The 56906-nt window shown below is 60.1% G+C and carries 56 protein-coding genes (2 of these 56 cut by a window edge); 33 read left to right on the top strand and 23 right to left on the bottom strand.

From position 1 onward, the window contains the following. The 4 genes from GV819_RS23255 to GV819_RS23240 all read right to left on the bottom strand — a co-directional run. A protein-coding gene (locus tag GV819_RS23255; RefSeq protein WP_161758387.1) for a cache domain-containing protein crosses the window boundary here: on the bottom strand, nucleotides 1-571 show its 5' portion. The gene continues 278 nt to the left of window position 1, outside the view; 571 of the gene's 849 nt are visible here — the first part of the coding sequence; it begins with the start codon at nucleotides 569-571; the stop codon falls past the left edge of the window. A 122-nt stretch (nucleotides 572-693) separates the two neighbouring features. Beyond that, nucleotides 694-1533 (bottom strand): ATPase, encoded by an 840-nt coding sequence (locus GV819_RS23250; RefSeq protein WP_161758386.1) that lies wholly within the window; start codon nucleotides 1531-1533, stop codon nucleotides 694-696. Nucleotides 1534-1639: 106 nt separating this feature from the next. Continuing rightward, a complete protein-coding gene (locus GV819_RS23245) occupies nucleotides 1640-2632 on the bottom strand; it encodes an NAD-dependent epimerase/dehydratase family protein (protein WP_161758385.1) in 993 nt (330 codons plus the stop codon). 97 nt (nucleotides 2633-2729) lie between these two features. After that, nucleotides 2730-3629, bottom strand: coding sequence for a LysR family transcriptional regulator ArgP (locus tag GV819_RS23240; RefSeq protein ID WP_161758384.1), 900 nt, complete (start codon nucleotides 3627-3629; stop codon nucleotides 2730-2732). Between the two features lie 110 nt (nucleotides 3630-3739). Here GV819_RS23240 and GV819_RS23235 point away from each other — a divergent pair, with 110 nt between their 5' ends. From GV819_RS23235 to GV819_RS23200, 8 genes are all read left to right on the top strand, one after another. Beyond that, nucleotides 3740-4144, top strand: coding sequence for an ACT domain-containing protein (locus tag GV819_RS23235; RefSeq protein ID WP_161758383.1), 405 nt, complete (start codon nucleotides 3740-3742; stop codon nucleotides 4142-4144). A 2-nt stretch (nucleotides 4145-4146) separates the two neighbouring features. Further along, nucleotides 4147-4749, top strand: coding sequence for a LysE/ArgO family amino acid transporter (locus tag GV819_RS23230; protein WP_161758382.1), 603 nt, complete (start codon nucleotides 4147-4149; stop codon nucleotides 4747-4749). Nucleotides 4750-4925: 176 nt separating this feature from the next. Then, nucleotides 4926-5522, top strand: a complete 597-nt coding sequence (locus GV819_RS23225) for a superoxide dismutase (RefSeq protein WP_011063080.1) — start codon at nucleotides 4926-4928, stop codon at nucleotides 5520-5522. A 303-nt stretch (nucleotides 5523-5825) separates the two neighbouring features. Then, the gene (locus GV819_RS23220; protein ID WP_161758381.1) at nucleotides 5826-7877 is read left to right on the top strand and encodes a putative bifunctional diguanylate cyclase/phosphodiesterase; all 2052 of its coding nucleotides are present in this window, start codon (nucleotides 5826-5828) and stop codon (nucleotides 7875-7877) included. A 162-nt stretch (nucleotides 7878-8039) separates the two neighbouring features. Then, complete coding sequence (locus tag GV819_RS23215) at nucleotides 8040-9380, top strand: imelysin family protein (RefSeq protein ID WP_161758380.1); 1341 nt, start codon at nucleotides 8040-8042, stop codon at nucleotides 9378-9380. Between the two features lie 212 nt (nucleotides 9381-9592). Next, nucleotides 9593-11020, top strand: a complete 1428-nt coding sequence (locus GV819_RS23210; protein ID WP_161758379.1) for a di-heme oxidoredictase family protein — start codon at nucleotides 9593-9595, stop codon at nucleotides 11018-11020. 44 nt (nucleotides 11021-11064) lie between these two features. Next, nucleotides 11065-12129 carry an imelysin family protein gene (locus GV819_RS23205; protein WP_161758378.1) on the top strand — a complete coding sequence of 355 codons (1065 nt, stop codon included), beginning with the start codon at nucleotides 11065-11067 and terminating at the stop codon, nucleotides 12127-12129. Nucleotides 12130-12131: 2 nt separating this feature from the next. Then, nucleotides 12132-13229, top strand: a complete 1098-nt coding sequence (locus tag GV819_RS23200; protein WP_161758394.1) for a DUF1513 domain-containing protein — start codon at nucleotides 12132-12134, stop codon at nucleotides 13227-13229. A gap of 99 nt (nucleotides 13230-13328) precedes the next feature. Here the strand turns inward: GV819_RS23200 and GV819_RS23195 are convergent, their stop codons facing one another. The 9 genes from GV819_RS23195 to GV819_RS23155 all read right to left on the bottom strand — a co-directional run bounded on the left by GV819_RS23195 (nucleotide 13329) and on the right by GV819_RS23155 (nucleotide 20900). After that, complete coding sequence (locus GV819_RS23195; protein WP_161758377.1) at nucleotides 13329-13553, bottom strand: hypothetical protein; 225 nt, start codon at nucleotides 13551-13553, stop codon at nucleotides 13329-13331. Nucleotides 13554-13555: 2 nt separating this feature from the next. Next, nucleotides 13556-14269: a lipopolysaccharide kinase InaA family protein gene (locus tag GV819_RS23190; protein ID WP_161758376.1), complete on the bottom strand. Its 714-nt coding sequence runs from the start codon at nucleotides 14267-14269 to the stop codon at nucleotides 13556-13558. 4 nt (nucleotides 14270-14273) lie between these two features. Continuing rightward, on the bottom strand, nucleotides 14274-14954 hold the full coding sequence (locus tag GV819_RS23185; RefSeq protein ID WP_161758375.1) for a class I SAM-dependent methyltransferase: 681 nt from the start codon (nucleotides 14952-14954) through the stop codon (nucleotides 14274-14276). Nucleotides 14955-15152: 198 nt separating this feature from the next. Beyond that, the gene (locus GV819_RS23180) at nucleotides 15153-16433 is read right to left on the bottom strand and encodes a sensor histidine kinase (protein WP_161758374.1); all 1281 of its coding nucleotides are present in this window, start codon (nucleotides 16431-16433) and stop codon (nucleotides 15153-15155) included. After that, nucleotides 16423-17106 carry a two-component system response regulator ColR gene (colR, locus tag GV819_RS23175; RefSeq protein WP_161758373.1) on the bottom strand — a complete coding sequence of 228 codons (684 nt, stop codon included), beginning with the start codon at nucleotides 17104-17106 and terminating at the stop codon, nucleotides 16423-16425. The genes GV819_RS23180 and colR overlap by 11 nt, the downstream gene beginning before the upstream one ends. Before the next feature lie 282 nt (nucleotides 17107-17388). Then, a complete protein-coding gene (gene groL, locus GV819_RS23170; protein ID WP_161758372.1) occupies nucleotides 17389-19032 on the bottom strand; it encodes a chaperonin GroEL in 1644 nt (547 codons plus the stop codon). A 49-nt stretch (nucleotides 19033-19081) separates the two neighbouring features. Then, entirely contained in the window at nucleotides 19082-19375 is a 294-nt protein-coding gene (locus GV819_RS23165) for a co-chaperone GroES (protein WP_011063093.1), read from the bottom strand. Between the two features lie 250 nt (nucleotides 19376-19625). After that, nucleotides 19626-20102: an FxsA family protein gene (locus GV819_RS23160; protein WP_161758371.1), complete on the bottom strand. Its 477-nt coding sequence runs from the start codon at nucleotides 20100-20102 to the stop codon at nucleotides 19626-19628. 66 nt (nucleotides 20103-20168) lie between these two features. Beyond that, the gene (locus GV819_RS23155; protein WP_161758370.1) at nucleotides 20169-20900 is read right to left on the bottom strand and encodes a HugZ family protein; all 732 of its coding nucleotides are present in this window, start codon (nucleotides 20898-20900) and stop codon (nucleotides 20169-20171) included. Nucleotides 20901-21060: 160 nt separating this feature from the next. Between GV819_RS23155 and GV819_RS23150 the strand changes: the two genes are divergently transcribed. Beyond that, a complete protein-coding gene (locus GV819_RS23150) occupies nucleotides 21061-21819 on the top strand; it encodes an SDR family oxidoreductase (protein ID WP_161758369.1) in 759 nt (252 codons plus the stop codon). Between the two features lie 102 nt (nucleotides 21820-21921). Here the strand turns inward: GV819_RS23150 and apbC are convergent, their stop codons facing one another. Beyond that, nucleotides 21922-23016, bottom strand: a complete 1095-nt coding sequence (apbC, locus tag GV819_RS23145; protein ID WP_110594902.1) for an iron-sulfur cluster carrier protein ApbC — start codon at nucleotides 23014-23016, stop codon at nucleotides 21922-21924. A 162-nt stretch (nucleotides 23017-23178) separates the two neighbouring features. On the opposite strand from apbC, the gene metG reads away from it, so the two are divergent. The 8 genes from metG to GV819_RS23105 all read left to right on the top strand — a co-directional run bounded on the left by metG (nucleotide 23179) and on the right by GV819_RS23105 (nucleotide 30253). Continuing rightward, the gene (metG, locus tag GV819_RS23140; RefSeq protein WP_161758368.1) at nucleotides 23179-25230 is read left to right on the top strand and encodes a methionine--tRNA ligase; all 2052 of its coding nucleotides are present in this window, start codon (nucleotides 23179-23181) and stop codon (nucleotides 25228-25230) included. Between the two features lie 130 nt (nucleotides 25231-25360). Further along, nucleotides 25361-25942 (top strand): Rnf-Nqr domain containing protein, encoded by a 582-nt coding sequence (locus GV819_RS23135; protein WP_161758367.1) that lies wholly within the window; start codon nucleotides 25361-25363, stop codon nucleotides 25940-25942. Beyond that, entirely contained in the window at nucleotides 25939-27144 is a 1206-nt protein-coding gene (gene rsxB, locus GV819_RS23130) for an electron transport complex subunit RsxB (protein ID WP_161758366.1), read from the top strand. Before GV819_RS23135 ends, rsxB begins: the two co-directional genes overlap by 4 nt. Then, nucleotides 27131-28123 (top strand): RnfABCDGE type electron transport complex subunit D, encoded by a 993-nt coding sequence (locus GV819_RS23125; protein ID WP_161758365.1) that lies wholly within the window; start codon nucleotides 27131-27133, stop codon nucleotides 28121-28123. Before rsxB ends, GV819_RS23125 begins: the two co-directional genes overlap by 14 nt. After that, entirely contained in the window at nucleotides 28120-28731 is a 612-nt protein-coding gene (locus tag GV819_RS23120) for an RnfABCDGE type electron transport complex subunit G (protein ID WP_161758364.1), read from the top strand. Before GV819_RS23125 ends, GV819_RS23120 begins: the two co-directional genes overlap by 4 nt. Beyond that, a complete protein-coding gene (locus tag GV819_RS23115; protein ID WP_161758363.1) occupies nucleotides 28724-29320 on the top strand; it encodes an Rnf-Nqr domain containing protein in 597 nt (198 codons plus the stop codon). The genes GV819_RS23120 and GV819_RS23115 overlap by 8 nt, the downstream gene beginning before the upstream one ends. 7 nt (nucleotides 29321-29327) lie before the next feature. Then, the gene (gene nth, locus GV819_RS23110) at nucleotides 29328-29966 is read left to right on the top strand and encodes an endonuclease III (RefSeq protein ID WP_161758362.1); all 639 of its coding nucleotides are present in this window, start codon (nucleotides 29328-29330) and stop codon (nucleotides 29964-29966) included. A gap of 107 nt (nucleotides 29967-30073) precedes the next feature. Then, entirely contained in the window at nucleotides 30074-30253 is a 180-nt protein-coding gene (locus GV819_RS23105) for a PA3496 family putative envelope integrity protein (RefSeq protein WP_161758361.1), read from the top strand. Between the two features lie 150 nt (nucleotides 30254-30403). Here the strand turns inward: GV819_RS23105 and GV819_RS23100 are convergent, their stop codons facing one another. The 3 genes from GV819_RS23100 to GV819_RS23090 form a co-directional block, all read right to left on the bottom strand. Further along, nucleotides 30404-31030 (bottom strand): response regulator transcription factor, encoded by a 627-nt coding sequence (locus tag GV819_RS23100; RefSeq protein ID WP_161758360.1) that lies wholly within the window; start codon nucleotides 31028-31030, stop codon nucleotides 30404-30406. A gap of 381 nt (nucleotides 31031-31411) precedes the next feature. Next, on the bottom strand, nucleotides 31412-32629 hold the full coding sequence (locus GV819_RS23095) for an argininosuccinate synthase (RefSeq protein WP_161758359.1): 1218 nt from the start codon (nucleotides 32627-32629) through the stop codon (nucleotides 31412-31414). Between the two features lie 129 nt (nucleotides 32630-32758). Next, entirely contained in the window at nucleotides 32759-33673 is a 915-nt protein-coding gene (locus GV819_RS23090; protein WP_161758358.1) for a flagellar protein MotY, read from the bottom strand. A 153-nt stretch (nucleotides 33674-33826) separates the two neighbouring features. Between GV819_RS23090 and pyrC the strand changes: the two genes are divergently transcribed. Further along, the gene (gene pyrC, locus GV819_RS23085) at nucleotides 33827-34873 is read left to right on the top strand and encodes a dihydroorotase (RefSeq protein ID WP_161758357.1); all 1047 of its coding nucleotides are present in this window, start codon (nucleotides 33827-33829) and stop codon (nucleotides 34871-34873) included. Then, nucleotides 34870-35541, top strand: a complete 672-nt coding sequence (gene rnt, locus GV819_RS23080) for a ribonuclease T (RefSeq protein WP_015636816.1) — start codon at nucleotides 34870-34872, stop codon at nucleotides 35539-35541. Before pyrC ends, rnt begins: the two co-directional genes overlap by 4 nt. Nucleotides 35542-35611: 70 nt before the next feature. Here the strand turns inward: rnt and GV819_RS23075 are convergent, their stop codons facing one another. Further along, nucleotides 35612-36214, bottom strand: a complete 603-nt coding sequence (locus tag GV819_RS23075; protein ID WP_020298582.1) for a peroxiredoxin — start codon at nucleotides 36212-36214, stop codon at nucleotides 35612-35614. Between the two features lie 323 nt (nucleotides 36215-36537). On the opposite strand from GV819_RS23075, the gene GV819_RS23070 reads away from it, so the two are divergent. Beyond that, nucleotides 36538-36756 (top strand): bacterioferritin-associated ferredoxin, encoded by a 219-nt coding sequence (locus GV819_RS23070; RefSeq protein ID WP_161758356.1) that lies wholly within the window; start codon nucleotides 36538-36540, stop codon nucleotides 36754-36756. Between the two features lie 212 nt (nucleotides 36757-36968). Continuing rightward, the gene (gene bfr / locus GV819_RS23065; protein ID WP_092311010.1) at nucleotides 36969-37442 is read left to right on the top strand and encodes a bacterioferritin; all 474 of its coding nucleotides are present in this window, start codon (nucleotides 36969-36971) and stop codon (nucleotides 37440-37442) included. A 206-nt stretch (nucleotides 37443-37648) separates the two neighbouring features. On the opposite strand, the gene grxD is transcribed toward bfr, so the two are convergent. The 3 genes from grxD to GV819_RS23050 form a co-directional block, all read right to left on the bottom strand. Further along, a complete protein-coding gene (gene grxD, locus GV819_RS23060) occupies nucleotides 37649-37987 on the bottom strand; it encodes a Grx4 family monothiol glutaredoxin (RefSeq protein ID WP_025129648.1) in 339 nt (112 codons plus the stop codon). Nucleotides 37988-38083: 96 nt separating this feature from the next. Continuing rightward, complete coding sequence (locus GV819_RS23055) at nucleotides 38084-40192, bottom strand: molybdopterin oxidoreductase family protein (protein WP_161758355.1); 2109 nt, start codon at nucleotides 40190-40192, stop codon at nucleotides 38084-38086. Nucleotides 40193-40327: 135 nt separating this feature from the next. Next, nucleotides 40328-40618: a hypothetical protein gene (locus GV819_RS23050; protein ID WP_161758354.1), complete on the bottom strand. Its 291-nt coding sequence runs from the start codon at nucleotides 40616-40618 to the stop codon at nucleotides 40328-40330. A 414-nt stretch (nucleotides 40619-41032) separates the two neighbouring features. Between GV819_RS23050 and argF the strand changes: the two genes are divergently transcribed. Beyond that, nucleotides 41033-41953, top strand: a complete 921-nt coding sequence (gene argF / locus GV819_RS23045) for an ornithine carbamoyltransferase (protein WP_161758353.1) — start codon at nucleotides 41033-41035, stop codon at nucleotides 41951-41953. Further along, nucleotides 41950-43059: an ABC transporter ATP-binding protein gene (locus GV819_RS23040; RefSeq protein ID WP_161758352.1), complete on the top strand. Its 1110-nt coding sequence runs from the start codon at nucleotides 41950-41952 to the stop codon at nucleotides 43057-43059. The genes argF and GV819_RS23040 overlap by 4 nt, the downstream gene beginning before the upstream one ends. A 74-nt stretch (nucleotides 43060-43133) precedes the next feature. Here GV819_RS23040 and GV819_RS23035 read toward each other — a convergent pair whose 3' ends face one another. Together GV819_RS23035 and ybaK are read right to left on the bottom strand one after the other, a co-directional pair. Continuing rightward, nucleotides 43134-43916: a PhzF family phenazine biosynthesis protein gene (locus GV819_RS23035; protein ID WP_161758351.1), complete on the bottom strand. Its 783-nt coding sequence runs from the start codon at nucleotides 43914-43916 to the stop codon at nucleotides 43134-43136. 120 nt (nucleotides 43917-44036) lie between these two features. Further along, on the bottom strand, nucleotides 44037-44507 hold the full coding sequence (gene ybaK / locus GV819_RS23030) for a Cys-tRNA(Pro) deacylase (RefSeq protein ID WP_161758350.1): 471 nt from the start codon (nucleotides 44505-44507) through the stop codon (nucleotides 44037-44039). 370 nt (nucleotides 44508-44877) lie between these two features. Between ybaK and GV819_RS23025 the strand changes: the two genes are divergently transcribed. The 10 genes from GV819_RS23025 to GV819_RS22980 form a co-directional block, all read left to right on the top strand. Beyond that, a complete protein-coding gene (locus GV819_RS23025) occupies nucleotides 44878-45726 on the top strand; it encodes an MIP/aquaporin family protein (protein ID WP_161758349.1) in 849 nt (282 codons plus the stop codon). Between the two features lie 76 nt (nucleotides 45727-45802). Continuing rightward, nucleotides 45803-47308: a glycerol kinase GlpK gene (gene glpK / locus GV819_RS23020; protein WP_161758348.1), complete on the top strand. Its 1506-nt coding sequence runs from the start codon at nucleotides 45803-45805 to the stop codon at nucleotides 47306-47308. A 95-nt stretch (nucleotides 47309-47403) separates the two neighbouring features. Then, complete coding sequence (locus GV819_RS23015) at nucleotides 47404-48159, top strand: DeoR/GlpR family transcriptional regulator (protein ID WP_161758347.1); 756 nt, start codon at nucleotides 47404-47406, stop codon at nucleotides 48157-48159. A 281-nt stretch (nucleotides 48160-48440) separates the two neighbouring features. Then, nucleotides 48441-49979: a glycerol-3-phosphate dehydrogenase gene (glpD, locus tag GV819_RS23010; RefSeq protein WP_161758346.1), complete on the top strand. Its 1539-nt coding sequence runs from the start codon at nucleotides 48441-48443 to the stop codon at nucleotides 49977-49979. A gap of 365 nt (nucleotides 49980-50344) precedes the next feature. Further along, nucleotides 50345-51259, top strand: coding sequence for a glutamate/aspartate ABC transporter substrate-binding protein (locus GV819_RS23005; RefSeq protein WP_161758345.1), 915 nt, complete (start codon nucleotides 50345-50347; stop codon nucleotides 51257-51259). A 191-nt stretch (nucleotides 51260-51450) separates the two neighbouring features. Continuing rightward, a complete protein-coding gene (locus GV819_RS23000; protein WP_161758344.1) occupies nucleotides 51451-52197 on the top strand; it encodes an amino acid ABC transporter permease in 747 nt (248 codons plus the stop codon). After that, complete coding sequence (locus GV819_RS22995) at nucleotides 52197-52868, top strand: amino acid ABC transporter permease (RefSeq protein ID WP_161758343.1); 672 nt, start codon at nucleotides 52197-52199, stop codon at nucleotides 52866-52868. Before GV819_RS23000 ends, GV819_RS22995 begins: the two co-directional genes overlap by 1 nt. Then, nucleotides 52865-53599, top strand: a complete 735-nt coding sequence (locus GV819_RS22990) for an amino acid ABC transporter ATP-binding protein (protein ID WP_161758342.1) — start codon at nucleotides 52865-52867, stop codon at nucleotides 53597-53599. Before GV819_RS22995 ends, GV819_RS22990 begins: the two co-directional genes overlap by 4 nt. 135 nt (nucleotides 53600-53734) lie before the next feature. Then, the gene (locus GV819_RS22985) at nucleotides 53735-55636 is read left to right on the top strand and encodes a sensor histidine kinase (protein ID WP_161758341.1); all 1902 of its coding nucleotides are present in this window, start codon (nucleotides 53735-53737) and stop codon (nucleotides 55634-55636) included. After that, nucleotides 55633-56906, top strand: partial view of a sigma-54-dependent transcriptional regulator gene (locus GV819_RS22980; RefSeq protein WP_161758340.1) — the 5' portion only. 52 nt of this gene lie beyond the right edge of the window; only the first 1274 of its 1326 coding nucleotides appear in the window; the start codon lies at nucleotides 55633-55635; the stop codon falls past the right edge of the window. Before GV819_RS22985 ends, GV819_RS22980 begins: the two co-directional genes overlap by 4 nt.

Here is a 56906-nt window from a genome sequence, read left to right as displayed (position 1 = left end):
GAAACCCGCCCTGCAAGGCATTGATGGCCTTGAGCGTGCCGGGCTGATCCGAACTCAAGGCCGTGGCCGTCCGTTCCAGTAGCGCCTTGGCCTGTTCGGCGGATGCTCGAGGCAAGTAATAACCCACCGCCAGAATACGCTCGCCGATACGCTGGAAATACACGCGTTTGCGCTCGATCTTGCCATCGGCCCAGTTCTGCCAACGGTACTCGGCCTGCTGGATGCCATTGGCCTCGGGGGTCTTCAGCGCGTCCTTGAACGCCTTGCGCAGGTCCGGCCCGAGCACCTCGGACACATCGCGGCCAATCAACACCGACGAAGGGCCGCCACTGGCCAGCATCACGCCCCGGGTATCCACCACGAACACATAGCGATCATGGTCGACAAACTCGCCCTGGCGGCTGAAGGCGGCAAACGCCTTGTCACCCTGATCGTGGTAGTAACCCAGGGCTTTCTCCAGCAGCGCACGGGCTGCCGCGCCGTCATCAGCCACCGGCACGGCCGCCTGAAGCGAGCCGATGCACAACCATAACAGCCAGCCTATCCAGGTAATCTTGTGCTGCAGCCTCATAGCCCACTCCTCGTTCTTGTTGGCGCTTGAGGAGCGTAGATGGCTGCGGGGCATGAGTGAACATTCAGCAGGCGTTGGCGTACCAAAACCTTCCCACGCAGCGCGTGGGAAGGCGGGGCCCTTCAGGGACGGGTGTCGATCTGCTGTTGCAGGTTCTGGATCTGGCTTTGCAGCGTATTGATATTGCGGGTGACCTGGCCACGAAACGCATCGAACTCAGCAGTGCTGGCACCGTTCTGCGCTGCAGCGGGACGGTTATCCTGCTGGCTCTTGAGCACAATCATGTCCTGCTCCAGGCGTTCGATGGCGGCGCTCGGATTACTCTGTTTCTTCAGTGCTGCAAGGTCGGCGCTGAGGCTCTTGAGCTGGGCATCGACCTTGCCGCCATCGGCCTGGGCACTTTTCAGGCTGGCCAGTTCAGCGCTCAAGGCTTTCACCTGGGCCTGCAACTGAGTGCTGGCCGCCTGCTGTTCGGCGGTCTGCGCACTCATCTGCGCCAGGCGCTTGTCCAGATCCGTGGCCTGCCCCGCGACCCCCTGCTGCTGTCGGCCCTGGTCCTGCAAGCGGCTTTCCAGCTGTTTGATCTGCAGCTTCAACGCCTCGCTGTCCGTGGTGACATTGGTCTGGCTGGCCACCACCTTGCCGGAGATGTCCTGCAGTCGCCCTGCCGCCTCTTCACTGATCCTGGCGAAGCTTTCCTGGGTCGCTACCAACTGCTGCTCCATCAGCGAAATCTGCTGGAAGCTCCACCAGGCCAGGCCGATGAAGGCAAAGAACAAGGCACCGACCAGTGCCCACAAAGGGCCAGTGCTGGGGCCTTTGACCTTGACCACCGGTGTACTGCGCGAATGCACGGTGGTGCGCTCGCGGGCACCGCTGGTGGTGGGGAAGACATCGTCATCGAGGGGATCGGCGCGCAGACTTGGAACGTCATCGAAGTCATCGTGTGCATCGTTACGCATGGGGCAACCTTTCTGAACCGCAGTGATGGTTGAATGCGGCGAGTATAAACCGCTAATTCACCCGGCCAATGGACAGGACCGGGCAAACTCGGTTCCTTCTTTGATTTCAGCTGATGTCCTGAGCCTTCCACCAGCTGCAGAATTCATCCAGGGCAGCCCACAGACTGACTTTGGGCTCGTAGCCAAGGTAATGCCGGGCCCGGCTGATATCGAGGGTGAAGTTCTTGTTCATGACCTGCATCCCCAGGCGCGACAGGGTCGGTTCCGGACGTCCCGGCCAGAGCTTGCAGAAGCCCTCATTGAGCGCCGCCACGCTGTAGGCCAGGCCAAAGGAGCGATAACGGGTGACTTGCGGCACCTGCATCTGGCGCATCACGTAGTTGACTACGTCCCACAGTGGCACCGGCGCCCCGTTACTGATGTTGTAGGCCTTGCCCAGGGCCGAACCGCTGGCGTGCAGGCTACTGAACAGGGCCTCGTTGAGGTTGTGCACGCTGGTGAAGTCGACTTTGTTCAAACCATTGCCAACGATGGCCAGGCGGCCCTTGCGCTGCATCTTCAACAGCCGCGGGAAAATGCTCATGTCACCGGCACCCGTGACGAATCGCGGGCGCAGTGCAATCACTTCAAGGCCAAACTCCTGGGCACCGAAGACCTTCTGCTCAGCCAGGTACTTGGTGGCCGCATAAGGGTGCTTGAAGCGCTTGGGCACCTGCTCTTCGGTCAGCCCCAGGTGATCACGGCCGTCGAAATAGATCGACGGCGAGGACAGATGCACCAGCCGCTGTACCCGTTGCTTGAGGCAGGCTTCGACCACGTTCTCGGTGACCAGCACATTGCCTTGATGGAAGTCCTGATAACGCCCCCACAGGCCCACGGCACCGGCGCAATGCACCACGCTGTCGACATCGCGGCACAGTTCGCGCACCAGGCCGGCATCGCTCAAATCCCCCGGGACAAACTCGGCGCCACGGCGCACCAGGTGTTCCGTGGCTTCGGCGCGGCGTCCATTGACCCGCACCTCCAGGCCCTGCTCAAGGGCAAAACGGGCGAAGCGCCCGCCAATGAAGCCGCTTGCGCCGGTAACCAGAATTTTCATGAACGTTCCTAAAAAAAGCAGTGACGAGCGACACGCTACAAGCTGCAAGTTAAAAATCAGAGCGCAAGCTGTCTACCTGCAGCTTGTCGCTTGACGCTTATGGCTGCTCCCAGGGCACCAACCATTGTGCAGATAAACGTGCCAGGTGCTCGGTCAACAACCCCAGCAGTTGTCCGCCGTTGCGCCAATGATGCCAGTACAACGGCACATCGATGGGTTTATCGGGCAAAAGCTCCAACAACAGGCCCCGTTCCAGTTGCTCGCGGACCTGCAGTTCGGGCACCAGTCCCCAGCCGAGCCCCGCTTCGGTCAAGCGGATGAAACCCTCGGAAGAAGGGCACAGATGATGCTCGAAGCCACCATCGACTCCCAGAGACGCCAGGTAGCGATGCTGGAGGAAATCGTCAGGTCCGAACACCAGTGCCGGCGTTCGGGCCAATTGATCGGCGCGTACGCCTTGAGGGAAATGCCGGGCAATGAACGCCGGGCTGGCCAGGGCCCGGTAGCGCATGGCCCCCAGCAATACGCTGCGGGCACCGGCCACCGGACGCTCGCTGGCACACACACACGCCGCCACTTCCCCGGCGCGCATGCGCTTGAGACCCACGGTCTGATCCTCTACCACCAGGTCCAGAAGCAAATGATGTTCGGCACAGAAGTCACTCACGGCTTCGGCCCACCAGGTAGCCAGGCTGTCGGCGTTGAGGGCAATGCGCAAGCGCTCCGGCAAACCCTCTTCGTCCAAAGCCGGCACCAGGCTTTGCAGGTCCCGCTCCAGCAGGCGCACCTGCTGTACATGGTTGAGCAGGCGCCGGCCAATTTCAGTCGGCGCCGGCGGCGTCACCCGCACCAGTACCGGCTGCCCGACCCGGGCCTCCAGCAGTTTGATGCGCTGGGAAATCGCCGACTGCGACAATCCCAGCACTTGGGCTGCCCGTTCAAACCCTGCCTGTTCGATCACCGCAGCCAATGCGGAGAGCAACTTGTAGTCGAACATCAGTTTTCCTAATGAGTGATCAGCACTATTGGTTTTTCTTATACAGCTCGAGACCGGAAAATAGCCAGCGTAAAGCGTCTGCAATGCTACTTCGCTCAAGGATTTTCTTCATGGCTGGTGAAACCTCCCTCGCAACCCTGCTGCGCAGCATGAGCCCGCAGCTCAACGACGGCGAGTATGTGTTCTGTTCCATCACTGAGCGCAGTTTGCTGCAGGACTGTGAGGTGCTTGGCAGCTTTCATGAGCGCGAGGGCCTGACGGTGATAGTCCAGCGCGAGCAGGCCGAACGCCTGGGGCTGAGCTTCGACTACGTGGCCGCCTGGATCACCCTCAACGTGCATTCGGCTCTGGAGGCCGTGGGCCTGACAGCGGCCTTTGCCGGCGCCCTGGGCCAGGCCGGGATCAGTTGCAACGTGATCGCCGGCTACTACCACGATCATCTGTTTGTCGGTCAGGCGGATGCCGGACGGGCCATGGCCGTGCTGCAACGACTGGCCGCCGGCGAGGAGCAATAATCATGTGGCAAAGCTATGTAAACGGTCTCTTGGTGGCCGCTGGCCTGATCATGGCGATCGGCACTCAGAACGCCTTCGTCCTGGCCCAGAGCCTGCGCCGTGAGCACCACCTGCCGGTGGCGGCGCTGTGCGTCATCTGCGATGCACTGCTGGTAGCCGCCGGCGTATTCGGCCTAGCCACCGTGCTCACCCAGAGCCCGACATTGCTAGCCGTGGCCCGCTGGGGTGGTGCCGCGTTCCTGATCTGGTACGGCGCCCAGGCATTGCGTCGGGCCTGCTCGAAACAAAGCCTGCAACAGGGCGACGGCCAGGCCGTGCGTTCACTGCGTGCAGTGATGCTCAGCGCCCTGGCAGTGACCCTGCTCAACCCCCATGTCTACCTGGACACGGTGCTGCTGATCGGCTCGCTGGGGGCACAACAGACCGAGCCCGGGGCCTACGTGATAGGGGCCGCCAGCGCTTCGTTGCTGTGGTTTTTCACCCTGGCCCTGGGCGCCGCCTGGCTGGCGCCGTGGCTGGCGCGTCCCAGTACCTGGAGGATTCTCGACCTGCTGGTAGCGGTGATGATGTTCAGCGTGGCATTGCAACTGATCAGCGCGGCGTGACTTATTCCAAAAGGCTCTGGAACCTCTATTCCACACAGTTGTTGCGTGGTTATGCCGCACCCCCGGTGCTATGATCCGAACCCTGCGCCGCAAAGAGTACAAACTCCCCGGCGCTTGTCTGGCCGCCCGTGATCGGCCTTGCGCTCACCGCAACTGACCTGATTAGGAGAATCATCATGGCTTTCGAATTGCCGCCGCTGCCCTATGCACACGACGCCCTGCAGCCGCACATTTCCAAGGAAACCCTGGAATACCACCACGACAAGCACCACAACACCTACGTCGTGAACCTGAACAACCTGGTGCCAGGCACCGAGTTCGAAGGCAAGACCCTGGAAGAGATCGTCAAAACCTCTTCGGGCGGTATCTTCAACAACGCCGCTCAGGTCTGGAACCACACTTTCTACTGGAACTGCCTGGCGCCAAACGCCGGCGGTCAACCTACCGGCGCACTGGCTGAGGCAATCAACGCCGCTTTCGGTTCGTTCGACAAGTTCAAAGAAGAATTCACCAAGACTTCCGTCGGCACCTTCGGTTCCGGCTGGGGCTGGCTGGTGAAAAAGGCTGACGGTTCCCTGGCTCTGGCCAGCACCATCGGCGCCGGCAACCCGCTGACCAGTGGCGACACCCCGCTGCTGACCTGCGACGTCTGGGAACACGCTTACTACATCGACTACCGCAACGTTCGTCCCAAGTACGTCGAAGCGTTCTGGAACCTGGTCAACTGGAAATTCGTGGCTGAGCAGTTCGAAGGCAAGAACTTCGTCGCTTAAGTCCGTTTGCAGTGCAAAGAACCCGGCCTGGCCGGGTTTTTTTTGCCTTTGACAAAGCCGGGATCTTGTCCCGCCGAACTGACGCGCTAAGATTCATTGCAGTTAAAAATCATCGCCGCCCCTCAAGTTGCAAGGCGTCGCTACCGACACACTACCCACAGCTAGAGCAATCCTGAATCTGATCACCCGGGCCTGGCCCGCAGACGTCCTGTTCTCGGCACTAATGTCACTTTGACGGCCATCACGGGATTGCCAATACTCATGGCAACTTGACGCTACACGCACGGAACAAGGAATAACCCTTTGAAGCTGGAACTCAAAAACAGCTTGTCGGTGAAGTTGCTCCGGGTTGTGCTGCTGTCGGCACTGATAGTGGGCGTGGTCCTGAGCTGCGCACAGATAGTCTTCGATGCCTACAAGACTCAGCAGGCGGTCGCTAACGATGCCCAACGCATTCTCGACATGTTTCGCGACCCATCGACACAGGCGGTCTACAGCCTCGACCGGGAAATGGGCATGCAGGTCATCGAAGGCCTGTTCCAGGACGATGCGGTGCGCATGGCTTCAATCGGCCACCCCAACGAAACCATGCTCGCGGAAAAGTCCCGCGACCTGCAGAAATCTTCCAGTCGCTGGCTGACCGACCCGATCCTCGGCCAGGAACGGACCTTCACTACCCAATTGGTCGGTCGCGGGCCCTATAGCGAGTATTACGGCGACCTGAGCATCACCCTCGACACTGCCACCTATGGCCAAGGCTTTATTGTCAGCTCGGTGATCATCTTCATTTCAGGGGTCCTGCGCGCCCTGGCCATGGGCCTGGTGCTGTACCTGGTCTATCACTGGCTACTGACCAAACCGCTGTCGCGGATTATCGAGCACCTGACCAACATCAACCCCGACCGCCCCAGCGAACACCAACTGCCGCTGCTCAAGGGCCACGAAAAGAACGAACTGGGGATCTGGATCAACACCGCCAACCAATTGCTGGCGTCCATCGAACGCAATACCCACCTGCGCCACGAAGCAGAAAACAGCCTGTTGCGCATGGCCCAATACGACTTCCTCACCGGCTTGCCGAACCGCCAGCAGTTGCAACAACAACTGGACAAGATCCTGGTGGACGCTGGGCGCCTGCAACGCCGAGTGGCGGTGCTCTGCGTCGGCCTGGATGACTTCAAGGGTATCAACGAACAGTTCAGCTACCAGACCGGCGATCAACTGCTGCTAGCCCTGGCTGATCGCCTGCGCGGCCACAGCGGCCGCCTCGGTGCCCTGGCACGCCTGGGAGGCGATCAGTTCGCCCTGGTCCAGGCCGACATCGAACAACCGTATGAAGCTGCGGAACTGGCGCAGAGCATTCTTGATGACCTGGAAGCCACCTTCGCCCTCGATCTCCAGGAAATCCGCCTGCGTGCCACCATCGGCATCACCCTATTTCCGGAAGACGGCGACAGCACCGAAAAACTCCTGCAAAAAGCCGAACAGACCATGACCCTGGCCAAGAGCCGGTCACGCAACCGTTATCAGTTCTACATCGCCAGCGTCGACAGCGAGATGCGTCGTCGCCGAGAGCTGGAAAAGGACCTACGCGATGCCCTGGCCCGGGATCAGTTCTTTCTCGTCTATCAACCGCAGATCAGCTATCGCGACCACCGGGTGGTCGGCGTCGAAGCACTGATCCGCTGGCAACACCCGGAACACGGCCTGGTGCCGCCGGACCTGTTCATTCCGCTGGCGGAGCAGAACGGCACCATCATCGCCATCGGCGAGTGGGTGCTGGACCAAGCCTGCCGCCAACTGCGCGAATGGCACGACATGGGCTTCAGCGACCTGCGCATGGCGGTCAACCTGTCCACGGTACAGCTGCACCACGCTGAACTGCCGCGGGTGGTCAACAACCTGCTGCAGATCTATCGCCTGCCGCCCCGCAGCCTGGAACTGGAAGTCACCGAAACCGGCCTGATGGAAGACATCAGTACCGCGGCCCAACACCTGCTGAGTCTGCGACGCTCCGGCGCGTTGATCGCCATCGACGACTTCGGCACCGGCTACTCGTCCCTGAGTTACCTGAAGAGTCTGCCTCTGGACAAGATCAAGATCGACAAGAGCTTCGTCCAGGACCTGCTGGATGATGATGACGATGCAACCATCGTCCGCGCCATCATCCAGCTGGGCAAAAGCCTGGGCATGCAAGTGATCGCCGAGGGCGTGGAAACCCCTGAGCAAGAGGCCTATATCATCTCCGAAGGCTGCCATGAAGGTCAGGGCTATCACTACAGCAAACCTTTGCCGGCACGGGAATTGAGCGCTTATCTGAAACAGGCGCAGCGCAGCAACGCGGCGATCCTTTGAAAAAGGCATTGCGCTGGCCGCCTTGACTCAGCGCAATCGCCTGTTGAACAAGAAATATTTACCGGCACAAGCCTTTACACATAATGCAAATCTTTCGCATTATGTCGCAGCTTTTACGCGCCCCCGCGCCGTCCACCCCCCTCTCGAAGCAGGATGTTCGCCATGATTCGTATGCCTCTGGCTACCGCCAGTCTGTTGGCCATCGCTATTTCCCTCGCCGGCTGTGGCGAAGGCAAAGACGACAAGGCTACCGCTCAAGCGCCGACCCCGGCCACCAGCTCCGCCACCCCAGCGACTGATGCTGCCGGCAAGCTCGACGAGGCTGCCGCCAAGGCCGTGGTGGCGCATTACGCCGACATGGTGTTTGCCGTCTACAGCGATTCCGAATCCACTGCCAAGACCCTGCAAAGCGCCATCGATGCCTTCCTCGCCAAGCCCAACGACGAGACCCTGAACGCCGCCAAGGCTGCCTGGGTTGCCGCTCGCGTGCCATACCTGCAGAGCGAAGTGTTCCGCTTCGGCAACACCATCATCGATGACTGGGAAGGCCAGGTGAACGCCTGGCCGCTGGACGAGGGTCTGATCGACTACGTCGACAAGAGCTACGAACACGCATTGGGCAACCCCGGCGCCACCGCCAACATCATCGCCAACACCGAGATCCAGGTCGGCGAAGACAAGATCGACGTGAAAGACATCACCCCGGAAAAACTCGCCAGCCTCAATGAGCTGGGCGGGGCCGAGGCCAACGTCGCCACCGGCTACCACGCCATCGAATTCCTGCTCTGGGGCCAAGACCTCAACGGCACCGGCCCTGGCGCCGGCGCACGCCCGGCCTCCGACTACCTGGAAGGTGCCGGTGCCACTGGTGGCCACAACGATCGTCGCCGTGCCTACCTGAAAGCCGTGACCCAGCTGCTGGTCAACGACCTGGAAGAGATGGTCGGCAACTGGAAACCGGACGTGGCCGACAACTACCGCGCCACCCTGGAAGCCGAACCGGCCGAAACCGGCCTGCGCAAGATGCTGTTCGGCATGGGCAGCCTGTCCCTGGGCGAGCTGGCCGGCGAGCGGATGAAGGTGTCCCTGGAAGCCAACTCCCCGGAAGACGAGCAGGACTGCTTCAGCGACAACACCCACAACTCGCACTTCTACGACGCCAAGGGCATCCGCAACGTCTACCTGGGCGAGTACACCCGTACCGACGGCAGCAAGATGAGCGGCGCCAGCCTGTCGTCCCTGGTGGCCAAGGCCGATCCGGCCGCCGACGCTGCCCTGAAAGCCGATCTGGCGGCTACCGAAGCCAAGATCCAGGTCATGGTCGACCACGCCAAAAAGGGTGAGCACTACGACCAACTGATCGCTGCAGGCAACGAATCCGGCAACCAGATCGTGCGCGACGCCATCGCCGCCCTGGTCAAGCAGACCGGTTCGATCGAGCAGGCCGCAGGCAAGCTGGGCATCAGCGACCTGAACCCGGACAACGCCGATCACGAATTCTGATCAGCCTTGCACCCAGCAGAAAGGCGACCTTCGGGTCGCCTTTTTTGTGCCTGCTGCGTGCCCTCGCCATGGCCAAGGAGTGTGCGTTGCCTTTGCAGCGCAGCCCCCGGCGAGCTTGTCCTGGGTCAAACCAAACGATAATTCCTCTTATTCAATCCAGGCTGCCCTGTTAGACTTTGCACCCTTGTTTTGCTCGTCTTGCAGGATGTCCGATGCCCTCGTTGCCGCTTCGCTGGTCCGCTCTGTTCATGGCCCTGGGCCTGAGTGCCTGCGATGACGCTCCGCGCTTTACCCAGGCCGAACCTGGAGAAGCCCGCGCCGGCGGTACGACAACCGTCAACAAGACGGATCGCAATGCCTTTTCCCTGCCCTCGGCCAACCTCGCGCCCACCCGACGCCTGGATTTCAGTGTTGGCAACAGCTTCTTCCGTAGCCCCTGGGTGATCGCGCCCTCCACCACCACCGCTCGTGATGGCCTGGGCCCGCTGTTCAATACCAACGCCTGCCAGAACTGCCACATCAAGGATGGTCGCGGGCATCCACCCACGGCGCAGGCCCTGAACGCTGTCTCGATGCTGGTACGCCTGTCGATCCCCGATGACCCGGCCTACGCCAAGCTCATCGAGCAAGTCGGCGTCCTGCCGGAACCGGTATACGGCGGCCAGTTGCAGGACATGGCCATTCCCGGGGTCGCCCCTGAAGGCCGGGTGCGGGTGAGCTACGACCCGGTGCCGGTACGTTTCAAGGACGGCACCCTGGTGGAGTTGCGTAAACCGAAACTGCAGATCACCGACCTGGGCTACGGCCCGATGCATCCGGACACGCTATTCTCGGCCCGGGTCGCGCCACCGATGATTGGCCTCGGACTGCTCGAAGCCATTCCCGAAGAAGCGATCCTGGCCAACGCCCAGCCTGGCACCGGCACGAAAAACGCCATTGCCGGACGACCCAACTGGGTCTGGGATGATGCACAACAGAAGACCGTGCTCGGGCGCTTTGGCTGGAAAGCCGGGCAACCCAACCTCAATCAACAAAATGTTCACGCGTTTTCTGGTGATATGGGCCTGACCACCAGCCTGAGACCCTTCGATGACTGCACCGATGCCCAGAACGCCTGCAAGCAGGCCCCCAATGGCAATGGCCCGGACGGCGAAGCGGAAGTCAGCGACAACATCCTGCGCCTGGTGCTGTTCTACACCCGCAACCTCGCAGTGCCGGCACGCCGTGACGTCAGTTCGTCGCCAGTCCTGGCCGGCAAGAACCTGTTCTTCCAGGCAGGTTGCCAGTCATGCCACACCCCAAGCTTTACCACTGCGGCCAATGCCGCGGAACCCGAACTGGCCAACCAAGTGATACGCCCTTACAGCGACCTGCTGCTACATGACATGGGTGAAGGCCTGGCCGACCACCGCGCCGAGTTCAAGGCCAGTGGTCGTGATTGGCGCACTGCGCCTCTGTGGGGCATCGGCCTGACCGAAACGGTCAGCGGTCACACTCAGTTCCTCCATGACGGTCGCGCCCGCAATCTGATGGAAGCCGTGCTGTGGCATGGCGGCGAGGCCGAGGGTGCGAAACAACAGGTACTGGCCTTCAATGCCGAACAGCGCGCTGCGTTGCTGGCATTTCTGAATTCTCTATAACGCTCGACTCATTTGCTTTCTCCACAATAAAAGGGAGCCCGAACATGTTCCGCCCCAAACTGCTCTTCACCAGCCTTGCCGCACTCGCTTTAGGCGCCTGCTCACCCCAGGATCCACAAGCGGTGACCTCGGCAGCCATCGCCAAGCAGGTGATCCTGCCGACCTACAGCCGCTGGGTCGACGCTGATCGCCAACTGGCCATCAGCGCCCTGGCCTTCTGCGAAGGCAAGGAAAACCTGGACACCGCCCGTGCCGACTTCCTCCACGCGCAAAAAGCCTGGGCCGAGTTGCAACCCCTGCTGATTGGCCCACTGGCCGAAGGCAACCGCTCCTGGCAGGTGCAGTTCTGGCCGGACAAGAAAAATCTGGTGGGGCGCCAGGTCGAGCAGTTGGTCACCGCCAACCCGCAGATCGACGCCGCCGCCCTGGCCAAGTCCAGTGTCGTGGTCCAGGGCCTGTCGGCCTACGAGTACATCCTCTTCGACAGCAAGATCGACATGGCCGACAGCGCGCAGAAAGCCCGCTACTGCCCGCTGCTGACCGCCATCGGTGAACGCCAGAAGCAACTGGCCGAAGAGATCCTGTCGAGCTGGAACACCAACGACGGCATGCTCGCGCAGATGAGCAAGTTCCCCAACCAGCGCTACGCCGACTCCCATGAAGCCATCGCCGATCTGCTGCGGGTTCAGGTCACAGCCCTGGATACCCTGAAGAAGAAACTCGGCACGCCAATGGGCCGCCAGACCAAGGGCATTCCACAGCCATTCCAGGCCGATGCCTGGCGCAGTCAGTCTTCCCTGCAAGGTTTGGAGGCCAGCCTCAGCGCCGCCCAGACCGTGTGGGCCGGGGTTGATAACAAAGGCCTGCGCGGCCTGCTGTCGGCCGATCAGAAGCCCCTGGCCGAGAAGATCGACGCCGCCTACGCCGCGTCGCTGAAACTCTTTGCCAGCACCCAACGCTCGCTGAGCGAAATGCTCGGTGACGACGCCGGACGCCAGCAACTCAACGATCTGTATGACAGCCTCAACGTGGTTCATCGCCTGCACGAAGGTGAGTTGGCCAAGGCGCTGGGCATCCAACTGGGCTTCAACGCCAACGACGGTGACTGATGATGCTGCGACGTCAGGCTTTGGCGCTGGGCAGCCTGCTGCTCAGCGCAGTGACCTTGGGCGGCTGGACGCTGTTCAAGCAAAAGGGCAAAGCGCCCTTGCTGCTTTCGGCCAGGGACGATGGTGATGGCAAACACTACGCCGTCGGTTTTCAGCTGGACGGTCAACAGGTGTTTGCCACCCAGGTCGGCCAGCGTTGCCACGACATCATCAATCACCCAAGCCTGCCGATCGCCTTGTTCGTGGCGCGGCGCCCGGGCACCGAAAGCTACTTGATCGACCTGCGGGACGGCACCCTGCTGCAAACCGTGGCCTCACAGCCCGACCGGCACTTCTACGGACACGCGGTGGTCCACAAGGACGGCCAGTGGCTGTACGCCACCGAGAACGACACCCGTGATCCGGGCCGTGGCCTGCTGGGCATCTATCGCTTCGAAGGCGAGCGCCTGGTACACAGCGGCGAATTGTCCACCCACGGAATTGGCCCGCATCAGGTGTCATGGATGCCCGACGGGGAAACCCTGGTGGTGGCCAACGGCGGTATCCGCACCGAAGCAGAAAGTCGGGTGGAGATGAACCTCGACGCCATGGCGCCGAGCCTGGTGTTGATGCAGCGCGACGGTACGCTGCTGAGCAAGGAAACCCTGGCCCAGCAGATGAACAGCGTGCGCCACATGGGTATCGCCAGCGACGGCACCATTGTCACCGGCCAACAATTCATGGGGGCAGCCCATGAGTCCTCGGAGCTGTTGGCGATCAAGCGACCGGGCCAGCCCTTCGCGGCCTTCCCGGTGGCCGAACAGCAATTGCAAGCCATGGGGCACTACACTGCCAGCGTCGCGGTACACAGCGACCTGCGACTGGTAGCCCTGACCGCCCCCCGGGGCAATCGCTTCTTCATCTGGGACCTGGACAGCGGCAGCGTGCGGGTCGACGCGCCACTGCCAGACTGCGCAGGAGTTGGTGCCGTAGCCGACGGTTTCGTGGTCACCTCGGGGCAAGGTCGTTGCCGCTTCTATGACTGCCGCCAGACACCGATTGTGGCCAAGCCCCTGGAGCTGCCTGCCGGGCTCTGGGACAACCACCTGCATCTGGTATGAGACGCTGCTTGCACGCCTTCCGGGGTCACTGTGAGCGCCTGAACGGCAGAAAATAAAAGGCCCCGCGATGCGAGGCCTTCAAGTGGCAGTAATACGGCTTCAACTTTGCGGTTTCAACCCTTGTGTCATGCCGAACATGAACAACAACAGATCATGATCGGGCTTGGCCGCTACAGAGGCCTTCGCTACCCGCGGCAGCGGACAATGAGCACCTTGGGCAGCACTGAGCACCTGCGTTCGTGGTTGCTCCCAGACAACCAGGGCCAAGGAAGCAACTGCCAAGGCTCCTGCCAGGAACAAACCTCGTGCAATTTCTAGCTTCATAGCTATAAACCTTTGATGGAGCTGCCAAACACCGTTCTATAAAAGTAGTAGAGCTTTTGCCAATCCGCGCCATTCCACGACGAATGGCGGCGCAGCTGCTTGAGGTCATGAGCGGCAGCCCGTTGACTGCTCAGACGCTGCCGACACTTCTCGAAATCCAGCAAGGCAACCTTCACCCGAGCCTGCTCGCCTTCGCCATCCACACGCACGAAAACATGCTTGGCATACAGGCAACCATGCTGCCAGCGGCCCTTGTGCATGCGCGCCAGGGTCGTCGCCAGGGCCTGCAACAGTCGGTCATGGAAGGCCTCACCATGGCGCTCGCGCCCACCGGCGGCATACCAGGTATCGACCTCGACAAAACCATCGAGCGCTGCGGTAACCAGCAAGGCCTGCCATTGATTCTGCGAATCACGCCGGGAACCACAGAACACCAATTCCGGCACCCCTACGTCGAGCAGACGCAAACCCATCATTGCATCCCGCTCGCGCAAAACCGTCGGTCGACCAAAAGGGTGCTGCCAACTGCGATAAATATGGCCGATCTGCCGCTTGGCGTAGAGCAGACGACCGCTGGTGCTGAGGATTCGCTGTACGCCGCTCTCGCCGCCTCGACGCTGATTGGGCTCCTCGACCCACTCACCTTGTTTGTTCCAGAAGTACTCGAAGCGATCTGAGGGCGCGGCATCCATTTCCGAAGCACATTCAACAGCCATCCTTTTACCTCTTGCGTAGTACGTACACTCGCCACATGGCGTAGAGCGGAAAGAAGTCCAAGTGCTCCTGGACACGAAAACCGGCTTGCCTGAATTCTTCTTCTACCATCGCTGCCGGTAACACGAAACGATTCTGGTAACCCTCCAGCCCAACATCGGACAGTCGCTTGCGCTCCATGCGCTTGCGCTTCCAGGCCTTGAAATTACCATCGACCCACAGCGAAATGATCACGCTGTCTCGAGTCACCCGCTGAAACTCCCGTAGCAGTGTCATCCGATGCTCGGCCTCGCCGATGTGATGCAACAGGCGCATGGAGAAAATACAATCCACGGCGTTATCCGGCAAATCGATGGCAAATGCAGATGTCTGCAAGGGCTTGACCCGTTTCAGCACTTCAGCCGGCTGCGCCACCGTGGCGGTGCTCAACATCGCCGCTGAATTGTCCGCACCGATGATGACGCGATTGGCCTTTTCGGCCAGCAGCGGCCAGAAACGACCTGCACCGCATGGCAGGTCCAGTACCAGCCCCGGCTCTCCTACCAGGGCCAGCGCGGCGCGGGCCAATTGTTCATCGCGCTTGTGCGACAACTGACGCGCCAGGCCATCCTGATGCTTGAGCAGATATTCCTGAGCATGTTGAGCATCGTACTTGTCGGAAAATTCCAGCTTGATCGGGGTAGCCATCATCAAGGTCTCCTACTGCTGATAGCGCCACCTTAGGCAGCGGCATGTCAGCCACAGGTCATCCCTTTGTGAAAACTTTGTCCCGTCCGACCGAGAAATATTGCAGGGTTTTACAGCCTGTCGACAGTGGCCTGGGGCCACTTGATTGGAAAAATCGACAAGCACCTGCCCCGGTAAAACGAGGCCAGGTGGAATCCATCAAGTCTTGGCCGATTGCAGTTGCACGTGAAAACGACAGCCATTGGGAGTCATCGTGCTGAGGCTGACACTCCAACCCTGGTTCTCGCAAATACGCTGGACCAGGGATAATCCAAGCCCCAAACCTTCGCCACGCTGTTCTTCACCACGCACGAAGGGCTGGAACATCGCCTCGCGTTTTTCCTCGGGAATACCAACCCCACTGTCCTCTACTACAAAGCCGTCAGGTGCCAGGCTAAGGCGAATAAACCCGCGCTCGGTGTAGTGCAAGGCGTTACGCAGCAGATTGCCCATGACCGCATGCAGGAAGGTTGCGTTATAGCGCATGTCGCCGGGTTGACCGGGCTCAAAGATCAACTCAATACCCTTGTCATTGATCGATTGGCTCCACACTCCCAGCAGGTCATTGGCAGCCTGTTTCAGGGTCAGTTGCGGCGACATGCTGGCGTCTTCCCGCTGGGCTCGCGCCAGCATCAGGAAGGTCTGTACCAACTCACGCATCTCTTCGCACGCCCGGGCAATCCGTTCGACCTGCGCCCGCCCGCGCAGATCCAGCCCTGGGTTTTCCAGGAGCAACTCGCAGGAAGTGGCCAAGACCATCAGCGGTGTGCGCAGTTCGTGACTGACATCACTGGTAAACAGCCGCTCGCGACTCAACGCCTGACGCAGGCGCCCCAGGGTCGCGTCGAAGGCAATGGCCAACTCACCGACCTCGTCCGCCGCGTAATCCGGAGCCAGCGGCGGGGCCAGCCCCAGTAACTGATCGCGATGACGTACTTGCCGTGCCAGACGTACCACCGGCGCCATCACCCGACGTGCCAGAATCCAGCCGAGGAACACCGCAAGCGCCAGGCTGAGGACAAAACCCACCAGTACCACGGCGAACAGAATGCGCTCGCGCTCTTCAAAATCACTTTGATCCTGCAGCAGCACATAGCGTCGACCATCGACCACTTCAACTATCGCGTGGTAGGACAGTTGCTCGCGAAAGACCTCATGAAAGCCCGGGTCCAGATGACGCAGGTCCTTGGGCAACTCGAAATCACCGCGCCCACCGCTGAAGTAGAACAACTGGTCGGGCTCGGGACGGTGGCGCCAGTCGGCAATGTCATCCATCAACAACAAGCGTTGCAGGTCACCGCCCAAACCGGCGGAGATGAGTTTCTCCTCCACCAGGTGCACGGTCGCCACGATGCCCATGGCAAACGCTCCCGCCACCAAGGCGCTCATCAAGGCAAAGGCAATGATGATGCGCTGGGCAAGGCTCTGCTTAAACTCCATCACGCCCCTCGGCCAAGCGGTAGCCGACACCGTGCACGGTGTGCAGCAGCGGCTTGGCGAACGGTTTGTCGATCACTTGGCGCAGTTGGTGGACATGGCTGCGCAGGCTGTCGCTGTCTGGGCAATCATCACCCCAGAGGGCTTCTTCGAGAATTTCCCGGCGCAACACATGAGGGCTCTTCTGCATCAACACCGCCAGCAGCTTGAGCCCTACCGGGTTGAGTTTGAGCAGGCGGCCCTCGCGGGTAACCTCCAGGGTATCGAGGTCATAGCTCAGGTCACCGACCTGCAAGGAACGTCGGCCACCACCCTGGGTACGCCGCATCACGGCCTCGATCCGCGCAGCCAGCTCCGAGAGGGCAAACGGCTTGAGCAGGTAATCATCGGCCCCGGACTTGAAGCCCTGGAGCCGGTCGTCCAGTTGGTCACGAGCGGTGAGCATGATCACCGGCGTGTCACGCCGGGCGTCTTCGCGCAGGCGCTTGCACAGGGTATAACCATCGATCCCCGGAAGCATGATGTCGAGCACGATCAGGTCGTAATGCTCGGTGGCGGCCAGGTGCAAGCCCGACAGACCGTCCTGGGCGCAGTCCACGGTATAGCCTTTGAGCCCCAGGTAATCAGCCAGGTTGGCGAGAATATCGCGGTTGTCTTCAACCAATAGAATTCGCATCGGAACTCTCTCCCTACACAGTTACAGCCGTCTTGGCACGCGCAGCTTAAGGCCAAGTCCGACACACCGCCAGAGTTGTTGCCAGGTTCCGGAGCCCGCTCCGACGCCGTGAGCGGCTTGACGAGTTTTTCACCACGGTTTCACCCGCGGACGACAGGGGCAAGACCAGAATTGGTGCATTTGCCCGCGAAGAGAGCGGTCCGACGACACATTTCTCCGGGCACAAAAAAGCCCCGCCGGCTTTCACCGGCGGGGCTTTTTCAGTACAGGGGTAAGGCTGGCTTACATCATACCGCCCATGCCACCCATGCCGCCCATGTCTGGCATGCCGCCAGCCGAAGGCTTGTCTTCCACGATTTCAGCAACAGCGGCTTCGGTGGTCAGGATCAGGCCGCCGATGGAGGATGCTGCTTGCAGCGCGGAACGGGTCACCTTGGTTGGATCCAGGATACCCATTTCGATCATGTCGCCGTATACGCCGGTAGCAGCGTTGTAACCGAAGTTACCCGAACCCTGCTTGACCTTGTCGACAACAACGCTTGGCTCGTCGCCGGAGTTGGCAACAATCTGGCGCAGCGGAGCTTCGATAGCGCGACGCAGAACGGCGATACCTACGTCCTGATCGGCGTTGTCGCCTTTCAGGTCGTTGATGCCTTGCAGAGCACGGATCAGGGCTACGCCACCGCCAGGTACCACGCCTTCTTCAACGGCTGCACGGGTAGCGTGCAGGGCGTCTTCAACGCGGGCTTTCTTCTCTTTCATTTCAACTTCGGAACCAGCGCCAACCTTGATCACTGCAACGCCGCCGGACAGCTTGGCCAGACGCTCTTGCAGTTTTTCACGGTCGTAGTCGGACGAAGTGTCGGCTACTTGCTGACGGATCTGAGTCACACGAGCCTGGATGTCCGCTTCAACGCCAGCACCGTCGATGATGGTGGTGTTTTCTTTGGACAGGATCACGCGCTTGGCGTTACCCAGGTGCTCCAGGGTGGTGCTTTCCAGGCTCAGGCCGATCTCTTCGGAGATAACGGTACCGCCAGTCAGAACAGCGATGTCCTGCAGCATGGCCTTGCGACGGTCGCCAAAGCCTGGGGCTTTAACGGCGGCGACTTTAACGATGCCACGCATGTTGTTCACAACCAGAGTCGCCAGGGCTTCGCCTTCAACGTCTTCAGCCACGATCAGCAGTGGGCGGCCGGCTTTGGCAACAGCTTCCAGCACTGGCAGCATTTCGCGGATGTTGGAGATCTTCTTGTCCACCAGCAGGATCAGCGGACCGTCCAGCTCGGCAACCATGGTGTCCGGCTTGTTGATGAAGTACGGGGACAGGTAGCCACGGTCGAACTGCATGCCTTCAACAACCGACAGTTCGTTTTCCAGGCCCGAGCCTTCTTCAACGGTGATCACGCCTTCTTTGCCGACTTTTTCCATGGCTTCGGCAATGATGTCGCCGATGGAGTTGTCGGAGTTGGCGGAGATGGTGCCAACCTGAGCGATGGCCTTGGAATCAGCGCAAGGCTTGGACAGACCTTTCAGCTCTTTGACGATGGCGATGGTCGCCTTGTCGATGCCGCGTTTCAGGTCCATCGGGTTCATGCCGGCAGCGACGGCTTTCAGGCCTTCGTTGACGATCGACTGAGCCAGAACGGTAGCAGTGGTAGTACCGTCGCCAGCGTCATCGTTGGCACGGGAGGCAACGTCTTTGACCAGCTGCGCGCCCATGTTCTCGAAGCGATCTTTCAGCTCGATTTCTTTGGCAACGGAAACGCCGTCCTTGGTGATGGTCGGAGCGCCGAAGCTCTTCTCGATGATCACGTTACGGCCTTTCGGGCCCAGGGTCGCTTTTACTGCGTCAGCCAGGACGTTGACACCGGTGAGCATTTTCTTGCGGGCGGAATCGCCGAATTTAACTTCTTTAGCAGCCATGATCGATATTCCTTAAATACTTTGTAGTAACGGGAAAATGAGCGGGAAATCAGCCTTCGATAACAGCGAGAATTTCGTTCTCAGCCATTACCAGCAGGTCTTCGCCGTCTACTTTCACAGTGTTGCTGCCGGAGTACGGGCCAAACACCACTTTGTCACCCACTTTCACGGCCAGCGCACGTACTTCACCGTTGTCCAGCACACGGCCAGTACCTACAGCGACGATTTCGCCACGGTTAGGTTTTTCAGCGGCCGAACCAGGCAGAACGATACCGCCGGCAGTTTTCGATTCTTCTTCGCTGCGACGGATGACGACGCGGTCATGCAGAGGACGAAGCTTCATTGTCGATCTCTCCTAATTGTGGTTTTCAGCGGCCGGTGTCGATACCGGCGGGTTAACAAATCCGGCGTGGCCGGTTGCGGCTCGCGAGCGAGCCGCGGAAGTCTGTCTGGTACCAGCACCAGAAACCTTGCGGTGACCGTTACATAAGGGCGCATAAGGTTATTACAAGGGCTGGCTGACGAATTTTTTTACATCCCTTGCGGTAAAACCAACACGGCACCCGAAGGTGCCGTGTGTTTGAGCCAGAGACTTATGAGTCGCGATGTTCGAACTCGCCTTCGATGACATTGGGCTCACGACCCAACGGCTGTTGCGGCGCAGGACCGCCACGGGCCGCGCGCATGTCGTCGGCAAAGGCACGCTGGCGCTGGGCCTGCTCCTCGGCACGCCGGCGCATTTTATTGGCCAGCAGGCGACGGCTGATCGGCAGCAGCATCAGCAGGCCGAACACATCGCTAATGAAACCCGGCAGGATCAGCAGGCCGCCACCCAGCGCCAGCATCAGGCCCTCGAGCATTTGCTGGGCCGGCAACTCGCCGCGGTTGAGACTTTCACGGGCACGCAGTGCCGTGGCCAGGCCGGCCACGCGCAACACCAGCACACCGAGCATCGAACCGAGAATGATCAGCAGCAGGGCCGGGAAAAACCCGATGGCCGCGCTGACCTTGACGAAGACGAACAGCTCCAACACCGGAAACAGCAGAAAGAGCAACAGAAAAGGGCGCATCAAATGGTTTCCTCTGCGGAAGAATGCCTTCCAATAGACCTTAAATGACGTCGCCAATTCGTGAATTCAAGCACCGACAGCCGTTTTTTTCGGCCATTGATCGGCGTGAGCCAGGAAAACCAGGGCCTCGCGAACCTGTGTCGGCGTGTTGCAAGGGCTTGGGAACGGCAACCAGTACAGCTCCTGGCCGATGCGCAGGTGCATGCCCTCGGTATCGATCCCGACCAATTGCGCCGGCTCGTGGTTCGGCAACCCGGTGAGTTCGACGTAATGGGCAATGGCCTTGGCGTGGTCGCTGTTCATGTGCTCGACCATGTTCAGCTCGGCCTTGCCGGCGAAGGGGTTGGCCAGGGTCACCTGATCGACCCAGTGAATCGCGCCGAAACCGCCGATGTAGCGATGGCGCACCGGCTTGAGCACCCAGAAATCAAAGTCATGGGCCTTGTGGTAGTTCTGCGACTCGGGGAAATAGCGGTAGTAGCGCTCGGCGGCGGCCTCGATCGCGGCACTGTCCTCAAGCTTCTCGGCTTCGGCCAGGTAGGTCAGGCGTCCCACCGCCTGCACGTCTTCGGCACCCCGCTCTCCTACCAGCAGCGAACACTTGGGGTCCTTCTGCAGATTGTGGGTGTGCTGGGCGATACGACTGATGAGGATCAGCGGCCGTCCCTCGGCATCCAGGCAGTAAGGCACCACGGAACCGAAGGGAAAACCCGGCATGGCCTTGGAATGCGTCGCCAACGCGCCGCGGTATTCCTTGAGCAGCAATTCTCGTGCATTCTTGGCAGCTTCAACGCTCACATTGTGACTCCTTCCTTAAAATCCGTCGGAAACGGACGGGCGCCTGGAGCATTGTTCCAGCTACGCCAACGGGGCAATTCTCATCTGCAGCCAGGTCCGGCCGCCGGCCGAGGTTCCCCAACAAGGACAACCTTCAAAGACCTGCTAGCGGGACATGCAAATGCAACTCACTGACAAAGTAATCATTATCACGGGCGGTTGCCAAGGTCTGGGCCGCTCCATGGCCGAGTATTTCGCCGCCAAGGGCGCCAGGCTGGCCCTGGTGGACCTGAGCCAGGAAAAGCTCGACCAGGCCGTCGCCGCCTGCAAGGCCCATGGCAGCGACGCTCGTGCCTACCTGTGCAATGTCGCCGATGAAGAACAGGTCACCCAGATGGTGGCCCAGGTCGCCGAGGACTTTGGTGCCATCCACGGCTTGATCAACAACGCCGGGATCCTGCGTGACGGCCTGCTGGTCAAGGTCAAGGATGGCGAGATGACCAAGATGAGCCTGGCCCAATGGCAGGCGGTGATCGACGTCAACCTGACCGGGGTATTCCTTTGCACTCGGGAAGTGGCGGCGAAGATGATCGAGCTGAACAACAGCGGCGCGATCATCAACATCTCGTCGATCTCGCGCGCCGGCAATGTCGGCCAGACCAACTACTCGGCCGCCAAGGCTGGCGTGGCGTCAGCCACCGTGACCTGGGCCAAGGAACTGGCGCGCTACGGCATCCGCGTCGCGGGCATTGCCCCAGGTTTCATCGAGACCGAGATGACCCTGGGCATGAAGCCCGAGGCGCTGGAGAAGATGACCGCCGGCATTCCGCTCAAGCGCATGGGCAGGCCGGAAGAGATCGCCCACTCGGCGGCCTATATCTTCGAGAACGACTACTACACCGGGCGCATCCTGGAGATGGACGGCGGTTTGCGGGTCTGATCCTGCCGCACCTGCCGTAGGAGCCGGCTTGCCGGCGAAAGCGATCTCGCGGACGCCTTCGCCGGCAAGCCGGCTCCTACATACAAGCACCGGTCTCGGGTTTCAGTCGTCGCTGATGGTGATGTTGGGCATCGCCGGCGCGGCGGCTTCCTGCAATACGATGCGTGCTCCAACGTGCCGGGCCAACTCCTGGTAGACCATGGCGATCTGGCTTTCTGGTTCGGCGATCACCGTCGGCTTGCCGCCGTCGGCCTGCTCGCGGATCAGCATCGACAACGGCAGCGAAGCCAGCAGCTCGACGTCGTACTGGCTGGCCAGCTTTTCACCGCCACCTTCGCCAAACAGATGCTCGGCATGGCCGCAGTTGGAGCAGATGTGCACCGCCATGTTTTCCACCACGCCCAGCACTGGGATGTTAACCTTGCGGAACATCTCCACGCCCTTGCGCGCGTCCAGCAAAGCCAGGTCCTGAGGCGTAGTGACGATCACTGCGCCGGCCACCGGGACCTTCTGTGCCAGGGTCAACTGGATATCACCGGTGCCCGGCGGCATGTCGATCACCAAGTAGTCGAGGTTGCCCCAATCGGTCTGGGTCACCAGTTGCAGCAAGGCCCCGGAAACCATCGGGCCACGCCAGACCATCGGCGTGTTGTCGTCGGTAAGGAAGGCCATGGACATGACCTCGACCCCATGGGACTCGATCGGCACGAACCACTTCTGGTCCTTGATCTTCGGCCGGGTGCCTTCGGCGATGCCGAACATGATGCCCTGGCTCGGACCGTAGATATCGGCGTCGAGAATCCCCACCTTGGCGCCTTCCCGAGCCAGGGCTAGGGCCAGGTTGGCGGCGGTGGTGGACTTGCCCACGCCGCCCTTGCCGGAGGCTACCGCCACCACGTTCTTGACGTTGGCCAGGCCCGGGATCTGTGCCTGTGCCTTGTGCGCGGCGATCACGCTGGTGATCTCGACCTTGGCCGAGCTCACGCCGTCCAGGCCCTCGATGGCCAGTTGCAGCATCTGTGCCCAACCGCTCTTGAACAGACCGGCGGCATAACCCAGTTCCATGCGAACCGTGACCCGGTCGCCCTGGACGTCGATATCCCGCACACAGCCGGCGCTGACCGGATCCTGGTTCAGGTAAGGGTCGGTGTATTGGCGAAGGACGGCTTCCACCGCTGCGCGATTGACGGCGCTCATGGGCAACTCCGATAACAAGACAGGAAAATCAGCCGGCTATCCTACGCCGCCGACTCCTTTGTGGCGAGAAAGCTTGCTGTGCACAATCTGCCCGGAAAGGTGAAAAATCCGCGCCGGCGCTTTATAGTGGCCGACCTCCGTTTCATCAAGTAGCCGAGCCCCATGTCCGAGCCACGCAAGATCCTCGTCACCAGCGCCCTGCCCTATGCCAATGGTTCCATCCACCTTGGCCACATGCTTGAGTACATCCAGACCGACATGTGGGTGCGCTTCCAGAAGCATCGCGGCAATCAATGCATCTATGTCTGCGCGGACGACGCACACGGCTCGGCCATCATGTTGCGCGCGGAAAAGGAAGGCATTACTCCGGAACAGTTGATCGCCAATGTCCAGGCTGAGCACAGCGCCGACTTTGCCGATTTCCTGGTGGACTTCGATAACTTCCACTCCACTCACGCCGAAGAAAACCGTGAGCTGTCGAGCCAGATCTACCTGAAGCTGCGTGACGCCGGGCACATCGCGACCCGTTCGATCACCCAGTACTTCGACCCGGAAAAGAAAATGTTCCTGGCCGACCGCTTCATCAAGGGCACCTGCCCGAAATGCGGCACCGAGGACCAGTACGGTGACAACTGCGAAAAATGCGGCGCCACCTATGCACCGACCGACCTGAAGAATCCGAAATCGGCCATTTCCGGTGCAACTCCAGTGCTCAAGGACTCTCAGCACTTCTTCTTCAAGCTGCCGGACTTCCAGCAGATGCTGCAGGAGTGGACCCGCAGCGGCACCCTGCAGGACGCCGTGGCGAACAAGATTGCCGAGTGGCTGGATGTCGGCCTGCAGCAGTGGGATATCTCCCGTGATGCGCCGTACTTCGGTTTCGAGATCCCCGACGAGCCGGGCAAGTACTTCTATGTGTGGCTGGACGCGCCGATCGGCTACATGGCCAGCTTCAAGAACCTGTGCGAGCGTACGCCGGAGCTGGACTTCGACGCGTTCTGGGGCAAGGACTCCACCGCCGAGCTGTACCACTTCATCGGCAAGGACATCGTCAACTTCCACGCACTGTTCTGGCCGGCCATGCTCGAAGGCGCTGGTTTCCGCAAGCCGACCGGCATCAACGTACACGGTTACCTGACCGTCAACGGCCAGAAGATGTCCAAGTCCCGCGGCACCTTTATCAAGGCCCGGACTTACCTGGACCACCTGACGCCGGAATACCTGCGTTATTACTACGCGTCCAAGCTGGGCCGTGGCGTCGACGACCTGGACCTGAACCTCGAAGACTTCGTGCAGAAGGTCAACTCCGACCTGGTCGGCAAAGTGGTCAACATTGCCAGCCGTTGCGCCGGGTTCATCCACAAGGGCAATGCCGGTGTACTGGTGGCCGGCAGCGCCGCACCAGAACTCGACGCAGCGTTCCTGGCCGCCGCGCCAAGCATCGCCGAAGCCTATGAAGCCCGCGACTTTGCGCGTGCCATGCGCGAAATCATGGGCCTGGCCGACCGTGCCAACGCCTGGATCGCCGACAAGGCACCATGGTCGTTGAACAAGCAGGAAGGCAAGCAGGATGAAGTCCAGGCCATCTGCGCCCAGGGCATCAACCTGTTCCGCCAGTTGGTGATCTTCCTCAAGCCGGTGCTGCCGCTGCTGGCCGCCGATGCCGAGGCGTTCCTTAACGTCGCGCCGCTGACCTGGAACGACCATCAGACCCTGCTGAGCAACCATCAGTTGAACGAATTCAAGCCGCTGATGACGCGGATCGACCCGGTAAAGGTACAAGCCATGACCGACGCCTCGAAAGAAGACCTCGCGGCCAGCCAGACCGACACCAGCGCCAGCGCCCCACAAGGCAACGGCGAGCTGAGTAAGGACCCGCTGTCGCCGGAAATCGAGTTCGACGCCTTTGCCGCCGTGGATCTGCGCGTAGCCCTGATCCTCAAGGCCGAACACGTGGAAGGTGCCGACAAGCTGCTGCGCCTGACCCTGGATATCGGTGACGAACAGCGCAATGTGTTCTCCGGAATCAAGAGTGCCTACCCGGATCCGTCCAAGCTTGAAGGTCGCCTGACCATGATGATCGCCAACCTCAAGCCACGGAAAATGCGCTTTGGCATCTCCGAAGGCATGGTGATGGCCGCCGGCCCCGGCGGTGAAGAGATCTACCTGCTGAGCCCGGACAGCGGCGCCAAGCCAGGCCAGCGGATCAAGTAAGACTTCGCGCTGGACCCTATCCCCCCGTCGCGCACAGGCGTAACGGGGGGATTTGCATATCTGGCGCCCCTGCGCCCGCGCGGGAGTTTGCCTACTCTTGAGGGACAGCCTGTTCGCCCCGGCCCCAACCATGACCCACTTCCTGCTTGCCCTTATCAGCACCGCCCTGATCAACAACTTTGTGTTGCAGTGGCCCCTGGGCGTTGATCCGCTGCTCCAGGTCCCAACTGGCACTACTCGGCAACGGCTCCACGCCCTGGGCCTTGCCACCACGGCCTTGATGCTGGTCAGCAGCGTGCTGGGGCATGTCCTTTATCGTGGGCTGCTGGTGCCCTGGGGCCTGGAGTCGCTGCAGTTGTTCCTGTGGCTGCCCTTGAGCGTGCTGCTGATCAAACCACTTCTGAGCCTGCTGTCCCGAGCCCTGCCCAGACTGCCGTTCGACGGCCTCTGGCCCTTGCTCCTGGGCAACGCCGGCATACTTGGCCTGCTGTTGATCGCCAGCCAGGAGAACCTTGGGCTGGTGACCCTCAGCGCCATGAGCCTGGGTGCCGGACTGGGTTTCTGGCTGGTATTGGGTCTGTTCAGTGACCTGCGCCAACGTATCTCCACCAACGATGTTCCGCTGCCCTGGCAAGGCCTGCCGATCGACCTGATCAGCGCCGGTCTGTTGGCAGTGGCGTTTCTCGGCTTCAACGGACTGATCAAAACATGAGTCTGATTCAACGCATCGATGCCCTGCTGCCCCAGACCCAATGCGGCAAGTGCGGCCATCCCGGATGTCAGCCCTATGCCCAGGGCATTGCTGATGGCGAGGCTATCAACAAGTGCCCGCCCGGAGGCCAGGAAACCATTGCGGCCTTGGCGCAGTTACTCAAGCTGCCCGTACTGGAGCTGGACCACAGTCGCGGCCAAGCCCCAGCCCAGGTGGCGCATATCCGTGAAGCCGAATGCATCGGCTGTACCAAGTGCATTCAAGCCTGCCCGGTGGATGCCATCGTTGGCGCGGCCAAATTGATGCACACCGTACTCATCGACGAATGCACCGGCTGCGATTTGTGCGTGGCGCCCTGCCCTGTGGACTGCATCGACATGCTGCCGCTGCCCGAGGCCCGGGTGGTAGCAATTGTCGGCGGCCTGGCCAAAAGCGCCGAGCAACTGCTGGCCCGCAGTGACAAGCGCGATCATGCGCGGCGGCGCTTCGAACAACGCAATGCACGGCTGCAACGGGAAGAGGCGCGGCGTCTGGCAGAACGCCAAGCACGGGCGCAACGCGCCGCCCAGGCTACCGACAACAGCCAGGATCCACTGCAGGCGGCCATCGAACGCGTTCGCGCACAAAAAGCCGCAGCCGCCGATGCCGCGCTGAAAAAAGCCAAGATCGATCTGGCGATGAGTCGGACGCAGTTGAACAAGTCGCTCAAGGCCTTCGGTCATCCACCGACCTTCGAACAACAATCGCAACTGATCGTCCTGCAGAGTCAGTTCCAGAACGCCGAGCAGGCACTGCTCCAGCTGGAGGCCGAGGCACCACCTGCTCCGGCCCCAGTGGCCAAGGATGCCGACCTCAAGCGAGCGAAGATCCAGCTGGCAACACGCCGCGCCGAACTGAAAAAAGCCCAGGCCGCAGGCGCTTCGAGCACAGAGCTGGAAGCCTTGAGCGCCGCTCTGGCGACTGCCGAGCAAGCCCTGCATGCCGCCGAGGCTGCCAGTGAAAAGCCCGCCCCGGTGCTCACCTGCATCGACAAACGCCCGATTGACCCACAGTTGCGGCAACTGAAAACCGAGCTGGCCTATGCCCGCGCCGACTTGAACAGACTGCAGCGCCAGGTCGATAGCAACCCCGAACAACAGGCCCAGGCCCAGGCTCGCCTGAATGAGGCCGAGCGCCAGGTGAACGCCCATGACGCTGGCTGACGGAGTCGATCTACGCCTGCGCCAGGCCATGCAGAGAGTGCTGCTGGCCACGCTGCCAGGTCTGTTGGTACTTCTGTGGCTGTACGGCTGGGGACTGTTGCTCAACCTGCTACTGACAGTCAGTGGTGCCCTGGCCATGGAAGCCCTGGTCATGTTCCTGCGTCGACGCCCATTACCGCCCGCCCTCAGTGATGGCAGTGCACTGGTCAGCGCCACCCTGCTGGCCCTGGCCTTGCCACCCTACTGCCCCTGGTGGCTACCGCTGAGTACCGCGGCCTGCGCCATGCTCTTTGGCAAGCAGCTATACGGCGGGGTCGGGCAAAACCCCTTCAATCCGGCCATGTTGGGGTATGCCCTGGCCTTGTTGTGCTTCCCACAATCGATGACTCACTGGCCGGCCCCCCATGCCATGGACCTGCTCGGCGGCCTGCAGCAGGTTTTCGGCTTCGGCAGCGATTTGCGAGCGGATGCCTGGGCCCAGGCCACCGCACTGGACAGCCTGCGGATCAACAAGAGCCTGACCATCGACGAACTCTTTGCCGGCAACCCGGCCTTCGGCCATTTTGGTGGCCGAGGGGCCGAATGGGTGAACCTGGGGTTTCTCGCCGGAGGCCTGTTTCTGCTGCAGCAACGAGTCATCAGTTGGCAGGCCCCGGTGGGGATGCTGGGCGCCCTATTGCTGATCAGCCTGTTGTGCTGGAACGGTACCGGTTCCGACTCCCATGGCTCACCGCTGTTTCACCTGCTCAGCGGTGCCAGCATGCTCGGCGCATTCTTCATCGTCACAGAGCCGGTGTCCGGCCCCAAGGCGGCGAAAGCCCGACTGCTGTTTGGCATCGGCGTCGGCCTGTTGACTTATCTGATCCGAACCTGGGGCGGCTATCCGGACGGGGTCGCATTCGCCGTGCTGTTGATGAACCTCGCAGTGCCCGCACTGGAACGGTTCTGTGGCGCCGAACAACAGGTCCGCACATCATGAAGAGAACTCGCAGCCTGCTCTTGCTACTGGTGCTCGCCGCCCTGGGCGTCGGCGCCACCCTGTGGCTGCAACACGCTACCGCGCCCCACATCGACGCCGAGCAGCGAGCATTGCAGGCGCGCAAGCTGCTGGATGTACTGCCCTCCGGCAGCTATGACAATCATCCACTGGATCACCCGCTGCACCTGAACGATGTGCAATTGAGCAACAGTCGCTTGCTGGACGGCTATCTGGCGACCCTCGATGGCCAACCCAGCGCATTGCTGTTGCGCAGCCAGGTCACGGGTTACGCCGGCCCCATCGAGCTGTTGATCGCCATCGACAGTCATGGGCGCCTGCTAGGTAGCAAAACCCTCAAACAGGATGAAACCCCGGGACTGGGCGGCCGTATCGCCGAGCACCCCAACGCCTGGCTACAGGGCTTTTCCGGAAAGTCCCGCAATGATCCAGGCGACAACGCCTGGGCCTTGAAGAAGGACAATGGGCAATTCGATCAAATCGCCGGTGCCACCATCACCTCCCGGGCCGTAGTCAGTGCCCTGCACGATGCCCTGCGCTACTTCGACGAGCATCGCGAGCAGTTACTCAGCGGAGCGCCCCATGAGTAAGCCACTGTCCTTGCCGGGCCTGCTGATGCTGACACCGCTGATCGGGGCCACAGACTCCTGGGTCAAGGCCATTGGCCTGGCCCTGGCCTGCATGCTGCTGATCAGCACCTTTGGTGCCAGCATGCAGCTGCTGCGCCCACGCATCGAGAAGCGCTGCCAATTGCTCGCCAGCCTGCTGCTCAGCGCCGCCCTCGGCAGCTGCCTGTGGCTGGCGCTGCAAGCCTGGAGTTATGAACTGCACCAGCAACTGGGGCTTTACCTGGGCTTGCTGGCACTGCAATGCGTGGTCCTGGAGCAGGCAGGCTTTTTCCAGCACCCCGCCCGCTTACGCCTGGCCGGCGGTTTCTGTAGTGCACTGATAGTGCTGGGCGCCTTGCGCGAACTGCTGGGTACCGGCGCGCTGGGCAACCATCTGGGTTGGCTCGCCGGCCTCGCGGATGATGGCAGCGGCTGGGTGCTGCTGCCGCAAGGCGGACTACGCCTGCTGACACTGGCCCCCGGCGGTTTTATCCTGCTGGGTCTGCTATTGGCCGCGCAACGGGCCTGGGCCGCCTCTTCGATCTTCAACCGACCGCCTTCGAGGAAATGAACCACCCATGAATGCCGCCAAACGTCTGGAAATATTTCGCCGACTTCACGAAGACAACCCCGAGCCGAAAACCGAGCTGGCCTACTCCTCGCCATTCGAGTTGCTGATCGCAGTCATTCTTTCGGCGCAATCGACCGACGTCGGAGTCAACAAGGCGACCGCCAAACTCTTCCCCGTGGCCAATACACCGGCGGCTATTCATGCCCTGGGGGTCGAGGGCCTGTCCGAATACATCAAGACCATTGGCCTCTACAACAGCAAGGCGAAGAACGTCATCGAGACCTGTCGCTTGCTGGTGGAACGCCACAATGGTGAAGTGCCGCAGACCCGCGAAGAACTGGAAGCGTTGCCCGGTGTCGGGCGCAAGACCGCCAATGTGGTGCTCAACACGGCATTTCGACAGCTGACCATGGCTGTGGACACGCATATCTTCCGCGTCAGCAATCGCACCGGGCTGGCGCCCGGAAAGGACGTGGTAGAGGTTGAAAAGAAACTGATGAAGTTCGTGCCCAAGGAGTTTTTGCTGGACTCTCATCACTGGCTGATCCTGCACGGTCGCTATGTCTGCGTGGCACGCAAGCCGCGTTGCGGCGCCTGTCGAATCGAAGACCTGTGCGAATACAAGCAAAAGACTTCTGACGATTGACTGAGCATTGATTTTTCTGATGAGTCGATTGAAAAAATCTTTTTTACCCGCCAGGAGAATATCGCTATAAGGGGCGCCAATGGCAGTCTTAGCCTGGAGTTGACCCTATGAGCACTGGCAAAGAACAACTGGACGTAGAAGACGACTTCATCGCGGCTGAAACAGATGATTCCGAACCCGTAGTCGAGGTGGCGAAAACCAACCTGAGCAAGCGCCGTACTATCGACAATCTTCTGGAAGAACGGCGTTTGCAAAAGCAACTGGCCGATTACGACTTTGATCTCTAGCAGCAGAAAAACCTCCCATCGGAGGTTTTTTTGTGCCTCCCCAACCGGTTGAAGTCTGACCGATCAGCCTTCAGGGCTGACCGGTCATGCCTGCGCTGAAGCGGTAGCCCATCCAGCGCTAGCGCTTCAGGGCAATAGCCCAGCAAACACTCACACCAACTGATGACGCTGGGCAAACTCGATCAGATCAACCAATGAACGGGCATTGAGCTTGGCGAGCAGTCGACGCTTATAAGTGCTGACAGTCTTGTTGCTCAAACACAGTCCTTCGGCGATCTCCTTGTTACTCATGCCATTGGTGAGTTGCTTCAATACGACCAACTCACGACCGGAAAGTAACTCGATCATTTCTTCCTCGCTGCTGGCGCCCTGACTCGATCGAAAGGTGTGTAGCGCTTCATTGGGAAAGTAGCTGTAACCCGCCAGTACCGCCCGTACTGCACTGATCAACTCGGTAATATCCTGCTGCTTGCACACGTAGCCGGCAGCCCCGGCCTGCATGCAGCGCATGGAAAAGGGCCCAGGAAGCTGAAGGGTCAAAACCAGGACTTTAATCGGTGGGGCCTTGGACATCAGACGGGCTATCACTTCAAGACCATCCAACTGTGGAATCCCGATATCCAGGATCAAGATATCGGGAACATGTTCAAGAGCTAACTTCAATGCATCCATGCCGTTGTCTGCCTCTGCTACTACATCAAAGCCATGACGCTCCATTAACATGCGCACAGCCAAGCGAATAACAGGGTGATCATCCACGATCAATACTCTTTTCATAGGTCCATCCAAGTCCTGAGAGTTATTTTTAGAGCCAGCACAATACCGCAGAGAAGTGACTCTGACACTGCGTCTCAGGGGGTTACGGGCTTACGAGGACGATCCTTACAAACAATACCGAATTGCCTTACAAAATAATTTAGATAAAGGTCGCTTACTCTGGAGAACGCTTAAGATTAATCACTAAAGAAGCTACTTTTCGTACTAAAACTTAGCTAAAAATCAAAAGCATCAATAGCCAATCTTAGTCGCCGACAAATAACAGCAGCACATTCAACAAAGTCATCTTCAATTTGCCTCGCGTACAACCAACTGACATTTGAATTAACCGAGGCAAAAAAAACCCCGCTTATCGCGGGGTTCCTTTAACGTTCTCAGCAATCAGACCAGAGTCCGACCCTTGTTCGCCGCAATACGCATGCGTAAGGCGTTGAGCTTGATGAAGCCTGCTGCGTCCGCCTGGTTGTAGGCGCCGCCGTCCTCTTCGAAGGTGGCGATGTTGGCATCGAACAGCGACTCATCGGACTTGCGGCCGGTAACGATCACATTGCCTTTATACAGCTTCAGGCGAACCACACCGTTCACGTGGGCCTGGGAGGCGTCGATCATCTGTTGCAGCATCAGACGCTCCGGGCTCCACCAGTAGCCGGTGTAGATCAGGCTGGCGTACTTGGGCATCAGCTCGTCTTTGAGGTGAGCCACTTCACGGTCCAGGGTGATGGACTCGATGGCGCGGTGGGCACGCAACATGATAGTGCCGCCAGGAGTCTCGTAGCAGCCACGGGACTTCATGCCCACGTAACGGTTCTCGACGATGTCCAGACGACCAATACCGTGTTCACCACCGATGCGGTTCAAGGTCGCCAGCACGGTAGCCGGAGTCATTTCGACGCCGTCCAGTGCAACGATGTCGCCGTTGCGATAGGTCAGTTCCAGATACTGCGGGGCGTCAGGAGCGTTCTCCGGAGAGACGGTCCAACGCCACATGTCTTCTTCGTGCTCGGTCCAGGTGTCTTCCAGCACGCCGCCTTCATAGGAGATGTGCAGCAGGTTGGCGTCCATCGAGTACGGCGACTTCTTCTTGCCGTGGCGCTCGATCGGGATACCGTGCTTCTCGGCATAGTCCATCAGCTTCTCGCGGGACAGCAGGTCCCACTCGCGCCATGGAGCGATAACCTTCACACCTGGCTTCAAGGCATAGGCACCCAGCTCGAAACGAACCTGGTCGTTGCCCTTGCCGGTGGCGCCATGGGAAATGGCATCAGCACCAGTTTCGTTGGCAATCTCGATCAGACGCTTGGCGATCAACGGGCGAGCGATGGAAGTACCCAGCAGGTACTCACCTTCGTAAACGGTGTTGGCGCGGAACATCGGGAAAACGAAATCGCGCACGAACTCTTCACGCAGGTCGTCAATGTAGATCTCTTTCACGCCCATGGCTTGCGCCTTGGCACGTGCAGGCTCGACTTCTTCGCCCTGACCCAGGTCAGCAGTGAAAGTCACTACTTCACAGTTATAAGTATCCTGCAGCCACTTGAGGATCACCGAAGTGTCCAGGCCGCCGGAATACGCGAGAACGACCTTGTTTACGTCGGCCATGCCATCACTCCACGGGGTTGTACGGAAAGCCGCCAAGTCTACCGATCCACGCGGATAATTTACAGAGGCGCGACAGCTTAAGACGACCAGGCGACAGATTATGTCGAGCGCGCGACGACGACAGCCGTATCAGGAAGTCGCCGCAGCGCTGGAACCGGAGGCGGCCTGAGGCGCCGGAGCCGGTTTTTCGGTAGGGGCGACCCGTTCCAGATGCACATTTACCCGGCGATTCTTGGCCCGGTTCGCGGCATTGGTATTGGGCGCCAGGGGATAGCGCTCGCCGTGGAAGCGCACCACGATCTGGTTTTCGGCCAGGCCGGCGGCCTTGAAGAACTCCATCACCGCCAAAGCTCGGCGGCGGGACAAGTCACGATTGGTCAGGCGGTTGCCACTGTTGTCAGAGTGCCCGTCCAACTCGACGTGATTGACCGTCGGGTCCGCCTTGATGAAGTCCACCATGACCTGCAGCCTGGCCTTGGCTCGCGCATCCAGGTCAATGCCACCACCAGGGAAACCGATCTCGGCCTGTTTCACTTGCTCGTAGTTCATCGGCAGCAGCTTGGCCATGCACCCCTGATAATCGCTATAGGCCTTGCTGAACTTCACCGGCAACAGACGCACTTCGGACACACCGCCCTCACGGGAGAAATGCCGGACCACCGGACTGCGCCCTTCCAGCAGGCCAATGATCAAGCGTCCGGCCTGCATCTGGTTGCTGTTGAACAGCACGCCCTCAGAACCGGCCTTGACCGCACCAAGGTTGATATCGCCACGCCCCGGCTGCCAGGGAGCGGCTGCAGCGAGCAAGGTCGCCGAACCACCCGCCTGCATCGGGTTGAAGCTCTTGAGACGGAAAATCGCCTGCTCGCCGGCACGACGAACGAATTCGCCGGAACCGAAATCGGTGACGGGTTGAATCAGCCGGCACTCGAACTTATCGCCTTCGACCGTCCACTCAATGCTCTCCAGGCGAGTCTGGAAAGTGAGAGCCATCGCGGGCAGGCTGGCAAACACACTGAGCAAGGCTAGATAACGCTGGCGCACGGGAGGCTCCACTGACGTGTACTAAAAAATCGGCAGGCATTAATTCGCCATACCTTCGGGATATCGGTTGCTCGTCGCAAAACTTGATAGCGAGTGCCTGGAAGAGTCTTTTCCGGTAGCATTCCCTCGAGTTTTACCCGCCTGGAACCTCCAATGTCCGACCGCCTGACCCTGCTGCGTCCCGACGACTGGCATATTCATCTTCGCGATGGGGCCGTGTTGCCCAATACAGTCGCAGATGTCGCGCGCACCTTTGGCCGCGCCATCATCATGCCTAACCTGGTACCTCCGGTGCGCAACGCCGTGGAAGCCGACGCCTATCGCCAGCGCATTCTCGCTGCGCGGCCGGCCGGCAGCCGCTTCGAGCCGCTGATGGTGCTCTACCTGACCGACCGCACCCAACCGGACGAGATCCGCGCAGCCAAGGCCTGTGGTTTCGTGCACGCGGCCAAGCTGTACCCGGCCGGCGCGACCACCAACTCGGATTCGGGCGTGACCAGCATCGACACGATCTTTCCGGTGCTCGAAGCCATGGCCGAAGTAGGCCTGCCGCTGTTGATCCACGGTGAAGTGACCCGCGGCGATGTGGATGTCTTTGACCGCGAGAAGATCTTCATCGACGAGCATATGCGTCGTGTGGTCGAGCGCTTCCCCAGCCTGAAGGTGGTCTTCGAGCACATCACCACCAGTGAAGCGGTGCAGTTCGTCAAGGAGGCCTCGACCAATGTTGGCGCCACCATCACCGCGCACCACTTGCTGTACAACCGCAACCACATGCTGGTGGGCGGTATTCGTCCGCACTTCTATTGCCTGCCGATTCTCAAGCGCAACACGCACCAGGAAGCCCTCCTGGATGCAGCCACCAGCGGCAGTGAGAAGTTCTTCCTCGGCACCGACTCGGCGCCCCACGCCCAGCATGCCAAGGAAGCCGCTTGCGGTTGTGCCGGCTGCTACAGCGCCTTTGCCGCGATCGAGCTCTACGCTGAGGCGTTCGAACAGCGCAATGCCCTGGACCGACTGGAAGCGTTTGCCAGCCTCAATGGCCCACGTTTCTATGGCCTGCCGGCCAACACTGATCGCATTACCCTGGTTCGTGAAGAATGGACCGCCCCCGCTAGCCTGCCGTTCGGTGAGCTGACTGTCATTCCGCTGCGCGCCGGAGAAAAACTGCGCTGGCGCCTGCTGGAGGATCACTCGTGAGTGACGACCATTTCGACGACGAACAAGAAGGTAACAGCGGCGGTCCTCGCCACCCCATGGCGGCACGCTTTCGCGGTTACCTGCCGGTAGTCGTCGACGTTGAAACCGGTGGTTTCAACTCGGCCACCGACGCCCTGCTGGAAATTGCCGCAACGACCATCGGCATGGATGAAAAGGGGTTCGTGTTTCCTGAACACACCTACTTCTTCCGGGTCGAGCCTTTTGAAGGTGCGAACATCGAAGCGGCTGCCCTGGAATTTACCGGGATCAAGCTCGACCATCCCCTGCGCATGGCTGTCAGTGAAGAAACCGCCCTCACCGATATCTTCCGTGGTGTGCGCAAGGCGCTGAAAGCCAATGGCTGCAAACGCGCCATCCTGGTGGGTCACAACAGCAGCTTCGATCTGGGCTTTCTCAACGCAGCCGTTGCGCGCCTGGACATGAAGCGCAACCCGTTCCACCCGTTCTCCAGCTTCGACACGGCAACCCTCGCCGGCCTGGCTTACGGCCAGACGGTACTGGCCAAGGCCTGTCAGAGCGCGGATATCGACTTTGACGGTCGCGAGGCTCATTCGGCTCGCTACGACACCGAGAAGACCGCCGAACTGTTCTGCGGCATCGTCAACCGTTGGAAGCAGATGGGCGGCTGGCAAGACTTCGACGACTGAATTCAGTCGCCAAATCGCGCCCATGAAAAAACCGGCCCTTAGGCCGGTTTTTTTATGCGTGACACCAGGCTTACAGCTTGCCGGCGTTCTCGCTCAGGTATGCAGCAACGCCTTCTGGCGAAGCGGTCATGCCCTTGTCGCCTTTCTTCCAGTTGGCAGGGCAGACTTCGCCGTGCTCTTCGTGGAATTGCAGAGCGTCGACCAGACGAATCAGCTCTTCCATGTTACGGCCCAGCGGCAGGTCGTTGATGATCTGCGAACGAACCACGCCTTTGTCGTCGATCAGGAATGCGCCACGGAAAGCCACGCCGCCTTCGGATTCAACGTCATAGGCCTTGGCAATGTCGTGCTTCATGTCAGCGGCCATGATGTATTGAACCTGACCGATGCCGCCGGCATTGATCGGGGTGTTGCGCCAGGCGTTGTGGGTGAAGTGCGAGTCGATCGAAACAGCGATCACTTCAACGTTGCGTGCCTTGAAGTCGGCCATGCGGTGGTCCAGAGCAATCAGCTCGGACGGGCAAACGAAAGTGAAGTCCAGCGGGTAGAAGAACACCAGGCCGTATTTGCCTTTGATGGCCGAGGACAGGGTGAAGCTGTCGACGATTTCGCCATTGCCGAGAACGGCCGGTACGGTGAAGTCAGGGGCTTGTTTGCCTACGAGTACGCTCATTGGAGATCTCCTGGTGTGGACGTAGTAATAGAAGAAGGGGATTGGCCTCGAGTCTGCCACGCGGTTGCGACAGCTCTGTGACCTGACCCCACTTCGCAAGGACCGACCATCATACACCGCGTTTTTGAGCTGTCCTTAACGGTTTTTCGCCAGGCTGGCCCACAAAGTGGAAAATGCGATTGATCTGTCATTATCGCCAACGAAACCGTTCGTCACCCCAGAAAGAAACTGCAACAAACACCACCGAAACCACTTTGACAATCATTCTCGTTAACATTAAGATCCATCGCAATTGAGCCCTAACCAGCGACGGTTCTCATCCTATGTATGTCTGCCTCTGCACCGGTGTTACCGACGGACAAATTCGCGAAGCGATCTATGAAGGTTGCTGCAGCTACCGCGAAGTGCGTCAGACAACAGGCGTTGCCAGCCAATGCGGAAAATGTGCATGCCTGGCCAAACAAGTGGTCCGCGAAACCCTGACCGAATTGCAGAGCAGCCAAGCAGCCATTCCCTATCCCGTGGAATTTAATGTTGCTTGATTTAGCGAATAAATAGCACTGTTTCAAACAACCGGACCTAGCGTCCGGTTTTTTTATGCCTGTAATTCAATCGCTTAGAGACAAAACGCGGAACACAAACATTCTTATTCCGATTAATTTTCATATATTATTCAATAACTTAGGTTTGACAGTAATGTTTGTGCAGCTCAGACTCTGCCCATGTTCCACTAAATACAGGGCAGGACCCCATCATGAAAGGCGACATCACAGTCATCCAGCACCTCAACAAAATCCTTGCCAATGAACTGGTCGCGATCAATCAGTACTTCCTGCATGCGCGCATGTATGAAGATTGGGGGCTGAACAAACTGGGCAAGCACGAGTATCACGAGTCCATCGACGAGATGAAGCATGCGGACAAGCTGATCAAGCGCATCCTCTTCCTCGAAGGCCTGCCGAACGTCCAGGACCTGGGCAAGCTGCACATCGGCGAACACACCAAGGAAATGCTCGAGTGTGACCTGCGCATCGAGCGTACCGGCCATGCGGACCTCAAGGTCGCCATCGCTCACTGTGAATCGGTAGGTGACTTCGGCAGTCGTGAACTGCTGGAAGATATTCTTGAATCCGAAGAAGAACACATCGACTGGCTGGAAACTCAACTTGGCCTGATCGACAAAGTTGGTATCGAGAACTATCTGCAATCGCAAATGGGTGACGAGTAAGTTAACTCGTAAAGCTCAGGCGATAAAAAGCCCCGCCCTCGTAAGAGAGGCGGGGCTTTTTTATTACGCGGATATATTCACGTAAAAAGCAGGAGCAAATGCGCGTATGGAACATCCTGAGAATGACAAAAGGACTTTGAGGATTCTCAGGACTTCTTCGCCGGCAAGCGGGACACTGCCCCGCTGCTCCTACAGCGCAACGAGACTCAGGCCTCGGTCTTGGCAGCGGCTTTCTCGGCGGCGGCCTTGACCAGGGTCTGCAACTCACCGTTGGCAAACATTTCAGCCATGATGTCGCTGCCCCCAACCAGCTCACCACCCACCCACAGTTGCGGGAAGGTTGGCCAGTTGGCGTACTTGGGCAGGTTGGCGCGAATTTCCGGGTTCTGCAGGATGTCCACGTAAGCGAACTTCTCACCACAGCCCATTACGGCCTGAGCGGCTTTCGCAGAGAAGCCGCACTGCGGGGCATTCGGCGAGCCTTTCATGTAAAGCAGAATGGTGTTGTTGGCAATCTGCTCTTTAATAGTTTCGATGATATCCATGGAACACCTCGGCTGAACTTTCCGACTCTGTTGTCGGCACGGTGGCGCATTGTAACGGAATCCTGAGCGCCCTGCTCGGCCTCTCCGACAGACATCTCAGGCCGCCGCCACCTTGACCGGCACCCCGTTCAACGCTGCGTTCCCCGACAACACATCGAGCTGGCGCTCATCAGTCAGGTCATTGGCGCTGCAGCCAGGCTGCTCCGTGGCAATCGCCATGTGGACGCCTGGCCGTCCATGCCCCCAGCCATGGGGCAGGCTGACCACTCCCGGCATCATCTCGCTGCTGGCCAACACTTCCACCTCCACCGCACCGACCCGGGAGCTGATCCGCACCCGCTGGCCATCACTCAGACCTCGGCGGGCCAGATCCTCTGGATGCATCAACAACTGGTGACGGGGCTTGCCCTTCACCAAACGGTGATAGTTATGCATCCAGGAATTGTTACTGCGCACATGTCGCCGCCCAATCAGCAGCAATTCATCCTCCTGCGGTGCACGCAGAGCGGCAAACCGTGCAAGGTCAGCCATGATCGCTGCCGGTGCGGCCTGAATCCGCCGATTCTCAGTCTTCAAGCGTGCTGCCAAATTCGGCTGCAGCGCTCCCAGGTCGATGCCGTGCGGATGTTGGTCCAAAGTCGCCAGCGACAGCTTGAGCGTCGAAGCATCCCCGTAGGGTCCGGCTCGCAAGCCCATATCGATCATTTGCGCTGGCGCGATGGTCGGTTTGAGCGGACTGCCGGTTCTTGCAGCAAACGCCTTGGCCAAGCCAACGAATATCTCCCAATCATGCAATGCACCTTCGGGCTTGGGCAGAATTGCCCGGTTGAAGCGGCTGACATTGCGCACCGCGAACAGGTTGAAGGTGGTGTCGTAGTGATCGTTCTCCAGGGCCGAGGTGGACGGCAGAATCAGGTCCGCATAACGGGTGGTTTCATTGATGTACAAGTCGATGCTGAGCATGAACTCCAAACCCTCCAGAGCCTGCTCCAACTGTCGACCATTGGGCGTGGACAACACTGGGTTGCCCGCCACTGTGATCAAGGCACGCACCTGCCCATCGCCCTCGGTGAGCATTTCCTCGGCCAGTGCCGACACCGGCAGCTCGCCGCCGTACTCCGGCAGCCCGGAAACCCGACTCTGCCAGACATTGAAATGACCACCAGACGTCGCTGCCACCAGATCCACCGCCGGCGAGGTGCACAAAGCCCCGCCCACCCGATCAAGATTGCCGGTAACCAGATTGAGCAGTTGCAGCAACCAATGGCACAGCGTACCGAACGCTTGAGTCGAAACCCCCATGCGGCCATAGCAAACCGCCTTGTCCGCCGAGGCGAACTCTCGCGCCAACTGGCGAATCTGCGCTGCCGGAATGGCGCACAGCGGGCTCATGGCCTCCGCAGTGAAACGGAAAATGGCTTGGTGCACCTCGGCCAGACCGTCTACCTGCAGGTGACTGTCGCGGGTCGGTCCTTCCTCGAAAATGCTGTTCAGCAGGCCAAACAGCAAAGCCACATCACCGCCCGGGCGGACGAACAGATGCTGATCGGCCATCGCCGCCGTTTCGCTGCGCCGCGGATCAACCACCACCACCTTGCCGCCACGGGCCTGGATTGCCTTCAGGCGTTTCTCCACATCTGGCACGGTCATGATGCTGCCGTTGGACGCCAGGGGATTGCCGCCCAGGATCAGCATGAAATCGGTGTGGTCGATATCGGGAATCGGCAGCAGCAAACCGTGGCCGTACATCAAGTAGCTGGTCAGGTGCTGCGGCAGTTGATCGACCGAAGTGGCCGAGAAGCGGTTGCGGGTCTTGAGCGGCCCCAGAAAATAGTTGCTGTGGGTCATCAATCCATAATTGTGGACACTCGGATTCCCCTGGTACGTTGCCACCGCGTTATTGCCATGACGCTCCTGGATACTCGCCAGACGCTCCGCTACCAGGGCAAAAGCCTCATCCCATTCAATCGGCTGCCACTCATTGCCGACACGCCGCACCGGTTGGCGCAGGCGATCCGGATCATTCTGGATATCTTGCAAGGCCACCGCCTTGGGGCAGATATGACCACGACTGAAGCTGTCCTGGGGATCACCCTTGATCGAGGTGATGCGTGGGCCGCTGCCCTCTTCTTCGGTGATTTCCAGGGACAGGCCGCAGATAGCTTCACACAGATGGCAGGCACGGTGATGGAGAGTCTTGGTCATGGCCAGTCTCTATTGTTTGATGGCGACCCGTATGCGGTCACTGGGAGCAAAAACTATGGCGGCTGCCTCCAGCGGACACCAGCGACGTTCGCCATATGAATTCACAGCCATCACCCTCGGCCATGATCGCAGTGCTCAATTAGAGGGCAGCCTCGGTGCACCGTCCGAGGAGATTTGCACTGTCGAGTCGATGGGCCCTTGCTCCGCATACACCCCGGACAGCTCGGCGAGCAATCGCCAGTGCTCATCCAGACCGGCACTCAGGGTCATCATTCGGTCGATCATCTTGCGCGCCGCGGCACAAGTGACGGGATCCTCGCTGCGCAGCAGCTCGAAAGAAAACGCCGTCACTGAGGCGGTCATGTCGGTGAGCGTGCGGGCCGTGAGCCCCAACAGCGTCATCAGTTGTTGCTCCTTGGACTCCATTGCACACGCTTCCCTACTGCCGATTGATCTTTATAACCTCAGCACTTTGCATTAGGAAATATTTCAGTCTGGCAACTCGCAGAATACTCAGGGAAGCCCCTCGGCCCACAGGTCAGAAAACGACCGCAACCGCACTGCCACCGCCTCGCTCGATTGCCAAGCCGCGTTGGGGCAGTGTACAAATGCCTGGCTGCTGCCTGGAAACTGGTCTCAAAAGTGCTAGCGCATTCGCGTCCTGGCCTCTCTGAATGCCCATAATCGCTGTAGCACTATTGGTAAGACGCGACATTTAATTATAAGATCGCGCCTTCCCCTATTTCGTCGCCCCGTGCGGCTTTCGCCGCAGGTCCAGCCCGTTGTTCGATTAAACAAGGCTTTGAGAATCTGCGGTCCGTTGCAAAAAGGTAGTTAATGATGAGCGCAAGGCACTTTCTCTCCCTGATGGATTGCACGCCCGAAGAGCTGGTCAGTGTGATTCGTCGAGGCATCGAGCTGAAGGACCTGCGTAACCGCGGCGTACTCTTCGAGCCTTTGAAAAATCGTGTGCTTGGCATGATTTTCGAGAAGTCGTCGACCCGTACCCGACTGTCTTTCGAAGCCGGCATGATCCAGCTCGGCGGCCAAGCCATCTTCCTTTCGCCACGGGACACCCAACTGGGACGTGGCGAGCCCATCGGCGATTGCGCCATCGTCATGTCGCGCATGCTCGACGCGGTGATGATCCGTACCTTTGCCCACAGCACCCTGACCGAGTTTGCGGCCAATTCCCGCGTACCGGTGATCAATGGCCTGTCCGACGATTTGCACCCGTGCCAGTTGCTGGCCGACATGCAGACCTTCCTTGAGCATCGCGGCTCGATCCAGGGCAAGACCGTGGCCTGGATAGGCGACGGCAACAACATGTGCAACAGCTATATAGAAGCGGCCATCCAATTCGACTTCCAACTGCGTATCGCTTGCCCGGAAGGTTATGAGCCGAACCCAGAGTTCGTAGCCAAGGCCGGCGATCGTGTAATCATTGTCCGCGATCCTCGCGAAGCCGTAACCGGAGCCCACCTGGTGAGTACTGACGTCTGGACCTCCATGGGCCAGGAAGAAGAGACCGCCAAGCGCCTGAAGCTGTTCGCTCCGTTCCAGGTAAACCGCGCCCTGCTCGACCTGGCGGCGCCGGACGTGCTGTTCATGCATTGCCTGCCCGCCCACCGCGGCGAGGAAATCAGCCTTGACCTGCTGGACGACTCACGCTCGGTGGCTTGGGATCAGGCGGAAAACCGTCTCCACGCACAGAAGGCCCTGCTCGAGTTTCTCGTCGAGCCGGCGTACCACCACGCATGAGCCAGCCATTACTGCTGAACCTGCGCAATCTGGCGTGCGGCTACCAGGACCAACGGGTAGTGCAGAACCTCAACCTGCACCTCAATGCCGGGGATATTGGCTGCCTGCTGGGCTCATCCGGCTGCGGCAAAACCACTACCCTGCGCGCCATCGCCGGATTCGAGCCGGTGCATGAAGGTGAAATCCAGCTGGCTGGCGAGACCATTTCCAGCGCTGGCTTCACCCTGGCACCGGAGAAGCGTCGAATCGGCATGGTGTTCCAGGATTACGCCCTGTTCCCGCACCTGAGCGTGGCAGACAACATTGCCTTCGGTATCCGCAAGCACCCACAGAAAGATCGGGTGGTTGGCGAGTTGCTGGAGCTGGTCAACCTGAAGAATCTCGGAAAGCGCTTTCCCCACGAGTTGTCCGGCGGCCAACAGCAGCGAGTGGCCCTGGCCCGCGCCCTGGCACCGGAACCGCAACTGCTGCTGCTCGACGAACCGTTCTCCAATCTTGACGGCGAGCTGCGACGCAAGCTCAGCCACGAGGTGCGTGACATCCTCAAGGCCCGTGGCACCAGCGCGATCCTGGTGACCCATGACCAGGAAGAAGCCTTTGCCGTGAGTGATCAGGTAGGGGTGTTCAAGGAGGGTCGCCTGGAGCAGTGGGACACGCCCTATAACCTCTACCACGAACCACAGACGCCCTTTGTCGCCAGCTTCATTGGCCAGGGCTACTTCATTCGCGGTCAGTTGAGCAGCCCGGAATCGGTACAGACCGAACTGGGCATGCTGCAAGGCAACCGGGCCTACACCTGGCCGGCCGGCGGCGCGGTGGACGTGCTGCTGCGCCCTGACGATATTGTCTATGCGCCGGACAGTGGCCTGAAAGCGCGTATCGTCGGCAAGACTTTCCTTGGTGCCTCGACCCTGTATCGCCTGCAACTGCCTACCGGCAGCCAGCTGGAGTCGATCTTCCCGAGCCATGCAGATCACCAGGTTGGTGCGGACGTAGGGATCCGGGTCGCCGCGGAACACCTGGTGCTGTTCCAGGCCTCGGGCAGCACGGCGGCGCAGATTCCCGCCAGCGACTCAGGAGTGCGCCGCTACAGCAGCGCTCACTGAGCACGCCTCGCTGGCAAGCCTGCTCCTACAACACCGCACGTAGGAGTCGGCTTGCCGACGAAAGTCCCGGCCGATCATTGCAGATGTAAATGCCCACTCGCGATCAATCGGGCATGCCCACCGATCTTCACGCGCTCGCCTTCCAGCCGACAGAACAAGGCACCACCCCGCGCGGAGCACTGATAAGCACTCAACTGCTGCTTGCCCAACTGCTGCGCCCAGTATGGCGTCAGGCAGCAATGGGTCGAACCCGTGACAGGGTCCTCATCGATGCCGATGGCCGGGGCAAAATAACGCGAGACAAAGTCATGCTTGTCGCCTCGGGCGGTAACAATCACCCCTGGCCAAGGCAGCTTGGCCAATGCCGCCATGTCCGGTCGGCACTCGCGCACCGCCTGCTCGGATTCCAGCACCGCCAATAACTCATTGGCTCCCAGCAACTCGACCACCTTGGTACCCAACGCCTGCGCCACTACCTCCAATCCAGCCTGACCGCCAGGACTGCGCAGGGGGAAGTCCAGCCACAGCAGCCCGCCCTCCCGGGTGACACTCAACGGCCCGGAGCGACTGAGAAATTCGATGCGTTGCGCCGACTCTTCATAAATTTCGAACAATACGTAGGCACTGGCCAAGGTGGCATGCCCGCACAAGGGCACCTCAGTCGCCGGGGTGAACCAGCGGATGCGCCAGCCTTGCGCCTCGCGCACTACAAAGGCGGTTTCCGCCAGGTTGTGCTCGGCAGCGATCTGCTGCATCAACTCATCACTGAGCCATGACTCGAGCCGATAAACCATCGCCGGATTGCCGGCGAATGGTCGATCGCTGAACGCATCGATCTGATGAAACTCAAGCTGCATAACCTTTCTCCTTGAACAGTCGAGCGCCAGCATGGGCCCCGGGACAAGGAACGCGACAGACACAGAAGGGAAGATTTTCCTGCATACAGCAGCGGCCTGATCCACCGCCGACACTTCGACTCAAGAACGCCCGATATCGGCGAACTTCGCCTGCGTATGTTCGGCCAGCACAGCAGCTGCCAACTCCACCTCCAGACCACGACGGCCGGCACTGACGAAAATGCTGGCGAACGGTTGTGCGCTGTTATCAATAAAGGTCCGCAGGCGTTTCTTCTGCCCTAGCGGGCTGATCCCCCCCAGGAGATAACCGGTGGCACGCTGGGCGGCGGCCGGATCAGCCATCTCAGCCTTTTTCACCCCGGCCGCCTGGGCCAGCGCCTTCAGATCAAGACTTCCGACGACCGGCACCACCGCCACCAGCAATTCGCCCTTTTCACTGCAGGCCAGCAGCGTCTTGAACACCTGCGCCGGATCGAGGTTGAGCTTCTCCGCTGCCTCCAGGCCATAAGACGCTGCCTTGGGATCATGTTCGTAACTGTGGATACGATGTTCGGCGCGAACTTTTTTCAGCAGGTCCAGTGCGGGGGTCATGACAGCTCCAGGCGATGGATGAAGAGGAAAAAAAGCCCACGGATTTTAGGCCATTCATCAGCAAAAGGCTCTATTACAAGCCTTGATAACCGCCCCTTGAGTCTTGGGGAGCGAGGGTTCCTATCACTCACGGAACCAGCCCCCGGAATCATTCATTTGATTGATATCTATAAAATGACCACTAGTTCACTTTCGACCTTTGACAGCGGTGTTTCTTGTCTATATTTTTTCGTTTCTGAATATGATGCGACAGATCCAAAGTTGCACCCCGTAGCAAGACGAGGTCGGAATGGGGATTCCCTCTTCGTTGGAAGTCGCGCTCCATGCCTTTTGCAGCAGCGCCAGACAACAACAAAAATCGAGGTTCACAATGACAACTGCTCTGCAACAACCGTCGCTATCGGGCCAATGCATCGCCGAGTTCCTGGGTACTGCACTGTTGATCTTCTTCGGCACCGGCTGTGTCGCCGCGCTCAAGGTCGCGGGCGCCAGCTTCGGCCTGTGGGAAATCAGCATCATCTGGGGGATCGGCGTCAGCATGGCGATCTACCTGACCGCCGGCGTCTCCGGCGCGCACCTGAACCCGGCCGTAAGTATCGCGCTGTGCCTCTTCGCCGATTTTGAAAAACGCAAACTGCCGTTCTACATCCTCGCCCAGATCGCCGGCGCCTTCTGCGCAGCTCTGTTGGTTTACACGCTGTACAGCAACCTATTCTTCGATTTCGAACAAGCCCACCAGATGATCCGTGGCTCACAGGCCAGCCTGGAACTGGCCTCGGTGTTCTCCACCTTCCCCAACCCGGCGCTGTCCACTGCCCAGGCGTTCCTGGTGGAAGTGGTGATCACCGCGATCCTCATGGGGGTGATCATGTCCCTGACCGACGACAACAATGGCCTGCCTCGGGGCCCGATGGCGCCATTGCTGATCGGCCTGCTGATTGCCGTGATCGGCAGCGCCATGGGCCCACTGACCGGCTTTGCGATGAACCCGGCGCGGGACTTCGGACCTAAACTGATGACGTTCTTTGCTGGCTGGGGTGAAATTTCGTTTACTGGCGGCCGTGATATTCCCTATTTCCTGGTGCCAATCTTCGCCCCGATCCTCGGTGCCTGCCTCGGTGCAGCGGCCTATCGCGGGTTGATTGCCCGTCATCTACCCAGCGCCGCCCCTGCCCCTGAGGCAGAACAGGCCACCGATGGCAAAGTAAAAGCTTCCTGAATCCAGCGGTGCGTGATCCTGCCCAAACCGATCACGTGCCGGTTCTCACTCCCTTATTTCGTCCAAGGCAATCGACATGACCGACATTCAGAATAAGAACTACATCATTGCCCTTGATCAGGGTACGACCAGCTCCCGGGCGATCATTTTCGATCGCGACGCCAACGTGGTCTGCACTGCTCAGCGTGAATTCGCCCAGCATTACCCACAGGCCGGCTGGGTCGAGCATGACCCAATGGAAATCTTCGCCACCCAGAGCGCAGTGATGGTCGAGGCCCTGGCACAAGCCGGCCTGCATCACGATCAGGTGGCTGCCATTGGCATCACCAACCAACGTGAAACCACTGTGGTCTGGGACAAGAGCACCGGCCGGCCGATCTACAACGCCATCGTCTGGCAGTGCCGCCGCAGCACCGAGATCTGCCAGCAGCTCAAGCGCGACGGCCTGGAAGACTACATCCGCGACACTACCGGCCTGGTCACCGACCCCTACTTCTCCGGCACCAAGCTCAAGTGGATCCTCGACAACGTCGAAGGCAGTCGCGAGCGCGCGCGCAACGGCGAACTGCTGTTTGGCACCATCGACAGCTGGCTGATCTGGAAATTCACTGGCGGCAAGACCCACGTCACCGACTACACCAATGCCTCGCGCACCATGCTCTTCAACATCCACACCCTGGAGTGGGATGCGAAGATGCTGGAGGTACTGGATATCCCACGGGAAATTCTGCCGGAAGTGAAGTCCTCCTCGGAAATCTACGGCCGCACCAAAAGCGGCATTGCCATCGGCGGCATTGCCGGCGATCAGCAAGCGGCCCTGTTCGGCCAGATGTGCGTAGAACCGGGCCAGGCGAAAAACACCTACGGTACGGGCTGCTTCCTGCTGATGAACACCGGCGACAAGGCGGTCAAGTCCAAGCACGGCATGCTCACCACCATCGCTTGCGGCCCGCGTGGCGAAGTGGCTTATGCCCTGGAAGGCGCGGTATTCAACGGTGGTTCCACCGTGCAATGGCTGCGTGATGAACTGAAAATCATCAACGATGCCCATGACACCGAATACTTCGCCAACAAGGTCAAGGACAGCAATGGCGTGTACCTGGTACCGGCCTTCACCGGTCTCGGCGCTCCGTACTGGGACCCCTATGCCCGTGGCGCACTGTTTGGCCTGACACGCGGTGTGCGGGTGGACCACATCATCCGCGCCGCCCTGGAATCCATCGCCTACCAGACCCGCGATGTACTCGACGCCATGCAGCAAGACTCCGGCGAACGCCTGAAAGCACTGCGGGTGGACGGTGGTGCTGTGGCCAACAACTTCCTCATGCAGTTCCAGGCCGACATTCTCGGCACCCTGGTGGAACGCCCGCAAATGCGTGAAACCACGGCCCTGGGCGCTGCCTACCTGGCAGGCCTGGCGTGCGGCTTCTGGGGCAGCCTGGAAGAACTGCGGGGCAAGGCAGTGATCGAGCGTGAGTTCGAGCCAACGCTGGCTGAGGCGGAGAAAGAAAGCCTGTACGCCGGCTGGAAGAAGGCCGTCAGCCGCACCCGCGACTGGGAGCCCCACGAGGAGGCCAAATAAGCCATCAGCCGGATTCGTATCCGGTTGTAACTGGCAGGGAGCAGATTCGTACGGCATCATGGGCAAATTTTGCACGGCAGCCCAAAGGACGCCCCATGAATCTGCCTCCCCGTCAGCAGCAAATCCTCGACCTGGTTCGCGAACGCGGCTACGTCAGCATCGAGGAATTGGCCCAGCTGTTCGTCGTTACCCCGCAAACCATCCGCCGTGATATCAACCAACTGGCGGAAGTCAATCTGCTGCGTCGCTACCACGGCGGCGCGGCCTATGACTCCAGCGTAGAAAACACCGCCTACGCCATGCGCGCCGACCAGATGCGTGATGAGAAACAACGCATCGGCGAAGCCGTGGCCGCGCAGATCCCCGATCACGCCTCGCTGTTCATCAACATCGGCACCACCACCGAATCCATTGCCCGCGCCCTGCTCAATCACAGCCATCTGAAAATCATCACCAACAACCTGCATGTCGCCTCGATGCTCAGCGCCAAGGACGACTTCGACGTGCTGCTCACAGGCGGCAATGTCCGCCGTGATGGCGGTGTGGTAGGCCAGGCCAGTGTCGATTTCATCAATCAGTTCAAGGTGGACTTCGCCTTGGTCGGCATCAGCGGCATCGACGAGGACGGCAGCCTGCTGGACTTCGACTATCAGGAAGTACGGGTTTCCCAGGCGATCATTGCCAACGCCCGCCAGGTGATCCTCGCCGCCGACTCGAGCAAGTTCGGGCGCAATGCCATGATTCGCCTCGGCCCCATCAGCCTGATCGATTGCCTGGTCACTGACCAGCAACCAGTGCCAGCCCTGGCCCAATTGCTCCACCAGCACAAGATCCGCCTCGAAGTGGTCTGACCGCCCGCCCAGGATTGGGCCAGGCCCCAAATACAAAACCCTGGGCCTCAGGCCTTTCCCAATTGCCGTGGCCGTCCTGGCCGCACCTCGAAACACGGCTCGTGGCCGCAGCAGCAGCTACAGTTAATCCTTATAAATGTTCGAAAACCTTCTTTTCAGCCCCTTTCGATCAGTTTTTTCAATCGAAAGCCGCTGGATGCTGGCTTCCTTATGCGCTAGTATTTTCGAAAATGAACATTTGATGTTCGAATTCAAATATCAAAGCAACACGAGGCCCGTCGATGCCCACTTCTACCTTGCCCGCGCGCCCTCTTTCCGAGGTTTACGACATCGCCGTCATCGGCGGTGGGATCAATGGTGTTGGAATTGCCGCGGATGCGGCGGGTCGCGGCTTGTCCGTATTCCTTTGCGAAAAAGACGATCTGGCCAGCCACACCTCGTCGGCCAGCAGCAAGCTGATCCACGGTGGCCTGCGCTACCTCGAACATTACGAGTTCCGCCTGGTACGCGAAGCCTTGGCCGAGCGTGAAGTGCTGTTGGCCAAGGCGCCGCACATCGTCAAACCCATGCGTTTTGTCCTGCCGCACCGGCCGCACCTGCGTCCAGCCTGGATGATTCGCGCCGGCCTGTTCCTCTATGACCACCTGGGCAAGCGGGAAAAACTCGCCGGTTCACGCAGCCTGAAGTTCGGCGCCGACAGCGCCCTGAAGGCGGAAATCACCAAGGGTTTCGAATACTCCGATTGCTGGGTCGACGATGCGCGCCTGGTGGTGCTCAATGCCATGGCCGCCCGTGAACACGGCGCCCATGTTCACACCCAGACTCGCTGCATCAGCGCTCGTCGCAGCAAGGGCCTGTGGCAGCTGGACCTGGAACGCACCGACGGCAGCCTGTTTTCCATCACCGCCAAAGCCTTGGTAAACGCTGCTGGCCCGTGGGTCGCCAAGTTCATCAAGGATGACCTGAAGCTGGAGTCGCCTTACGGCATCCGCCTGATCCAGGGCAGCCACCTGATCGTGCCCAAGCTGTACGAAGGTGAGCACGCGCATATCCTGCAGAACGAAGACCAACGCATCGTCTTCACCATTCCCTATCTCAATCAGTTCACCCTGATTGGCACCACCGACCGGGAATACACCGGCGATCCGGCCAAGGTGGCGATCACCGAGGGGGAAACCGATTACCTGCTGCAAGTGGTCAATGCACACTTCAAGAAACAGCTGAGCCGCAGCGACATCCTGCACAGCTATTCCGGTGTTCGTCCGCTGTGCAACGATGAATCCGATAACCCTTCGGCCGTGACTCGAGACTACACCCTGGCCCTTTCCGGCAGTGGCAACGAAGCGCCACTGCTGTCGGTGTTTGGCGGCAAGCTGACCACCTATCGCAAGCTGGCGGAATCGGCGATGGCGCAACTGGCGCCCTACTTCAAGCAGGCCAAGCCAAGTTGGACCGCACACGCCACCTTGCCCGGCGGCAAAAACATGACTACACCACAAGCCCTGTCGGAAGCCATCCGCAAGAAATTCGACTGGGTGCCCAGCCAGATCGCCCGCCGCTGGGCCACCACTTACGGCAGCCGCACCTGGCGCTTGCTGGAAGGTGTGCACAGCCTCAGCGACATGGGCGAGCACCTTGGTGGCGGCCTCTACACCCGCGAAGTGGACTATCTGTGCGCCGAAGAGTGGGCGCTGAAGGCTCAGGACATTCTCTGGCGCCGGAGCAAGCTGGGGCTGTTCACCAGCGAAGCAGAACAGCAGCAGCTGGAGGATTATCTGCAGAAAGTCGAACACAATCGCCGCAAGATCCAGGCGGCCTGAATATCTCAGGCAGACAATAGCCCCTGCACCGGAAGGTTCAGGGGCTTTTTTGTGGGCCAATAAGTTGAATGTTTCACCAGCAATCTGCCGCCTACAAGCAGCCGGAGCGCGTTCGGTTTTCCGAATAATTAGCCAGAAGCGATTCGGTTAACCGGATAAAACCAACGAAAAATCCCAGCCATAAATATTTAATACCAAGCAAAATCAATGACTTGTGCGCTATCAATGGGTCTGGCACGACTCATGCTCTACACTGTGCGACGAATGCCTGTCGTGCCAACACAGCAGGAGCCGTCAAGGCATTCGCTGTATAAAAGAGCCGTCGAACTGGCTTCATAAAAAAAACAAATGTCGAGGAAATATTGATGCGCATCGTTCCCCATCTGTTGGGCGCAGCTATCGCTGCCGCTCTGATTAGCACTCCAGTTTTCGCTGCCGAACTCACCGGCACACTGAAGAAAATCAAAGAGTCCGGCACCATCACCCTCGGACATCGCGACGCTTCCATTCCGTTTTCCTACATTGCTGACGCTTCCGGCGTGCCAGTGGGCTACTCCCACGACATCCAGCTGAAAATCGTCGAAGCAATCAAGAAAGACCTCGACATTCCCGACCTCAAGGTCAAGTACAACCTGGTGACTTCGCAGACCCGTATCCCGCTGGTGCAGAACGGCACCGTGGACGTTGAATGCGGCTCCACCACCAACAACGTCGAGCGCCAGCAACAGGTCGACTTCTCCGTCGGCATCTTCGAAATCGGTACCCGTCTGTTGTCCAAGAAGGATTCGACCTACAAGGACTTCGCTGACCTGAAAGGCAAGAACGTGGTAACCACCGCTGGTACCACCTCCGAGCGCATCCTCAAGTCGATGAATGCCGACAAGCAGATGGGCATGAACGTGATCTCCGCCAAGGACCACGGTGAGTCGTTCCAGATGCTGGAGTCGGGTCGCGCGGTAGCCTTCATGATGGACGACGCGCTGCTGGCTGGTGAAATGGCCAAGGCCAAGAAGCCAGGCGACTGGGCCGTAACCGGCACTCCTCAGTCTTACGAGATCTACGGTTGCATGGTTCGCAAGGGCGATGCTCCGTTCAAGAAAGCCGTGGATGACGCCATTGTCGCCACCTACAAGTCGGGCGAAATCAACAAGATCTACGACAAGTGGTTCCAAGCGCCGATTCCGCCAAAAGGCCTGAACCTGATGTTCCCGATGAGCGATGAGCTCAAGGCCCTGATCGCCAACCCGACCGACAAAGCGGCTGACGATAAAAAGTCCTGATTCCTGACTAATCTTATCTCCTGAAGGGGCCCTGCCCCTTCAGGAGTCTGTCACTACCTGCTGGCATTTTTTGGAAACACTCGAACCGGTGGTTGTCGAGCCGATCGCGTGTGCCTGACGGTCAACGTCAGGCGGGAACGGACGTCCCCAGGCGGGTGCTTGTACATCGAACGATCTGAGGGGTAACCCTAATGAATTACAACTGGGACTGGGGCGTATTCTTCAAGTCCACCGGCGTGGGCAGCGAGACCTATCTCGACTGGTTCATCACCGGTTTAGGCTGGACTATCGCTATCGCCGTGGTGGCCTGGATCATTGCGCTGGTGCTGGGTTCGGTCCTCGGGGTCATGCGCACCGTGCCGAACCGTCTGGTGTCGGGCATCGCCACCGTCTACGTGGAGATTTTCCGCAACGTGCCGCTGCTGGTGCAGCTGTTCATCTGGTACTTCCTGGTGCCGGATCTGCTGCCGCAGAACCTCCAGGAGTGGTACAAGCAGGACCTCAACCCGACCACCTCGGCCTATCTGAGCGTTGTCGTGTGCCTGGGCCTGTTCACTGCCGCGCGGGTTTGCGAGCAGGTACGTACTGGTATCCAGGCCCTGCCTCGCGGCCAGGAATCCGCCGCACGCGCCATGGGTTTTTCGCTGCCGCAGATCTACTGGAACGTGCTGCTGCCCCAGGCCTACCGGATCATCATTCCGCCGCTCACCTCGGAATTCCTCAACGTCTTCAAGAACTCCTCCGTGGCCTCGCTGATCGGCCTGATGGAGTTGCTGGCCCAGACCAAGCAGACCGCCGAATTCTCGGCCAACCTGTTTGAAGCCTTCACCCTGGCTACCTTGATCTACTTCACCCTGAACATGAGCCTGATGCTGCTGATGCGCGTGGTAGAGAAGAAAGTATCGGTCCCCGGCCTGATCTCCGTGGGGGGTAAATAATGGAACTCGACTTCTCGGGCATCATCCCGGCCATTCCCGGCCTGTGGAACGGCATGCTGATGACCCTCAAGCTGATGGTCATGGGCGTGGTCGGCGGTATCATCCTCGGCACCGCGCTGGCACTGATGCGCTTGTCCCACAACAAGCTGCTGTCGAACCTGGCCGGTGCCTACGTCAACTATTTCCGCTCGATCCCACTGCTGCTGGTGATTACCTGGTTCTACCTCGCCGTGCCGTTCGTACTGCGCTGGATCACCGGTGAAGACACCCCGATCGGCGCCTTCACCTCATGCATCGTGGCCTTCATGATGTTCGAGGCAGCGTACTTCTGCGAAATCGTCCGCGCCGGCGTGCAGGCAATCCCCAAGGGCCAGATGGGCGCAGCCCAGGCGCTGGGCATGAGCTATGGCCAGACCATGCGCCTGATCATCCTGCCCCAGGCGTTCCGCAAGATGACCCCGCTGCTGCTGCAGCAGAGCATCATCCTGTTCCAGGACACCTCACTGGTCTACACCGTGGGCCTGGTGGACTTCCTCAACGCCTCGCGCTCCAGCGGCGACATCATCGGCCGCTCCAATGAATTCCTGATCGTTGCCGGTCTGGTGTATTTCACAATCAGCTTTGCCGCCTCGCTGCTGGTCAAGCGTCTGCAAAAAAGGTTCGCCGTATGATCTCTATCAAGAACATCAACAAGTGGTATGGGGACTTCCAGGTGCTGACCGATTGCAGCACCGAGGTCAAGAAGGGGGAAGTGGTGGTGGTCTGCGGGCCGTCCGGCTCCGGCAAATCCACCCTGATCAAATGCGTCAACGCCCTGGAACCCTTCCAGAAAGGCGACATCGTGGTCGATGGCACCTCGATTGCCGACCCGAAGACCAACCTGCCGAAACTGCGCTCGCGGGTGGGCATGGTGTTCCAGCACTTCGAGCTGTTCCCGCACCTGAGCATCACCGAGAACCTGACCATCGCGCAGATCAAGGTGCTGGGCCGCAGCAAGGAAGAGGCCACCAAGAAAGGCCTGCAACTGCTGGATCGCGTCGGCCTGGCGGCCCACGCTCACAAGCATCCGGGCCAGCTCTCCGGCGGTCAGCAACAGCGTGTGGCCATCGCCCGCGCCCTGGCCATGGACCCGATCGTCATGCTGTTCGACGAACCGACCTCGGCCCTGGACCCGGAAATGGTCAACGAGGTGCTGGACGTGATGGTGCAACTGGCCAATGAAGGCATGACCATGATGTGCGTGACCCACGAAATGGGCTTTGCCCGCAAAGTGGCGAACCGGGTGATCTTCATGGACAAGGGCCAGATCATCGAGGACTGTCCGAAAGAAGAGTTCTTTGGCGATATCAGCGCCCGCTCCGAACGTGCGCAGCATTTCCTCGAGAAGATTCTGCAGCACTAAAACCAGCACTCCTGCACAAGCTGGCTTGCCAGCGATGGGCGCGCAAACCTGACTCCCCTATCGTCAGGGACGCTCTCATCGCCGACAAGCCGGCTCCTACAGGAATCGTGCAGTGGTTGACCCAAGGCATCTGTGATGAAATGCGACCCCACTCTCTATCGCGCCGCACCGCCATCACTTGCCGTGAAACCCCGTCTGATCCGCCACCTGTTCCTACCGCCCCTGGTCATTCTGCTGATGATCGGCCTGGGCTATGCCGGCTTCTGGATCAGCGAACACAACGGCATCCGCACCCTCAGTGAAAATGGCGAACGCCAACTGGAGCTGCACGCCCGCGCCGTAGAAAGTGAGATCAGCAAGTACACCTATCTGCCGAGCCTGCTGGAACTGGAATCCAGCGTATCCAAGCTGCTCGCCGATCCTTCGCCGGAACACCGGCAGACCGTCAACCAATACCTCGAAGGCCTGAACCGTCGCAGCCGCAGCCGCGCCATCTATGTGATGGACACCACGGGGCGGGTGTTGGCCACCAGCAACTGGCGCGACGTCGACAGCTACCTGGGCGAGGACCTATCGTTCCGGGCCTATTACCAGAACGCTGTACGCGGCCAACCCGGGCGCTTCTATGGCATCGGCAGTACCAACGGCGAACCCGGCTACTACCTGGCCCACGGCCTGGAGGAACAAGGCAAGATCATTGGCGTGGCCGTGGTCAAGGTACGCCTCGAAGCCCTGGAGGAGCGCTGGCAACGCGCCCGCCTGGAAGCCTTCGTCAGCGACGAAAACGGCATCATCATCCTTTCCAGCGATCCGACACGCCGACTCAAGTCGGTCCGTCCCTTGAGCGATGACACCAAGGAACGCCTGGCCCGCAGCCTGCAGTACTACTGGTTCCCCCTCAACGAACTGGAACCCCTGGCCCGGGAACGCTTGGCCGAAGGCGTGGAGAAACTGACCTTCCCCGCCAACACTGAACTGGTGTCCGACGACAAGGAAGTCAGCTACCTGTCCCAGACCCGTCCCCTGAGCGACACCCCCTGGAACTTCACCCTGCTGACCCCCTTACAGGACCTGCGCCGGGAAGCCATCAACCAGGGCATCCTGGTGGCCGTGGCCTTTGCCCTGGTGGCCTTTCTGCTGATCGCCTGGAACGAGCGGCGCAAAGTCATCGCCACCCGTCTTGCCGCCCGCGAAGCCCTGCAGGAAGCCAACAGCCAACTGGAGCGGCGGATCACTGAACGCACTGCCGACCTGCGGGCCAGCAACGAACGACTCAAGGGCCAGATTCGCGAACGCCGCCAAGCAGAAGAAACCCTGCGTCGAGCCCAGGACGAACTGGTCCAGGCCGGCAAGCTGGCGGCCATCGGCCAGATGTCCACCAGCATCGCCCACGAGCTCAACCAACCGCTGGCGGCCTTGCGCACCTTGTCCGGCAACACCGTGCGCTTCCTTGAGCGCGGTGCCCTGGACACCGCCAGCGCCAACCTCAAGACCATCAACGAACTGATCGACCGCATGGGCCGGATCACCGCCAGCCTGCGCTCCTTTGCCCGCCGCGGCGACAACCAGGGCCAGGCCAGCCTCGGCAAAGCCGTGGATGCGGCCCTGCAGATCCTCAACGCACGCCTCGACCCCCTGCCACTGCAGTTGCACCGCAACTTCACCGAGCAAACCCTGCAAATCGATCAGACCCGCCTGGAGCAGATCCTGGTCAACCTGATTGGCAATGCGCTGGATGCCATGCAGGCACAACCGGCGCCAGAGCTGTGGCTGGAAGGCGAACTCAACGACAGCAAGTATCGCCTGCGCGTACGCGACAATGGCCACGGCATCGACCCCGAAGCCCGCAAACACCTGTTCGAACCTTTCTTCACCACCAAACCCGGCGAGCAGGGCCTGGGCCTCGGCCTGACCCTGTCTGCCAGCCTCGCCGCCGCCACCGGCGGCAGCCTGGGGGTGGAGCATCCGGCAAGCGGCGGTACCGCCTTTGTCCTCAGCTTGCCCCTGGCAAGCCCTACTCAAGCCGAGCCGATATGAACAACGAGCTGACCGTGCTGATCGTCGAAGACGACCCCCATGTCCTGCTGGGTTGCCAACAGGCCCTGGCCCTGGAAGACATCCCGTGCATCGGCGTAGGCAGCGCCGAAGAGGCTTTGGCCCAGGTCGGAGACAACTTCCCCGGCATCGTGGTCAGCGATATTCGCCTGCCGGGCATCGACGGCCTGGAACTGCTGACCCACCTCAAGGCCCGGGATCGCAGCCTGCCAGTGGTACTGATCACCGGCCACGGCGATATTTCCATGGCCGTGGGCGCGATGCAGAAAGGCGCCTACGACTTCATGGAAAAGCCCTTTTCCCCCGAGCGCCTGGTGGACGTGGCTCGCCGCGCCCTGGAACAGCGGGGGCTGGCCCGGGAAGTGACCTCGCTGCGCCGCCAACTGGCAGAACGCAGCTCCCTGGAAGGACGGATCATCGGCCGCTCGCCGGCCATGCAGAACCTGCGGGAGTTGATTGCCAACGTCGCCGATACTTCAGCCAACGTGCTGATCGAAGGTGAAACCGGCACCGGCAAGGAGCTGGTTGCCCGTTGCCTGCACGACTTCAGCCGCCGCCACCCACAGCAGTTCGTGGCCCTGAACTGCGGCGGCCTGCCGGAAAACCTCTTCGAAAGCGAGATCTTCGGCCACGAGGCCAATGCATTCACCGGTGCCGGCAAACGCCGGATCGGCAAGATCGAGCACGCCCACCAAGGCACGCTCTTCCTCGATGAAGTGGAAAGCATGCCGATCAACCTGCAGATCAAGCTGCTGCGGGTGTTACAGGAACGCACCCTGGAGCGCCTGGGTTCGAACCAGAGCGTGGCCGTCGATTGCCGAGTGATCGCCGCCACCAAGTCAGACCTGGACGAGCTCAGCCGAGCCAAGGAATTTCGCAGCGACCTGTACTACCGCCTCAACGTGGTGACCCTGGAGCTGCCGCCCCTGCGTGAACGCCGCGAGGACATCCTGCAGCTGTTCGAACACTTCCTGCAGCAGTCGTCCCTGCGTTTCGACCGCGCAGTACCGGAGCTGGACAACCAGACCCTGTCGACCCTCATGAGCCATGACTGGCCAGGCAACGTGCGCGAATTGCGCAACGTCGCCGAACGCTTCGCCCTGGGCCTGCCGGCGTTCAAGAAGTCCGGCAGCAACAGCGCCCAAGGCCTGGGTTTTGCCGAAGCGGTAGAAGCCTTTGAACGCAACCTGTTGAACGATGCCTTGCAACGCAGCGGCGGCAACCTGACCCAGGCCAGCCAGGAGCTGGGCAT

Source organism: Pseudomonas sp. Fl5BN2 (assembly GCF_009908205.1).
GTDB lineage: Bacteria > Pseudomonadota > Gammaproteobacteria > Pseudomonadales > Pseudomonadaceae > Aquipseudomonas.
The sequence above is the reverse complement of the archived record's forward strand: the minus strand, read 5'-3'. Positions and strand labels throughout refer to the sequence as shown.

Coding starts and splice junctions, on each gene's coding strand:
- GV819_RS23230 (WP_161758382.1), top strand. CDS start 4,147: ATGTGGCAAAGCTATGTAAACGGTCTCTTGGTGGCCGCTGGCCTGATC.
- GV819_RS23135 (WP_161758367.1), top strand. CDS start 25,361: ATGACCCACTTCCTGCTTGCCCTTATCAGCACCGCCCTGATCAACAAC.
- GV819_RS23190 (WP_161758376.1), bottom strand. CDS start 14,269: ATGGCTGTTGAATGTGCTTCGGAAATGGATGCCGCGCCCTCAGATCGC.
- GV819_RS23115 (WP_161758363.1), top strand. CDS start 28,724: ATGAGTAAGCCACTGTCCTTGCCGGGCCTGCTGATGCTGACACCGCTG.
- GV819_RS23205 (WP_161758378.1), top strand. CDS start 11,065: ATGTTCCGCCCCAAACTGCTCTTCACCAGCCTTGCCGCACTCGCTTTA.
- GV819_RS23200 (WP_161758394.1), top strand. CDS start 12,132: ATGCTGCGACGTCAGGCTTTGGCGCTGGGCAGCCTGCTGCTCAGCGCA.
- GV819_RS23185 (WP_161758375.1), bottom strand. CDS start 14,954: ATGGCTACCCCGATCAAGCTGGAATTTTCCGACAAGTACGATGCTCAA.
- GV819_RS23215 (WP_161758380.1), top strand. CDS start 8,040: ATGATTCGTATGCCTCTGGCTACCGCCAGTCTGTTGGCCATCGCTATT.
- GV819_RS23005 (WP_161758345.1), top strand. CDS start 50,345: ATGCGCATCGTTCCCCATCTGTTGGGCGCAGCTATCGCTGCCGCTCTG.
- GV819_RS22990 (WP_161758342.1), top strand. CDS start 52,865: ATGATCTCTATCAAGAACATCAACAAGTGGTATGGGGACTTCCAGGTG.
- GV819_RS23180 (WP_161758374.1), bottom strand. CDS start 16,433: ATGGAGTTTAAGCAGAGCCTTGCCCAGCGCATCATCATTGCCTTTGCC.
- GV819_RS22985 (WP_161758341.1), top strand. CDS start 53,735: ATGAAATGCGACCCCACTCTCTATCGCGCCGCACCGCCATCACTTGCC.
- nth (WP_161758362.1), top strand. CDS start 29,328: ATGAATGCCGCCAAACGTCTGGAAATATTTCGCCGACTTCACGAAGAC.
- GV819_RS23195 (WP_161758377.1), bottom strand. CDS start 13,553: ATGAAGCTAGAAATTGCACGAGGTTTGTTCCTGGCAGGAGCCTTGGCA.
- GV819_RS23225 (WP_011063080.1), top strand. CDS start 4,926: ATGGCTTTCGAATTGCCGCCGCTGCCCTATGCACACGACGCCCTGCAG.
- GV819_RS23055 (WP_161758355.1), bottom strand. CDS start 40,192: ATGACCAAGACTCTCCATCACCGTGCCTGCCATCTGTGTGAAGCTATC.
- GV819_RS23070 (WP_161758356.1), top strand. CDS start 36,538: ATGTATGTCTGCCTCTGCACCGGTGTTACCGACGGACAAATTCGCGAA.
- GV819_RS23100 (WP_161758360.1), bottom strand. CDS start 31,030: ATGAAAAGAGTATTGATCGTGGATGATCACCCTGTTATTCGCTTGGCT.
- rsxB (WP_161758366.1), top strand. CDS start 25,939: ATGAGTCTGATTCAACGCATCGATGCCCTGCTGCCCCAGACCCAATGC.
- colR (WP_161758373.1), bottom strand. CDS start 17,106: ATGCGAATTCTATTGGTTGAAGACAACCGCGATATTCTCGCCAACCTG.
- groL (WP_161758372.1), bottom strand. CDS start 19,032: ATGGCTGCTAAAGAAGTTAAATTCGGCGATTCCGCCCGCAAGAAAATG.
- GV819_RS23160 (WP_161758371.1), bottom strand. CDS start 20,102: ATGCGCCCTTTTCTGTTGCTCTTTCTGCTGTTTCCGGTGTTGGAGCTG.
- GV819_RS23165 (WP_011063093.1), bottom strand. CDS start 19,375: ATGAAGCTTCGTCCTCTGCATGACCGCGTCGTCATCCGTCGCAGCGAA.
- GV819_RS23150 (WP_161758369.1), top strand. CDS start 21,061: ATGCAACTCACTGACAAAGTAATCATTATCACGGGCGGTTGCCAAGGT.
- GV819_RS23125 (WP_161758365.1), top strand. CDS start 27,131: ATGACGCTGGCTGACGGAGTCGATCTACGCCTGCGCCAGGCCATGCAG.
- GV819_RS23240 (WP_161758384.1), bottom strand. CDS start 3,629: ATGTTCGACTACAAGTTGCTCTCCGCATTGGCTGCGGTGATCGAACAG.
- bfr (WP_092311010.1), top strand. CDS start 36,969: ATGAAAGGCGACATCACAGTCATCCAGCACCTCAACAAAATCCTTGCC.
- GV819_RS23105 (WP_161758361.1), top strand. CDS start 30,074: ATGAGCACTGGCAAAGAACAACTGGACGTAGAAGACGACTTCATCGCG.
- grxD (WP_025129648.1), bottom strand. CDS start 37,987: ATGGATATCATCGAAACTATTAAAGAGCAGATTGCCAACAACACCATT.
- GV819_RS22995 (WP_161758343.1), top strand. CDS start 52,197: ATGGAACTCGACTTCTCGGGCATCATCCCGGCCATTCCCGGCCTGTGG.
- glpK (WP_161758348.1), top strand. CDS start 45,803: ATGACCGACATTCAGAATAAGAACTACATCATTGCCCTTGATCAGGGT.
- pyrC (WP_161758357.1), top strand. CDS start 33,827: ATGTCCGACCGCCTGACCCTGCTGCGTCCCGACGACTGGCATATTCAT.
- GV819_RS23040 (WP_161758352.1), top strand. CDS start 41,950: ATGAGCCAGCCATTACTGCTGAACCTGCGCAATCTGGCGTGCGGCTAC.
- GV819_RS23120 (WP_161758364.1), top strand. CDS start 28,120: ATGAAGAGAACTCGCAGCCTGCTCTTGCTACTGGTGCTCGCCGCCCTG.
- GV819_RS23025 (WP_161758349.1), top strand. CDS start 44,878: ATGACAACTGCTCTGCAACAACCGTCGCTATCGGGCCAATGCATCGCC.
- apbC (WP_110594902.1), bottom strand. CDS start 23,016: ATGAGCGCCGTCAATCGCGCAGCGGTGGAAGCCGTCCTTCGCCAATAC.
- ybaK (WP_161758350.1), bottom strand. CDS start 44,507: ATGACCCCCGCACTGGACCTGCTGAAAAAAGTTCGCGCCGAACATCGT.
- argF (WP_161758353.1), top strand. CDS start 41,033: ATGAGCGCAAGGCACTTTCTCTCCCTGATGGATTGCACGCCCGAAGAG.
- glpD (WP_161758346.1), top strand. CDS start 48,441: ATGCCCACTTCTACCTTGCCCGCGCGCCCTCTTTCCGAGGTTTACGAC.
- GV819_RS23075 (WP_020298582.1), bottom strand. CDS start 36,214: ATGAGCGTACTCGTAGGCAAACAAGCCCCTGACTTCACCGTACCGGCC.
- GV819_RS23235 (WP_161758383.1), top strand. CDS start 3,740: ATGGCTGGTGAAACCTCCCTCGCAACCCTGCTGCGCAGCATGAGCCCG.
- GV819_RS23250 (WP_161758386.1), bottom strand. CDS start 1,533: ATGCGTAACGATGCACACGATGACTTCGATGACGTTCCAAGTCTGCGC.
- GV819_RS23015 (WP_161758347.1), top strand. CDS start 47,404: ATGAATCTGCCTCCCCGTCAGCAGCAAATCCTCGACCTGGTTCGCGAA.
- GV819_RS23035 (WP_161758351.1), bottom strand. CDS start 43,916: ATGCAGCTTGAGTTTCATCAGATCGATGCGTTCAGCGATCGACCATTC.
- GV819_RS23095 (WP_161758359.1), bottom strand. CDS start 32,629: ATGGCCGACGTAAACAAGGTCGTTCTCGCGTATTCCGGCGGCCTGGAC.
- GV819_RS23000 (WP_161758344.1), top strand. CDS start 51,451: ATGAATTACAACTGGGACTGGGGCGTATTCTTCAAGTCCACCGGCGTG.
- metG (WP_161758368.1), top strand. CDS start 23,179: ATGTCCGAGCCACGCAAGATCCTCGTCACCAGCGCCCTGCCCTATGCC.
- GV819_RS23210 (WP_161758379.1), top strand. CDS start 9,593: ATGCCCTCGTTGCCGCTTCGCTGGTCCGCTCTGTTCATGGCCCTGGGC.
- GV819_RS23245 (WP_161758385.1), bottom strand. CDS start 2,632: ATGAAAATTCTGGTTACCGGCGCAAGCGGCTTCATTGGCGGGCGCTTC.
- GV819_RS23050 (WP_161758354.1), bottom strand. CDS start 40,618: ATGGAGTCCAAGGAGCAACAACTGATGACGCTGTTGGGGCTCACGGCC.